Origin of the sequence: Streptomyces sp. NPDC007189 (assembly GCF_040703635.1) — a bacterium.
Taxonomy (GTDB): Bacteria; Actinomycetota; Actinomycetes; order Streptomycetales; family Streptomycetaceae; genus Streptomyces.
Genome location: NZ_JBEYEY010000004.1, coordinates 246535 through 302470, shown reverse-complemented (window position 1 = coordinate 302470; position 55936 = coordinate 246535). Strand labels below are relative to the sequence as shown.

Here is a 55936-nt window from a genome sequence, read left to right as displayed (position 1 = left end):
GCACCGCTGGGCCGCCGCCTTCGTCGCCGAGGGGCACACCTCCTACCACCCCGACGGCGGGCTGCCCGACCTCGACGGCGACGAACTGCTCGCCTGGTTCCGCGACGGGCACCGGTATCTCGTCGGCACCCTCGCCTCGGCCGCGCCCGACGTGGAGTGCTGGCACTTCCTGCCGGCGCCGTCACCCCTCGCGTTCTGGGCGCGGCGCCAGGCGCACGAGACGACGGTGCACCGGGTCGACGCGGAGTCGGCGCGGGGCGGCACCCGGTCCGGGATCAACCCCGCGTTCGCGGTGGACGGCGTCGATGAACTGCTGCGCGGCTTCCACGCCCGCCCCAAGAGCAGGGTCCGCAGCGCCGAGCCCCGGGTGCTGCGGGTGCGGGCGACGGACACCGACGGCGCGGTGTGGACCGTACGGCTGTCCCAGGAGCCGCCGACGGCCACGCGGGAAGCCGTGGGCGATGCCGACTGCGAAGTGGCCGGGCCCGCAACCGAGTTGTATCTGGCGCTGTGGAACCGGCAGCCGTTCCCGCAGGTGACCGGGGATCAGGCCGTGGCCGAGCTGTGGCGGGAGCGGTCGGCCGTCACCTGGAGCTGAGCTCGTCCGCCAGCATCCGGCTCAGCACCGCGCGCTGCACCGGCCGTACCTCGCCGTGCAGCGCGCGCCCTTTCGCGGTGAGGGCCACCCGCACGCCGCGCCGGTCCTCGGCGCACATCGCGCGCTCGACCAGACCGTCCTTCTCCAGGCGGCCGATCAGCCGGGACAGCGCGCTCTGGCTGAGGTGGACGCGCTCGGAGATCTCCTGCACCCGGTAGGCGCAGCCGCCGTCCCCCGGCGCGGCCTCGGCCAGCAGGTCGAGGACCTCGAAGTCGCTGGCGCACAGGCCGTGTCCGTGCAACACCCGGTCCAGTTCGCACTGGGTGCGGGCATGCAGCGCGAGGATCTCCCGCCACTGCTCCACGAGCGCCTGCTCGGACCTGTTCGACGCCATGAGCGCACCGTAGCAGAGAAACAAGATTGTTGCATCGGAATTAAATGCATTTGCATCTCATGCATGCGCATGTAGTGTCGTCGGCATGACCTCTCCGCTCACCCCTTCCACGGCCCCGTCCCCGGCGGTCCGCTGGACGCCCCGGCTGTGGGGCACCCTGCTGGTGCTCTGCGCGGCGATGTTCCTGGACGCGCTGGACGTGTCGATGGTCGGCGTCGCGCTGCCGTCCATCGGTTCCGATCTGCACCTGTCCACGTCGACGCTGCAATGGATCGTCAGCGGCTACATCCTGGGCTACGGCGGCCTGCTCCTGCTCGGCGGCCGCACCGCCGACCTGCTCGGCCGGCGCCAGGTGTTCCTCGTCGCCCTCGGCGTGTTCGCGCTCGCCTCACTGCTCGGCGGGCTCGTGGACTCGGGTCCGCTGCTGATCGCCAGCCGCTTCATCAAGGGCCTGAGCGCGGCCTTCACGGCGCCGGCGGGCCTGTCGATCATCACCACGACGTTCCCGGAGGGCCCGCTGCGCAACCGCGCCCTGTCCATCTACACCACCTGCGCCGCCACCGGCTTCTCCATGGGCCTGGTGCTCTCGGGTCTGCTCACCGAGGCCAGCTGGCGCCTCACCATGCTGCTGCCCGCGCCGATCGCCCTGGTCGCGCTGCTCGCCGGGCTGCGGCTGCTGCCGCGCAGCGCCCGCGAGGAGAACCACGACGGCTACGACATCCCGGGCGCCGTCCTCGGCACCGCGTCGATGCTGCTGCTGGTCTTCACCGTGGTCCAGGCGCCGCAGGCCGGCTGGGCCTCGGCCCGCACCCTGCTGTCCTTCCTCGCCGTCGCCGTACTGCTCGCCGTCTTCGTCCTGGTGGAGCGGCGCTCGCCGAGCCCGCTGATCCGGCTGGGCGTCCTGCGCTCGGGCAGCCAGGTCCGCGCGCAGCTCGGCGCGATCGCCTTCTTCGGCAGTTACGTGGGCTTCCAGTTCCTGACGACGCTGTACATGCAGTCCCTGCTCGGCTGGTCCGCGCTGCACACGGCGCTCGCGTTCCTGCCGGCGGGCGCGCTGGTGGCGGTGTCCTCCACGAAGGTGGGTGCGATCGTCGACCGGTTCGGCACCCCGCGCCTGATCGCGGCCGGGTTCGCCTTCATGGTCCTCGGCTACGCGCTGTTCCTGCGGGTCGACCTCGACCCGGTGTACGCGGCGGTGATCCTGCCGTCCATGCTGCTGATCGGCGCGGCCTGCGCCCTGGTCTTCCCGTCCCTCAACATCCAGGCCACCAACGGTGTCGAGGATCACGAGCAGGGCATGGTCTCCGGTCTGCTCAACACCTCGGTGCAGGTGGGCGGCGCGATCTTCCTGGCGGTGGTCACGGCCGTGGTGACCGCGCACGCCCCCGCACACGCCACCCCGCGGGCCGTCCTCGACAGCTACCGGCCGGGCTTCGTGGTCGTCACGGTCATCGCCGCGGCGGGCCTGCTGATCACCCTCACCGGCCTGCGCAACCGCCGCGTCCAGCGGTCCTTCGTGATCGCCGGGTCCACCGTGGAGGAGGCGAGCGCGGAACGGGTGCCGGTCCGCGACTGAGCGCTCCGCGGGATGTGCGGACGTCCATGAGGAGCTGTCGCTCGTCCGCGGGCCCGTCGATGGCCGCTCGCGCCCGCGCGGTGGTAGCCGCATGTCGACACAGCCCCGCGCCCCTTCGTGGCGCCCACTGCTGCCCGGCGGAGCTGGTTGCTCCGCCGGGCGCGTGTCTGTGAAGCCGATGCTCTTTTCGGCGGCCGTTCAGCCCAGCCACCCAGGCCGTACCAACCCCGACTCATAGGCCAGGACGACCAGTTGGGCGCGGTCCCGGGCGCCCAGTTTGACCATCGTGCGGCTCACGTGGGTCTTCGCGGTGAGGGGGCTGACGACCAGGCGGCGGGCGATCTCCTCGTTGGACAGGCCGATGCCGACCAGCGCCATCACCTCCCGCTCCCGCTCGGTGAGGTGGGCGAGGGCGTCCGCGGCCGCGGGCTCCTTGGAGCGGGCCGCGAACTCGGCGATCAGCCGGCGGGTGACGCCCGGCGACAGCAGGGCGTCACCCTGCACCACCGCCCGTACCGCGCGCAGGAGTTCGTCCGGTTCGGTGTCCTTCACCAGGAAGCCGGAGGCGCCGGAGCGGATCGCCTCGAAGACGTACTCGTCCAGCTCGAAGGTGGTGAGCATCACCACCTTCACGTCCTTCAGCCCGGCGTCGCCGGTGATGCGCCGGGTCGCGGCGAGGCCGTCCAGCAGGGGCATGCGGATGTCCATCAGGACGACGTCCGGCCGCAGTTCCCGCACCAGCCGCAGCGCCTGCTCGCCGTCGGCCGCCTCGCCGGCCACCTCGATGTCCGGCTGAGCGTCGAGCAACGCCCCGAAACCAGCCCGCACGAGCGACTGGTCGTCGGCGAGCAGTACCCGGATCACTGGTCCTCCCTGATGTGCGACGGCAGTACGGCGAGCACCCGGAAGCCGCCGCCGGGCCGCGGCCCCGCCTCGATGGTGCCACCGAGCGCGGCGGCCCTCTCCCGCATGCCGGCCAGTCCGTTGCCGCTGCCGCCGGCGTCGGCCCCGGTGGCCGGTCCGTCGTCGTCGATGCGCAGCCGCAGCGCCTCGCCGTCGTGGGCGAACCGCACGCGCGCGTGCCGCGACCCCGAGTGCCGTACGACGTTGGTCAGGGCCTCTTGCACGATGCGGAAGGCGGCGAGGTCGGCGCCGGGCGGCAGCTGCGGCGGCTCGCCCTCGACCTCGACGGTGAGTCCGGCCGCGGCCGCCTGCTCCACCAGCTCCGGCAGCCGGTCCAGGCCGGGCGCGGGGGCACGCGGCGCGGCGCCGGGGGCGCGCAGGGTGTCGAGGACCTGGCGGACCTCGCCGAGCGCTTCCTTGCTGGCTGACTTGATGGTGGTGAGCGCGGCCCGCGCCTGTTCGGGGTCGCTGTCGAGCAGCGCGAGCCCCATGCCGGCCTGGACGTTGATGACGGAGATGCTGTGCGCGAGCACGTCGTGCAGCTCGCGGGCGATCCGCAGCCGTTCCTCGTCCGCGCGGCGCCGTGCCGCCTCGGCCCGGTCGGCTCGCTCGCGCGCCCACTGCTCGCGCCGCACCCGGGCCAGTTCGGCCAGGGCGACGATCGCCAGCACCCAGGTGCCGATGACGATCTCCTGCGTGAGGCCCGCGCGCCGGTCGCCCGCGGGCGGGAGCCAGCGGTAGAGCCAGAGGGCGACCAGGGCGTGCCCGGCCCAGAGCAGGCCGACGGACGCCCAAACGGCCCGCCGGCGCCCGGCGACGACCGCGCTGAAGCAGGCGACGGCGACGACCAGGAAGACCGGGCCGTAGGGGTAGCCCGCGGCCAGGTAGCCGAGGGTCACCGCGGCGGCGCCGAAGGCCACGGCCGCCGGATACCGGTGCCGCCCCAGCAACAGCAGCGAGGCGACGAGCAGCAGCACACGCCCGTAGCCGTCCAGGGGGACGCGGTGCGGCTGGCTGTGCCCGGCGAAGTTGCTGCCGATCAGGACGAACGCGGTGATCAGCGCGGTGGTGCGCCAGGGCAGGCGTCGGGTGCCGTGCGGCTCCGCTTCGTCGGGCGCGCCCCACCACGGCGGCCCGTGCCGCCACCACCCCGGGGCGCGCTGCTCTTCCATGCAGGCCACGGTAGACGCCGCCGGCCGACGCGGGCGTCAGCCGGGCGAGGTGATCACGCGTACTTCCCGGGGAGTACGCGTGCCCCCGTGCCGACGCGGGCGATGCCGTGATCGCCGCCGCTTTCCGGGGCGTCAGGAGCGGTCGAGTCCCACCTGCCGGGCGAGCCCGGCCGCCGCATGCCGGAAGAAGGCCGCCCGGTCCTCGACCACGTTGGTGAACTGGCCGAACAGTTCGAAGCTGACCAGGCCGAACAGCTGTGCCCAGGCCGCCACGAGTGCCGCGACGGCCTCGGGGGGCAGCTCGGGGGCGAGGTCGGCGGCCATACGCTCGGCCTCGGGCCGCAGCTCGGCGGGCAGGGGCAGGTCGGCGAGGCCGGCGTGCTCGTGGACGTCGCGGACGATGCCGATGAAGACCAGGCCGACGCGGGCGGCGGCCGGGACCGTGGTCTGCGGGGCGGCATAGCCGGGCACGGGCGAGCCGTAGATGAGGGCGTACTCGTGCGGATGGGCGAGCGCCCAGTCGCGCACCGCCTCGCACACCGCCGTCCAGCGGTCCAGGGGACCGGCGCCGGCCGCGGCGTCCCGCGCCCGTTCCGCCGCCTCGCCGAGGGAGTCGTACGCGTCGATGATCAGGGCGGTGAGCAGGTCGTCGCGGCTGGGGAAGTACCGGTACAACGCCGAGGAGACCATGCCCAGCTCGCGGGCGACGGCCCGCAGCGAGAGCTTGGCGGCGCCCTCCCTCGCCAGCTGTCCGCGCGCCTCTTCCTTGATGGCCGCCGTGACGTCCCTCCTGGCCCGTGCGCGGGCTCCCTGTGTGGTGCTCATACGAGCAGTCTGCCATGGATCGAGATCGGTGCACACAAAAGAGAGCACTGCTCTTGCGCTGGAGCCCCTGCCTGCGCCACTATCGAGGCAAGCGAGAGCACCGCTCTCCAAAACTGTGGGGGACACCATGTCGACACACGTCAAGAAGCCCGGCTGGTTCACCGTGAACGTCTTCAACCGGGTGGTCGCCTGGGTCACCCGGCGCGGCATCAGCGTCTGGGGCTCGCGGGTCCTCGCGGTGCGCGGGCGCAAGAGCGGCGAGTGGCGCACCACGCCGGTGAACCTGCTGACGGTGGACGGACACCAGTACCTGCTCGCCCCGCGCGGCCATGTGCAGTGGACCCACAACATGCGCGCGGCCGGCGGCGGCGAACTGCGGCTCGGCAGGAACGTGGACGTGTTCACCGCCACCGAGGTCACCGACGACGACAAGGTTCCGCTGCTGCGCGCCTACCTCAAGCGCTGGAAGGCGGAGGTCGGCGTCTTCTTCGACGGCGTCGGCCCCGACTCCCCTGACGAGGAGCTGCGCCGCATCGCCCCCGACCACCCCGTCTTCCAGATCACGGTCACGAGCTGACCGGGCGCCTCGCCGGACCGGCCCCCCGACCGGCCTCGCCGCCGCGGGCTGCCCGCCCGTACACGACCGGCGCCGTCCCTCACCGGCCCGGTCCTCGCGGACTCCGCCCGCCGCCCCAGCGGTTCCCGACCGAGGGCGCCGGGCCTCTTCCCCGCCGGCCCCGGTCAGGAATCGGCCGGGTCCTCCGCCATTGCCGCAGCCGGGCGCCGGTCCAGCGCGCTCAGGGCGCGGTGGGCGATCGGGTGGGTGCGGACGATGTCGGCCAGCGAGGTCGAGCCCCGGGTGATGTCGCGGAACGCGTTCCACGCCGGGCGGAAGCCGGTGAGGGCCGCGTGGAAGAGGCCCGGGCGCTTCTCGAACACGGCCAGCAGGCGCTTGCCGACACTCATCTCGACGCCGAGCCCGGCCTTGACCGCGAACGCGTAGTTCAGGGCCTGGCGGCGGGCGTCGACCGCGTCGTGCGCCTCGGCGACGCGCACCGCCCACTCCCCCGCGAGCCGGCCCGAGCGCAGCGCGTAGGAGATGCCCTCGCGGGTCCACGGCTCCAGCAGCCCGGCCGCGTCTCCGCAGACCAGCACCCGGCCCCGGGACAGCGGCGAGTCGTCGGCGCGGCAGCGGGTCAGATGCCCGGAGGAGACGGCCGGCTCGAAGCCGGACAGGCCCAGCCGGGCGATGAAGTCCTCCAAGTACCGCTTGGTGGCGGCGCCTTCGCCGCGCGCGGAGATCACACCGACCGTCAGCGTGTCGCCCTTGGGGAACACCCAGCCGTAACTGCCCGGCAGGGGGCCCCAGTCGATGAGGACCCGCCCCTTCCAGTCGTCGGCGACCGGCTCGGGGACCGGGATCTCCGCCTCCAGGCCGAGGTCCACCTGGTCGAGCTTCACCCCGACATGGGCCCCTATGCGGCTGGCGCTGCCGTCGGCGCCGACGACCGCGCGGGCCAGCACCGTCTCCCCGCCCTGCAGGACGACCGCGACCGTCCGCCGGTCCGGCACCGCCGAGCCGTGCTGCTCGACCCGCTGCACCGTGACGCCCGTCCGCAGCTCGGCGCCGGCCTTCTGGGCGTGCTCGACCAGTTGCTGGTCGAACTCGGGCCGGTTGATGAGGCCGAACAGCATCTGCTTGGACCGCCGGGTGCGGGTGAAACGGCCGTTGTGGGAGAAGGTGACCGCGTGCACCCGATCGCGCAGGGGCAGCTCGAAGCCGGGCGGCAGCGCGTCGCGCGAGGGGCCGATGATGCCGCCGCCGCAGGTCTTGTAGCGGGGCAGCTCCGCCTTCTCCAGCACCAGCACGCGCCGGCCCGCGACCGCCGCCGCGTAGGCGGCCGAGGCCCCCGCGGGTCCCGCGCCCACCACGACGACGTCCCACACCTGCTGCACGTCGTCCGCCGAAGAGTTCTCGCCGCTCACGATGGTCTACCGCTCCGATCAAGCCGCTGCCGTAGTGTCCCCCGCATCCTACGGCGGCCGTCCTCGCAGGCCACTGTGGGAGGATCAGGGGTACCCACCTGTACAAGCGGTTCACCGTCGCACCCACGAGGAGCGTGCCCATGTCGTCGAATCCGGTCGCCGAGACCGTCGCCTCGCTGCTGCCCCGCGCCAAGGCGGAGCTGGCCGAGCTGGTCGCCTTCAAGTCGGTGGCGGACTTCACGCAGTTCCCGAGGAGCGAGAGCGAGGGCGCCGCGAACTGGGTCGCCGACGCGCTGCGCGCCGAGGGATTCGTCGACGTGGCCCTGCTCGACACCCCCGACGGCACCCAGTCCGTGTACGGCTACCTGCCGGGCCCCCAGGGCGCGAAAACGGTTCTCCTGTACGCGCACTACGACGTGCAGCCCCCGCTGGACGAGGCCGGCTGGACCACCCCGCCGTTCGAGCTGACCGAGCGCGACGGCCGCTGGTACGGCCGCGGGGCCGCCGACTGCAAGGGCGGCGTGATCATGCACCTGCTCGCACTGCGCGCCCTGAAGGCGAACGGCGGCGTGCCGGTGCACGTCAAGGTGATCGTCGAGGGCTCGGAGGAGCAGGGCACGGGCGGCCTGGAGCGGTACGCCGAGGAGCACCCCGAGCTGCTGAAGGCCGACACCATCGTGATCGGCGACGCCGGCAACTTCCGTGCCGGGCTGCCCACGGTGACCACCACCCTGCGCGGCATGACCCTGGTCCGGGTGCGGATCGACACGCTGGCGGGCAATCTGCACTCCGGCCAGTTCGGCGGCGCCGCCCCGGACGCGCTCGCCGCGCTGATCCGCGTGCTGGACTCGCTGCGCGCCGAGGACGGCGCGACCACGGTCGACGGGCTCGACGCCACGGGGGCGTGGGACGGCCTGGAGTACACCGAGGAGCAGTTCCGCGCGGACGCCAAGGTGCTCGACGGGGTGGAGCTGATCGGCAACGGCTCGGTCGCCGACCGCCTGTGGGCCCGCCCGGCCGTCACCGTCCTCGGCATCGACTGCCCGCCGGTGGTCGGCGCCACCCCGTCCGTGCACGCCAGCGCCCGCGCGCTGGTCAGCCTGCGGGTGCCGCCGGGCGTGGACGCGGCGGAGGCGAGCAAGCTGCTGGAGGCCCACCTAGCGGCGCACACCCCCTGGGGCGCCCGGGTCACCACCGAGCAGATCGGCCAGGGCCAGGCCTTCCGCGCCGACGCCGCCAGCCCGGCCTACCAGGCGATGGCCGACGCGATGGCCGTCGCCTACCCCGGCGAGACCATGCAGTACGCCGGTGAGGGCGGCTCCATCCCGCTGTGCAACACCCTGGCGGGCCTGTACCCGCAGGCGGAGATCCTGCTCATCGGCCTGAGCGAGCCGGCGGCGCAGATCCACGCGGTCAACGAGAGCGTGTCCGCCGAGGAGCTGGAGCGGCTGTCGGTCGCGGAGGCGCTGTTCCTGCGCAACTACGCGGCGGGCTGAGCCCTTCTGCCGTCGGCGGAGCGCCCTCGCCCACGGGCGGGGGCGCCGCCTACGGTCGGCGCATGGACGTCATCGAACTGCTCCCCCGGCTCCACCTCCTGCGCTTCCCGGTCGGCCAGGCCTATCTCTGGCGCGACGGCGGCGCGTTGACGCTGATCGACGCCGGCCCGATCGGCGCCGGCAGGGCGATCGCCGACGCGGTCACGGCGCTGGGGCACGCTCCGGAGGACGTACGGCGGATCGTGCTGACCCACTTCCACGAGGACCACGTGGGCGGGGCGGGCGAGTTCGCCGGGCTGGGCGGCGCCGAGGTGCTGGCGCACCCCTTGGACGCGCCGTTCATCCGGGGCGAACTCCCCGGCCCACCGCCGAAGTTCGAGGAGTGGGAGCGGCCGATCCACGCGGCCGTGGCCGAGCAGCTGCCCGAGGGCACGCCCGTGCCGCCGGCCGCGCTGACCGAGGTGGCGGACGGCGCCGTCCTGGACTTCGGCGACGGCGCCCGGGTGCTGCACATCCCGGGGCACACGGACGGCAGCATCGCCGTGTTCCTTCCCGAGCACGGGGTGCTGTTCACCGGGGACACGGTGGCCGCCTCCCCCGTCGACGGCACGGTCATCCCCGGGGTGTTCAACCTCGACCGCTCCCAACTCCGATTGTCTTTGGACCGGTTGGCGGAGCTGGAGCCGGACGTGGCCTGCTTCGGGCACGGGGACCCGGTCGTCGGAAATGCCGCCCCGGCCCTGCGCGCGGCGGCGAGCGCCGGCTGACCGCACCACCGCGGCCGGCTCAGCCGACCGGCACCCCCGCCTCCAGATACAGCGCCGCACCGCGCTCCCGGGCGCGCAGGGCCCAGCGCAGCCGCTCGTAACGCACCGGCGGCAGCATGTCGGCGGCCTCCTGCTCGGTCGCGAAGCGCCAGCCGCGCAGCTCGGGGCCCGGCAGCAGCACCCCCGACGCCTCGCCGGACTCCAGCCGGCCGCCGTCGAACAGCAGCCGCAGCCCGCCGAAGCCTGGCGGCGCCGGACGTTCCCAGTCCACGACGAGCAGCCGGGGCACCTCGGTGAGCCGTATCCCGGTCTCCTCGGCGACCTCGCGCATCCCGGCGCGGGCCGGCGCCTCGCCGCGCTCGACCACCCCGCCGGGGAACTCCCAGCCGGGCTTGTAGGTGGGGTCCACGAGCAGCACCCGGTCGTGCTCGTCGAAGAGCAGCACCCCGGCGGCGAGCGTCTCGGCGGTCGGCTCGGGGGTCTGCACGATGTCACAGGGCGGTACGGCGCCGCTGCCGACGGCCTCGGCGATGCGGAGGGCGGTGGCGTACGGGGTGAGGTCGCTGGTGTCCACGAGGTGGGCGTCGGCGGTGAGCCAGGCGGCGAGCGCGGCACGGTAGGGCTCGATGCGGTCGTCGGCCCACTGCCGCTGCCGTATCTCGCCGTCGGGCAGGCCGGGCGGGGTCTCCCGGTCGGCCATCCGCCGGCGCAGGATCGTTTCAGCCGGGGCGAGCAGCAGATGGTGCACGGGGATCCTGCGGGCGGCGAGGCCGCCGAAGATCTCGTCGCGGTACTCCTGGCGGAGCAGGGTCATGGGCACGACGAGCGTCCCGCCCAGCTCGGCCAGCAGCGCGGCCGCGGTGTCGACCACGAGCCGGCGCCAGATCGGCAGGTCCTGGAAGTCGCCGACCTCGGCGAGCCGCTTGGCCGGCAGCAGGTGCGCGAGCCCCGCGCCGATGACCTCGGGGTCGAAGAGCGTGCTGTTCGGGATCAGTTCGATCAGTTCCCGTGCGGTCGTGGTCTTCCCCGCACCGAACGCGCCGTTGATCCAGACGACGGTCACGGACTCCCCCTCTTGTGTCGGCCCCCTGAGGCTTGCCCGCTCCACCCTGCCACGGAAACCCCGCCCCGGTGAGGGCGCCGGAACGAGCGTGCCGGTGCCCCCCTGCGGCGGGGACACCGGCACACGCGCCCTGAGAAGTCCGGGCTACTCCTGGCCCCCGAGGGCGTTGTCGTCGACGGCGAGACTGTCCTGGCTGACCAGGTGACCGACCGAGTCGAGGGTGTCCGAGACGTGCAGGTCCTTCACGGGACCGTGGTCCGCCGCGTGCGAGGGGGTGACGGCGGCCACGACGAATCCGGTGGCCAGGGAGGCGATGGCGAGCATGCTGCGCTTCTTCATGCCCTGACCAACTGCCAACCGCGCCACGGGTCACGCGGATACCGGCGAGCGGACGACGCGGGTTGCCGTCCTGGTGCCGGCCAGGCCGGAAACCGGTGGTCCGGGCCGGAGGGCGACCGATATCGTCCGAGGTCCGCCCTGCCCGCTCCCGTGGCAGGCCCGACCGGAAACGCGACCCGATGACCAGCTCACCGCCGCCGACGACAACCCTCTGGCGCCCCACGGGCCCCAAGGAACTGGAGCTGGTCCGCGCGCTCGACTGGCGGGCCTGGCCGCCCCGGCTCCCGGAGCAGCCGTTCTTCTACCCCGTCCTCAACGAGGACTACGCGATCCGCATCGCCCGGGACTGGAACGTCAAGCACGACGGCGCCGGTTACGTGACCCGGTTCGAGGTCGACACGGAGTTCCTCGCCCGGTATCCGGTCCGCCGAGCCGGCGGCGAGACGATCCTCGAACTGTGGGTGCCGGCGGAGGAGCTGGACGAGTTCAACGCCCACATCGTCGGCCGCATCGAGGTCGTACGGGAGTTCCGCTGAGCCCGGCCGCGCACAGCGCGGGTGACCGCGTCGAGGACGTCGTGCGCTCGGGCAACCGGCTCGTGCGGGCCGCGGCCGGCCTGTCCGGCACGGGACTTCACGCCGCGTCGAGGCTGCCGGGGTGGACGCGAGGCCATGTGCTCGCCCATGTCGCCCACAGCGTCGACGCGTATGTGTGGCTGCTGCGGCTCGCGCACACCGGCCGCGAACCGGGGCCGCGCGCGGACTCCGCGGCACTGGCAGCGGCCATCGAGCGCGATGCGGCACTCCCCGCCGACCGGCTCGCAGACCGGCTGCGCGAGAGCCTGGACCGGTTCGAGGAGCAGGCACGCACGCTGCCCGCTCACGCCTGGGACCGTCTGGTCCCCGCGCCGGCCGGCTGGCGGCATCCCGTCTACTACCTGCTGCTGCGCTGTCTGCGGGAGCTGGAGACGCACCACCACGACCTGGACGTCGGCCACGGCACCGAGCGGTGGCCCGAAGGTTATGTCTCCTGGGCGCTGGACGACACCCTCACCACCCTGCGCGCCCGGGGCTTTCCGATCGCATCGGTGGAGGCCGTGGACCTCGGCCGGCGCTGGTCCGTGGCGGCCGAGGGGCCCTCGGTGGCGGGGGCCGGGCACCAGGTGCTCGGCTGGCTCAGCGGGCGCGCCCCGGCCGCCGTGCTGACGACCGACGCCGCGTCCGGATCCTTCCCCGCCCCGCCCGCATGGCCCCAGCCGCCGCTGCCCGGCTGGGGCCGCGTCGCCGAACAGAGATGACCTCCGGAAGACAACACATCCGAACACCCGGCACCGCCGAAGGGTGAAATGAGCGTGGCAGCGCGGAGTTTAACGGACTGCCGGGCAGTCTCGGCATGCCTCTTCCAACACAGTCCGACAGGTCCTACCGTAAACGCGCACAGCTGACGCACACATGACACCCAGGCGCCACACGGGTGTCCGGACGGTCGTCAGCCACCTTTCGCGAGTCGGAGGAACGTCAACGATGCGTCACCCTCACACCCGCACCACCCGCAGAAGAGTGCTCGGAGCGCTCACCGCAGGCCTGCTCTGCGCGGCGGGCCTCGCCGGCCCCGCCCTGGCGGCGCCCGCCGCGGCCCCCGCCGCCCCCAGCCCGGCCGACGGTCTCGCCCTCACCCCGCCCATGGGCTTCAACAACTGGAACTCCACGCACTGCAGCGCCGACTTCAACGAGAGCATGGTCGAGGGCATCGCCGACCTCTTCGTGTCGAAGGGCCTGAAGGACGCCGGCTACCAGTACGTCAACCTGGACGACTGCTGGGCGCTGCCGCAGCGCGACGCCGGCGGCAAGCTGGTGCCCGACCCGGCCCGCTTCCCCCACGGCATCAAGGCCGTCGCCGACTACGTCCACTCCAAGGGCCTCAAGCTCGGCATCTACACCAGCGCCGGCACCAAGACCTGCAACAGCGCGGGCTTCCCGGGCGCGCTCGGCCACGAGTACAGCGACGCCCGGCAGTTCGCCGACTGGGGCGTGGACTACCTGAAGTACGACAACTGCAACAACCAGGGCGTCGACGCCAAGCAGCGCTACACCACCATGCGCGACGCGCTCAAGGCGACCGGGCGGCCCATCGTCTACAGCATCTGCGAATGGGGCCAGAACAAGCCCTGGGAGTGGGCCGCGGACGTCGGTCATCTGTGGCGCACCACGGGCGACATCAGTGACAGCTGGGGGTCGATGCTGTCGATCCTGAAGCAGAACCTGCCGCTCGCGCCGTACGCCGGGCCCGGCCACTGGAACGACCCCGACATGCTGGAGGTCGGCAACGGCGGCATGACGGACACCGAGTACCGCTCGCACTTCTCCCTCTGGTCGGTCATGGCCGCGCCGCTGCTCATCGGCACCGACCTGCGCAAGGCCTCACCCGCGACGTTCGACATCCTGGGCAACAAGGAGGTCATCGCCGCCGACCAGGACCCGCTGGGCAAGCAGGGCACGGTCGTCTCCTCGGCGGGCGGACGCTGGGTGATCGCCAAGCAGATGAAGGACGGCAGCCGCACGGTGGCCCTGTTCAACGAGTCGGGCACCGCCCAGCGCATCGCCACCACCGCCTCCGCCGTCGGCCTGCCCGGCGCCTCCGCGTACACCCTGCGGGACCTGTGGCAGCACAAGACCTACAACACCGCCGGCACCATCGCCGCGACCGTCCCCGCCCACGGCACGGTGCTGCTGCGGGTCTCGGCCGACTCCCACTGGGCCGCGTATCCGCCCGCCGCCGAACTGGGCCTGGACGGCACGCCGTTGCTGGAGGCCGGCACCCCGGCCACGCTGACCAGCACGGTGACGGACCTCGGCCGCACTCCCGCGCGCCAGGCGTCCGTGTCCCTGACCGGCCCCGACGGGTGGACCGTACGGGCCGCATCGCCCACCACGGCCGACGCCCTCGCCACCGGCGGGACCCTGCGCACCGGCTGGACCGTCACCGCGCCGCCCGGCACTCCGACCGGCTCCTACGGCCTCACCCTGCGGGCGCGCTATCTCTCACCGACCGGGCAGCGCGTGACCGACACCCTCCCGCTGACCGCGTCCGTCGTCGTCCGGCCGCCCGCCGGGACCTCGTACCTCAGCGACCTGCCCTGGCTGTCCGCGACCAGCGGCTGGGGGCCGGTGGAACGCGACACGAGCAACGGCGAGAGCGGCGCGGGCGACGGCCATCCGATCACCATCGGCGGCACGGTGTACGCCAAGGGCCTCGGCGTCCACGCGCCGAGCGACGTCTCCTTCTACACCGGCACGTCCTGCACCCGGCTCACCGCGGACGTCGGGGTCGACGACGAGAAGGGCACGAAGGGCAGCGTCACCTTCGAGATATGGGCGGACGGCACGAAGGCCGCCTCGACGGACGTCCTGACCAACGCGATGCCGGCCCAGCCGCTCGCCGCCGACATCACCGGCGCCCAGGTGGTCCGCCTGGTCGTCACCGACGCGGGGGACGGCAACGACTCCGACCACGCGGACTGGGCGAACGCCCGCGTGAGCTGCTGACGACGGCGCAGGTCCCGGGGAGTGCGGGCGCGCGCTCCCCAGGGGTGCGGGCGAGACCGTGCGCGGCTGCGGGTGCGTGAGGGCTGGTCGCGCCCTCGCGGCGGAGCCGCATGTCGACACGGCCCGCGCCCCTTCGGGGCGTTGATGCCCCGGCTCAGACCCCCGCCGTCGCGTCCGGGCGCCGGGCCAGCGCTGCCGCCGCCGCGCCGACCAGGCCCGCGTCCGTGCCCATCTGCGCCGGTACGACCGTGAGCCGCTGGACGAACGACAGCGTCGCGTACTCGGTGAGCGCCTTGCGCAAGGGCGTGAAGAGGATGTCGCCGGCCTTGCCGACACCTCCGCCGATCACGGCGATGTCGATCTCGACCAGGGTCGCGGTGGCCGCGATGCCGGCGGCGAGCGCCTGGGCCGCGCGCTCGAAGGAGGCGACGGCGACCGGGTCGCCCTGACGGGCGGCGGCGGCCACGGCGGCGGCCGAGGTGTCACCGTCGGGGCCGGGACGCCAGCCGTGTTCCAGTGCGCGGCGGGCGATGTTGGGGCCGCTCGCGATCCGCTCCACGCAGCCGCGCGCGCCGCACGGGCACGGGTCGCCGTCGAGGTCGACGCTGATGTGCCCGATGTGCCCGGCGTTGCCGGTCGGTCCGGGGTGCAGCCGGCCGTTCAGGACCAGGCCACCGCCCACCCCGGTCGACACGACCATGCACAGCGCGTTGTCGTGGCCGCGGGCGGCGCCCTGCCAGTGCTCGGCCGCGGTGATCGCGACGCCGTCGCCGATCAGCTCGACCGGGAGCCCGCCGGTGGTCGCTCGCACCCGCTCGACCAGGGGGAAGTCCCGCCAGCCCGGCACGTTCACCGGACTGACCGTGCCCGCGGAGGCGTCCACCGGCCCGGCGCTGCCGATGCCGACGGCGTCGGCGCGCCCCCACAGCGGCGAGCCGGCGAGATCGCCGAGCACCTCCTCGACGGCCCGCATGACCGATGCGCCGTCCTGCTGGGCGGGCGTGCCGCGCTGGGCCCGGGCGAGTATCCGTCCGTCGCCGTCCACCAGAGCGCCGGCGATCTTGGTGCCGCCGATGTCCAGGGCCGCGACGAGGTCGGTGTGCATCAGAGTCAGATCTCCCCGTTGAAGCTCGAAAAACAAACAGACGCGGGCCGGTCGGGCGGTGGGGGTGCGGGCCGACAGACAACGGTGGACAGTCTCTCGCGCATCTGACAACGTTGTCCAGGCTCTATGCTCGACGCCACATCCTCATACACACCGCGGATCGGCGCACCACCCGGGGTGCACGGGCTCGCCCGCACCGGCGGCCCGCCCCGGACGCACCGCCTCCACGGCCCGAGGGACGACAGACGGACGACAGGAACAGGACACCGCACCGTGCCCGAGACCACCCGCCGCGCAGACAGCCCTCCCGGCACCCGTTACGGCAACCGCCCGACCATGAAGGACGTGGCGGCGCGGGCCGGGGTGGGCCTGAAGACGGTCTCCCGGGTGGTGAACGGCGAACCGGGCGTCACCCCGGACACCGAGCGCCGGGTGCAGGAGGCCATCGAGGCGCTCGGCTTCCGCCGCAACGACAGCGCGCGGGTGCTGCGCAAGGGCCGTACGGCGAGCATCGGCCTGGTCCTGGAGGACCTCGCCGACCCCTTCTACGGTCCGCTGAGCCGCGCGGTCGAGGAGGTGGCCCGGGCCCACGGCGCCCTGCTGATCAACGGCTCCAGCGCCGAGGACCCGGAGCGCGAGCAGGAGCTGGCGCTGGCGCTGTGCGCGCGGCGGGTGGACGGTCTGGTGGTGATCCCGGCCGGGGACGACCACCGCTATCTCGAACCGGAGATCAGGGCGGGCGTGGCGACGGTGTTCGTGGACCGTCCGGCCGGGCGCATCGACGCCGACGTGGTGCTGTCCGACAACTACGGCGGCGCCCGGGACGGCGTCGCCCATCTGATCGCCCACGGCCACCGCCGGATCGGGTTCATCGGTGACATGCCGCGCATCCACACCGCCGCCGAGCGGCTGCGCGGCTACCGGGCGGCCATGGAGGACGCGGAGATACCCGTCGACGACGCCTGGATGTCCCTCGGGCAGACGAACCCGGAGCGGGTGCGCCGGGCGGCGGAGGAGATGCTCTCCGGTCCCGACCCCGTCACCGCGATCTTCGCCGGCAACAACCGGGTGACGGTCACCGTGATCCGGGTGCTGGCCGAGCAGTCCCGCCGGGTCGCACTCGTCGGCTTCGACGACATCGAGCTGGCCGATCTGCTGCGGCCCGGCCTCACGGTCGTCGCGCAGGACGCGGCCGCCCTCGGCCGTACCGCAGCCGAGCGCCTCTTCCGGCGGCTGGACGGCGGCCTGGTCGCACCGGAGCGCATCGAGCTGCCCACCCGGCTGATCACCCGCGGCTCGGGCGAGCTGCCGCCGGCCGACTGAGCCGCCCGTGACCGGACGCACCCTGGAGGAGCTCGGCCTCGCCGACGTCCCCCGCGACCATCCGCTGACCTATCCCGGCGCCTGGCCCGCCGGTTCCGCGCTGCTGCACGGCGACCGGATGCTCCCGCTGGAGCGCCTGGTGTACGACGACCGGGTGCCGGTGCTGGCCGTCGGCTCCAACGCCTGCCCCGGCCAGCTCCGGCACAAGATGGCCGGGTCCGGGATCGACTCCGCCGTGCCGATGGTGCGCTCGCGGGTGTCCGGGCTCGACGTGGGCGTCTCGGCGCACGTCAGCCGGCATGGTTATGTCTCCGCCTCTCCTGTCAAGTCACCTGGCGCGTTACGGGAGTTGTTCGTGATCTGGCTGGACCGGCGCCAACTGGCCGTGATCGACGCCGGCGAACCCAACTTCCGGCGCGCCTGGCTGCCCGCCCCGCAGGTGCGGATCGAGCTGCCGGACGGTTCCGGGCTCGCGGGGGCGTACGCGTACGTCAACCGGTACGGCGTGCTCCACGACGGCACCGCACAGCCGCGCCGCGATGCCGGCGACCAGCGGGCCCTGCTCACCGAACTCCTCGTGCGGTCGGCTCCGTTGCGCGAGCTGTTCGGGGTCACGCCGGAGGAGTTCTGCGCGCGGGCACGCCGTGACCCCGGACTGTGTGCGCGGGGCACTCGGCTGTTCGCGGAGCAGAAGTGGGTGACGGAGTCGGGTTTCGAGGCGTACGCCGACGGTCAGCAGACCGGAAGCCCGGGCACGGGCGCGTCGTTGTTCCCGCCCTTGAGGTAGACGTCGCTGACGTACACGCCGGTGTTGCCGCTGTCGTCGTCGGTCTTGGCCCACCACACGTTCGTCCAGCGGCCGTAGGTCTCGCGGCGGCCCAGATTCGCCTGGCAGTAGAAGTAGTTCGTGCCCGCGTTCAGGGTCCCGGCCCGGGTGCCGGAGGCCGTGTAGGAGGTGGCGGTGCGCCAGACCTGGCAGTCGTACCTGCCGCCGCCGGCGGGCCGGCAGGCCGGCGCCGGGCTGGAGGTGTGCTCCGAAGTCGCGGGCGGGGCGGGGCCGGTGGAGGGTTTCTCCGATTCCCTGGCGGAGGCCGAGGCGCGCGAGGACGGCTCGGTGCGGCCGGCGGCGCCCCTGGCCGTCCTGCTGGGCCCGGCGCTCTTCGTGCCGGCCCCGTGCGACTTCTTCGGCCGCGTGGACCAGTCGGTGCCGGCCCGTGTCGCGGCCGCGGCCCGGGAGCGGGACGCGGCCGGCGCCGAGTCGGCCTCCGGCGTCCCCTCTTGGCGCACCAGGCCCACGGCGACCCCGGCCACCGCGAGGACGACGGCGACGGCCCCGGCGGCGAGCAGCGCGCGGCCCTTGCGGCGGGAGGAGCCCGGTGGGGTGCTCATGGGTCCGGTGGGGGCACCGGCCGGGAAAGCGGACACCGGCCCAGTGGGAACACCGGGATCCCCGGCGGAGGACACCACCGAAGCCAGGGACGCACCGGGCGCGGCAACGGGACGGTGAGCGGCGGCCGGAGCACCGGGGCCGTGAGCGGCCGCCGGAGCACCGGGGGCGTACGCGGCGGCGGGAGTCACGGGGCCGTGGGCGGCGGGCGGAGCGCCGGGGGCGTACGCGGCGGCCGGAGCGCCGGGGGCGTACGCGGCGGCGGGACCGGCCGGCCCGGCCGCGCCCGGCTGCGCGGGAACGGTCGCGCCCGGTTGTACGGCAACGGTCGCGTCCGGCTGCACGGGAACCGTCACACCCGACTGAGCCGGAGCCCCCGCGCGCGGCTGACCCGCACCACCCGCGCCCGGCTGAGCGGCACCGCCCGTACCCGGCTGAGCGGCACCGCCCGTACCCGACTGAGCGGCACCGCCCGTACCCGACTGAGCGGCACCGCCCGTACCCGGCGCTGCCGGCCCGAAGCCCGGCGGTGCCTGCAACGGCGCGCCATTTTCCGTCGCTTCCGGTGCCACGGGTGTCGGCGGCGTCGGGCGCAGCGTGGTCGTCGGGACGTCCGGGATCCGTGTCCGGGCCACCTCGGCCAGCGCCTCGCAGGCCTCCTCGGCGTCCGGGCGGGCGTCCGGGCGCTTGTCCATCAGGCGCCGCAGGACCGGTGTCAGGGGTCCCGCGCGGCGGGGTTCGGGCAGGGGCTCGGAGACGATCGCGGTGAGCGTCGAGTAGGTGGACTCGCGGCGGAACGGCGAGGCTCCTTCGACGGCCGCGTACAGCGTGGCGCCCACCGCCCACACGTCGGCGGGCGGACCCGGCTCGGCGCCCTGGGCGCGCTCGGGGGCCAGATAGTCGAGGGAGCCGACGAGTTCGCCGCTGCGGGTGAGGCGGGTGGCGGAGCCGTCGCCGGGGTCGTCCATGGCGGCGATGCCGAAGTCGGTGAGGACGACGCGGCCGGAGCGGTCGAGGAGGATGTTGCCGGGTTTCACGTCCCGGTGCAGGACGCCGGCGCGGTGAGCGGCGGCGAGTGCGTCGGCCACCGCGGCGCCGACGCGCGCGGCCTCGTACGGGTCGAGGGTGCCGCGTTCGCGCAGGACGTCGTCGAGGGAGGGCCCGTCGATCAGTTCCATGACGATCAGCGGGCGGCCGTCGACCTCGGCGACGTCGTGGACCGCGACGACACCGGGGTGGCGGACCCGGGCCGCAGCGCGGGCCTCGCGCTGCATGCGCAGCCTCAGCTCGGACAGCTCCGGTCCGGCCGCGTCGGTGTACGTCCGCAGCTCCTTGACGGCGACCTCGCGGCCGAGGACCTCGTCCACGGCCCGCCAGACCACGCCCATGCCGCCGCGCCCCAGCCGCGCGCCGACGCGGTAGCGCCCGGCCAGCAGCCGGCCGTTTCCCTGTTCCGTGTTCCCGCCCTGCTCAGGTCCGTGCTCCCCCGAAGACACCGCCGCCCCGTTCCTGTCTCGTGCTCTGCCGCGTCCGCCCGGTCGATGCGTGGCGTCCAGCGTACGGGGCGGCGGTGACGGCCCACCGCCCCGGCCGGGGCACTGTGACCGGTCCGCGACCTCTACTGCGCCGAGGCCGTCAGGTCACCGCGCCGGGGCGCCGCGAAGCCCTCCAGGTCGGCGCGGGTCAGGCCGGTGAGGCGGGCGACCTCGGCGATGTCGAGGGCGCCGCAGTCCAGGCCGCGCAGGAGGTAACCGCTGAGGGCCTTGGCCGTCGCGGGCTCGTCCATGACGTCGCCGCCGGCCCGGTTGGCGTACCGGGCGAGGCGGCCGGCGGCCTGCTCGAAGCCCTCCCGGTAGAAGGCGAAGACGGCGGCGTAGCGGGTCGGGATGTGGCCGGGGTGCATGTCCCAGCCCTGGTAGTAGGCGCGGGCGAGGGCGCGCCGGGTGAGGCCGTAGTGCAGCCGCCAGGCGTCGTGGACCTTGGCGGTCGGGCCGACCGGGAGGACGTTGGTCGAGCCGTCCGAGACCCGTACGCCGGTGCCCGCCGCCGCGACCTGCATGACCGCCTTGGCATGGTCGGCGGCCGGGTGGTCGCTGGCCTGGTAGGCGGCGGAGACGCCGAGGCAGGCGCTGTAGTCGAAGGTGCCGTAGTGCAGCCCGGTGGCGCGGCCCTCGGCGGCCTGGATCATCCGGGCGACGGTGGCGGTGCCGTCGGTGCCCAGGATGGACTGGCTGGTCTCGATCTGGATCTCGAAGCCGAGCCGGCCGGCGTCCAGGCCGTGCGCCTTCTCGAAGGCCTCCAGGAGCCGTACGAACGCGGTGACCTGCTCGGGGTACGTCACCTTGGGCAGGGTCAGCACGAGGCCCTCGGGCAGGCCGCCGGCCTCGATCAGGCCGGTGAGGAAGACGTCGAGGGTGCGGATGCCCCGGTCGCGCACCGCGGCCTCCATGCACTTCGTGCGGATGCCCATGTACGGCGCGGCCGTGCCGTTCTCGTACGCCTCGGCGATGAGCCGGGCCGCGCGGGCCGCCGCCTGGTCCTCCTCGGCGTCGGGGCGGGGGCCGTAGCCGTCCTCGAAGTCGACGCGCAGGTCCTCGATCGGCTCCCGCTCGAGCTTGGCGCGGACCCGGGAGTAGACCGGCTCGGCGAGTTCGTCGGCGAGGCCCAGGACCGCGGCGAAGGAGGCGGCGTCCGGGGCGTGTTGGTCGAGGGCGGCGAGGGCCTGGTCGCCCCAGGAGCGGAGGGTGTCGGCGGCGAAGGCGTCACCGGGGACGTAGACGGTGTGCACGGGCTGCCGGGTGCCGGGGTCCCCGGGGTAGCGGCGCTCCAGCTCCGCGTCGACCGGTGCCAGGGAGGCGCTGATCTCCTCGCTGACGGCGCCCGCGAGACTCGTCGCCACCTTCTCCTGCTGACCCATCCCACACCCTCCAATTTTCCGCTCTACGGAATCAACAATCCGTAGAACGAAGTTATCTGGGCGGTTCTCGCTGGTCAACACCCCGTCCATCCGCTGGTCGGCGCCCGGCGGTCGTCACCAGGATGCACCGAGGCCCCGGTGACCGCGTCGGTCACCGGGGCCTCGGACGTGCCGGGTCGGACTCAGCCCTTGCGGGCCTTGACCTCCTCGGTCAGCTGCGGGACGACGTCGAAGAGGTCGCCGACCACGCCGAAGTCGACCAGCTCGAAGATCGGGGCCTCGGCGTCCTTGTTGACGGCCACGATCGTCTTGGAGGTCTGCATGCCGGCGCGGTGCTGGATCGCGCCGGAGATGCCGTTGGCGATGTACAGCTGCGGCGAGACCGACTTGCCGGTCTGGCCGACCTGGTTGGTGTGCGGGTACCAGCCGGCGTCGACGGCGGCACGCGAGGCGCCGACGGCCGCGCCGAGGGAGTCGGCCAGCGCCTCGATGATCGAGAAGTTCTCCGCGCCGTTGACGCCACGGCCGCCGGAGACCACGATCGCGGCCTCGGTCAGCTCCGGGCGGCCGGTGGACTCACGCGGCGTACGGCCGGTGACCTTGGTGCCGGTCGCCTTGTCCGAGAAGGTCACCGACAGGGCCTCAACCGCGCCTGCGGCCGGGGCGGCCTCGACGGCCGCGCTGTTCGGCTTGACCGTGATGACCGGGGTGCCCTTGATGACGCGGGACTTGGTGGTGAAGGACGCGGCGAACACCGACTGGGTGGCCACCGGGCCCTCGTCGCCGGCCTCCAGGTCGACGGCGTCGGTGATGATGCCGGAGCCGATGCGCAGCGCCAGACGGGCGGCGATCTCCTTGCCCTCGGCGGAGGACGGCACCAGCACGGCGGCCGGGGACACGGCCTCGTAGGCGGCCTGCAGGGCGTCCACCTTCGGCACGACCAGGTACTCGGCGTACTCGGAGGCGTCGTGGGTGAGGACGCGGGCCGCGCCGTGCTCGGCGAGGGTGGCGGCGGTGTCGGCGGCGCCCTTGCCCAGGGCGACGGCGACGGGCTCGCCGATGCGGCGGGCCAGGGTCAGCAGCTCCAGGGTGGGCTTGCGGACGGCGCCGTCCACGTGGTCGACGTAGACGAGGACTTCAGCCATGGGATTGCTCTCCTGCGAAAACGAAGTTGAGGGGCGGTCAGCGGGGGCGAGCCCTTAGATGAACTTCTGGCTCGCGAGGAACTCAGCGAGCTGCTTGCCGCCCTCGCCCTCGTCCTTGACGATGGTGCCGGCCGTGCGCGCCGGGCGCTCGTTCGCGGCCTCGACCTTGGTGTACGCGCCCTCGAGACCGACTTCCTCGGCCTCGATGTCCAGGTCGGACAGGTCCCAGGACTGAACCGGCTTCTTCTTGGCCGCCATGATGCCCTTGAAGGACGGGTAGCGGGCCTCGCCCGACTGGTCGGTCACGGAGACGACCGCCGGGAGCCGCGCCTCGAGCTGCTCGGAGGCGGCGTCGCCGTCGCGACGGCCCTTGACGACGCCGTCCTCGACGGAGACCTCGGACAGCAGGGTGACCTGCGGGACGCCGAGGCGCTCGGCCACCAGGGCCGGTACGACGCCCATGGTGCCGTCGGTGGAGGCCATGCCGGAGACGACCAGGTCGAAACCGGCCTTCTCGATCGCCTTGGCCAGCACCAGCGAGGTGCCGATGGCGTCCGTGCCGTGCAGGTCGTCGTCCTCGACGTGGATGGCCTTGTCGGCGCCCATGGACAGCGCCTTGCGCAGCGCGTCCTTGGCGTCCTCGGGGCCGATGGTCAGGACGGTGACCTCGACGTCGTCGTCCGAGTTCTCCGCGATCTGCAGCGCCTGCTCGACCGCGTACTCGTCCAGCTCGGAGAGCAGACCGTCCACGTCGTCGCGGTCGACGGTCAGGTCATCGGCGAAGTGCCGGTCGCCAGTGGCGTCGGGCACGTACTTCACAGTGACAACGATCCTCAAGCTCACGCCGGCTCTCCTACTGCATCGTCATTTCCTGGCTGCCTCTTGCAGGCAGCATAGGCGCCTCAAGCGGCCGATCCCGGTCGGAGCGTCCGCGCGCTCCGACTGAAATATTACTCGTCAGTACACCCAGTTCCTGCCCGCTAAGCAAGCGCTTTGAACTGTGACCTTCGCAACGCAGCGTAACCGGAACTGGACGGCCTCGCAGGGCGCGGGTGGCGTGATCAATCCCGCAGACCGTTGAAGCGCCCCTGGTGGTAGAGGAGCGGCCGGCCGGCGCCGGAGGGGTCGCCCATGACGACCTCGGCGAGCACGATCCGGTGATCGCCGGCGGAGACCCGGGCGACGATGCGGCACACCAGCCAGGCGAGCACGTCGTCGAGCACCGGCACGCCTTCGGGGCCCTCGCGCCAGGCGGTCGGCGCGCCGAAACGGTCGGCGCCGCTGCGGGCGAAGGTGGCGGCCAGCTCGCTCTGGTGCTCGCCGAGTATGTGCACGCCGATGTGGTCCGTCGTGGCTATCGCTGGCCAGCTGGAGGCGCCCGTGCCGATGCCGAAGGAGACGAGCGGGGGCTCGGCGGAGACGGAGGTGAGGGAGGTGGCGGTGAAGCCCACCGGGCCGGATGCGCCACCCGCCGTGATCACCGCCACACCGGCGGCGTGCCGGCGGAAGGTGGAGCGCAACAGGTCGGGAGAGGCGAGCTGAACGGTGCCGAGGTCGGGAGAGGCCGTCATGGAGTTGTCCTTCTGCCGGAGTTCGCGAACTGGGAGCCGGGAGTTCTCAGCAGCCCGGACAAGTGGCGCTCGCGGTGCGGGCGAGGTCGACGTGGACCCGTCCGTAGAGAAGGAGTTCGATCGGCATACGGTCAGGCTGACGATGGATGGTGCGCCCAGTCAAGCACGGTCCGGGATCCGGAAGGCGCCGCCCGGTCTCCTGAGACCCCCTCACACTGCCTCCCCCAGTGCCGCGATGACGTCGGCCTTGCGGGGCTGTCCCGTGGCCCGCCGTACGATCCGCCCGTCGGCGTCGAGCACCAGCACGGTGGGCGTCTTGAGGATTTCCAGTTCGCGTACGAGGCCCAGGTGCGCCTCGGCGTCGATCTCGACGTGGGTCACTCCGGGGACGATGTCCGCGACCTCGCCGAGGACGCGCCGGGTGGCCCGGCAGGGCGCGCAGAAGGCGCTGGAGAACTGGACCAGGGTGGCCCGCTCGCCGAGGTCGCCGCCGAGTTCGGCCGGTCCCAGCCGCCTGCCCTCGTCCCGCCCGCGCACCCGCACTCTCCCGCTCCGCCGCTTGTGCAGCACTCCGGCGGCGCTCGCCACGAGGAGCACCGCCACGCACACCATCAATCCGGTCATCATCTGCACAAGCATTCACGAGACTGCAAAGATTCCCGCCTCCCGGGGGCGTTCCCGTTGCGGAATGCTTGCTTCATGGACATCGACGCGAGAGGGCCGCGCTTCGCGGCGGCCGTGACGACGGCCGTCCTGGCCGCGGCCCTGAGTCTGGAGAACGTGTGGGTGCTGGGCTGGCAGACGCTGGTGTTCGCGCTGGGCGCGGCGGCGGGTGTGCAGCGCTCGCCCTACGGCTGGGCGTTCCGCACGGCCGTACGGCCGCGGCTCGGGCCGCCCAAGGAGTTCGAGGCACCGGAGCCGCCCCGCTTCGCGCAGGCCGTGGGTCTGGTGTTCGCGGGACTCGGCCTGGTCGGGTTCGGCGTCGGGCCCACGTGGCTGGGGCTGGCCGCGACCGGCGCCGCGCTCGCGGCCGCGTTCCTCAACGCCGCGTTCGGCTACTGCCTCGGGTGCGAGATGTTCCTGCTTCTGAAGAGGGCCACGGTACGGACGGAGTAAAGGGGATTTAAAGATCCGAAGGGGGATGTAGGCCGACGTGACGAGGATCTCGCCGCCGCGGGGCACCAGGACTGGCTACCCGTCCGTTCTTCGGGCACGATCTGCGAGACGCCGTAAACCTACGGCCGCGTAACTTCCCCGCCGGGAGCCCCCCTTTCCCGAGCAGAGCAGAAAGGGTCCACCCCGCCCATGGCAGAGCTGGTCTACCGTCCCGTCATCGGTTTCGCCAAGACGCTGTTCAAGGTCTGGGACCTGAAGATCGACTGTCAGGGGTCGGAGAACATCCCGCGCTCGGGCGGCGCCGTGCTGGTGAGCAATCACATCAGCTACCTGGACTTCGTCTTCAACGGCCTGGCGGCCCTGCCGCAGAAGCGCCTGGTGCGCTTCATGGCGAAGGAGTCCGTCTTCCGCCACAGGATCTCCGGCCCGCTGATGCGCGGCATGCGGCACATTCCGGTCGACCGCGAGCAGGGCGAGACCGCTTACGAGCACGCGCTGGACTCGCTGCGGTCCGGTGAGATCGTCGGGGTCTTCCCGGAGGCCACCATCTCGCAGTCGTTCACGCTGAAGAGCTTCAAGTCGGGCGCGGCCCGGCTCGCCCAGGACGCCGGCGTGCCGCTGATCCCGATGGCGGTGTGGGGCACCCAGCGGCTGTGGACCAAGGGGCAGCCGCGCAACTTCAAGCGCAGCCACCTGCCCGTCACCATCCGTGTCGGCGAGGCGGTCGAGGCACCCCGCGACCAGTACGCGGGCGCCATCACACGCCGGCTGCGCGAGCGCGTCCAGGAACTGCTGGACGCCGCACAGCGCGCCTACCCCGGCCGCCCCAAGGGCCTGGAGGACACCTGGTGGCTGCCGGCCCACCTGGGCGGCACGGCGCCGACGGTGGAGCAACTGCGGGCGGCCGAAGCGCGCTAGCCTGCGGTGCTTTGGCCGGTGGGCTTGGGGACCGCGACGGGCTGCCGGGGCCAACACGACGGTTCCGCGAAGCCAACGTGCGCTGCAATCCCCAAGGGGCCCGGGGAACTGCGCGACCAGCCCCCACCGGCGGGCAGCCGAGGATGCGGCACTGGTGAAAGGTGACGTTGGTGCGCACCGCCTGCGACGGCGCGCTCCCCTCCGGTCCGGTGCGCGAACTCGCTGCCGACGGCGATCGCTTCACCAAGGAGAAGTCGCCGTCGCACCCCCGGCTCGGTGATTACGGCTGCGGCGGGCCGGCCGCGCAGGATGCCGGTGAGCGCTCACGTCGGCTATGCCGCCGCCCGCACGAGTCACGCCGTGTACGAGTCTGCCGTCTCCCTCGTCAACTCCGCCTCTGCGCATCTGGGTTGCGGGGCCGGGCCGCTGGCGATGCCGAAGGGCGACGCCGCACTGCCGGATTCCGGCAAGGGGCAGCGGTCGCCCGCCGGCCCCCCGGCACCGGTCTCCCCCTGCCCGGCGAAGCCCCGCGCACCCCCGGCACCAGTCTCTGCCTGCCCGGCGTAAGTCCCGCGCACCCCCGGCACCGGTCTCTCGCGGACCGCGGGGACCGGTCTCCGACTGCCCGGCAAAGCCCCGCGGACCCCCGGGCACCGGCCTCCCGCCCACAAGCGAAGTCCCGTGGGCCCCCGGCACCGGCCTCCCCCTGCCCGGCACAGCCCCGCGCACCCCGGCACCCGCCTCCCGCCGACCGGCGAAGTTCCGCTCGGGTGCGCCGGAATGGCCGTCCCGCCCAGCGGACTCCTGCTGCCGAGCGCCCGCCCCTTCCTGATCGGAAGCGCCCACGCCCTCCTGGTCCGACGCGCCCGCCCCTTCCCGTTCCGCGGCGCCCACGCCTTCCCAATCCGAACCGGCCGGTTCCCCGCAGCAGGCGCCGTCCCCGTCCTCGCCCGGCGCGGCGGACGGCGCCGAAGCCGGCGTGTTCTTCGTGCCGTTGGTGCCGCCTTGCGCTGCTCCCCCGTTGGTCATGGCGGGGAGATTGGCGAGTGCTTCGCGCCGGCGTCGGGCGGGATGCTCGGTGCTCAGAGGGCGTCGGGCAGGGTCTTCCACAGATGCGGCCGGTCCGGGGACGCCTTCAGCGCGTCGAGGACGACCGGGTGTGGTTCGGCGTACAGCACCGGGTAGTCCAGCTCACCGGCCGCGGGGTCGGGGATCCAGGCCAGCCGCTCGCCGTCCAGGGAGAACTGGGCGTCCACGCCGGGCTTGTTGCCGCGCGGGTCCTGCCGGTGCCAGGCGCCGTGGAAGCGGACGGCGACCAGACCGTGCACGGCGTGGCCGCCCGCGTCGTCGGTCAGCCGCTGATAGCACAGGGCCGTCGGGATGTCCTCGGCGCGTAGCAGCGCGGCCAGGGCGTGCGCCTTGGCGTAGCAGATGCCGGTGCCCAGGGCGAGCACGTCGGAGGCGCGCCAGGTGACGCGCAGGTCACCGGAGTCCCGGGAGTGCGGGATGGTGTCCCGGACGAATTCGTAGGCGGCCTGCGCATAGGCATACGAGTCGGCCGCTCCGGCAGCCAGCCTGGCGGCGGTGTCCCGGACCACGGGATGGTGATGGTCGATGGCCTCGTCCGCAGCCAGGTACGCGGACAGATCGGCGGTGTTCTGGATCAGCTCCATGCCTGCCGAGCATAGGAAAGCGATCACTCGAAGGTCAATGACTTTTCGAGTGATCGCATACCTATGCACTACTGAGGACTACCGGGCCATCTCCTCCTTGAGCGCTGCCACGAAGGTGTCGACGTCCTCCTCGGTGGTGTCGAAGGAGCACATCCAGCGCACCACCCCGGCGGCCTCGTCCCAGAAGTAGAACCGGAAGCGCTTCTGCAGGCGCTCGGTCACGTCGTGCGGAAGCCTGGCGAAGACGCCGTTGGCCTGCACCGGGTAGAGGATCTCCACGCCGTGCACCGCGCGCACCCCCTCGGCGAGGCGCTGGGCCATCTCGTTGGCGTGCCGGGCGTTGCGCAGCCAGAGGTCCCTGGCCAGCAGCGCCTCCAGCTGCACCGAGACGAAGCGCATCTTGGAGGCCAGCTGCATCGACATCTTCCGCAGGTGCTTCATCTGCCGCACCGCGTCCTGGTTGATCACCACGACAGCCTCGCCGAAGACGGCGCCGTTCTTGGTCCCGCCCAGCGAGAGGATGTCGACGCCGACCGCGTTGGTGAACGTCCGCAGGGGCACGTCCAGCGAGGCGGCCGCGTTGGCTATCCGGGAGCCGTCCAGGTGCACCCGCATGCCGTGCGCGTGGGCGTGCTCGCAGATCGCGCGGATCTCGTCCGGCGTGTAGAGGGTGCCCAGCTCGGTGCTCTGGGTGATCGAGACCACCTGCGGCATGGCGCGGTGCTCGTCCTCCCAGCCGTACGCCTGCCGGTCGATCAGCTCGGGTGTGAGCTTGCCGTCCGGCGTGGGCACGGTGAGCAGCTTCAGGCCGCCCATGCGCTCGGGCGCGCCGCCCTCGTCCACGTTGATGTGGGCGCTCTCGGCGCAGATCACCGCGCCCCAGCGGTCGGTGACCGCCTGGAGCGCGACGACGTTCGCGCCGGTGCCGTTGAAGACCGGGAAGGCCTCCGCGGTGGCCCCGAAGTGGCTGCGGATGATCCGCTGGAGGTTCTCGGTGTAGTCGTCCTCGCCGTAGGCCACCTGGTGGCCGCCGTTGGCGAGGGCCAGGGCGGCCAGCACCTCCGGGTGTGCCCCGGCGTAGTTGTCACTGGCGAAACCGCGGACCTGCGGGTCGTGATGGCGACGCGCGTCGGTCTTCGGAGGGTTCACGGCTTCTCGGTCAGCCACAGACGGTTTCCGTTCACTTCCGCGGCGGGCCTGCTCCAGACGTCCTCGATCTCCTTGGCGAGGTCCTTGACGTCCGTGAAGCCCGCGAACTTCGCGTTGGGGCGTTCGGCGCGCATCGCGTCGTGCACCAGCGCCTTCACCACCAGGATGGCAGCAGCCGAGCGCGAACCGGCCTCGCCCCCCGCCTTGCGGAAGCCGTCGGCCATGGCCAGCGTCCACGCCTCGGCGGCGGCCTTGGCCGCGGAGTACGCCGCGTTGCCCGCCGTGGGCTTCGAGGCGCCGGCGGCGCTGATCAGCAGATAGCGGCCGCGGTCGCTGCGCTGCAGGCCGTCGAAGAAGGCGAGGGAGGTGTGCTGGACGGTGCGGACCAGCAGCTTCTCCAGCAGGTCCCAGTCGGCGAGGTCGGTCTCGGTGAAGGTCGCGCTGCCGCGCCAGCCGCCGACCAGGTGGACCAGACCGTCGATCCGGCCGTGGTCCTTCTCGATGCGGTCGGCCCAGGCCCGGGTGTCGGCCAGGTCGAGCAGGTCGACCGTCTCCCCGGTGACCGTGGCCCCGCCGCGGGCGTAGCGGGCCGCGTCCACGGCCTCCGCCAGGCGCTCGGGGTTGTTGTCGGCGCCGACGACGACCGCGCCGGCCTCCGCGAGCCGGACCAGGGTCGCGTGCCCCGCGGGTCCGCCCGCACCGGCCACCGCGATCACCGCACCGCTGAGAGACCCGTTGTTCGCCACGTTGTTCCCCTCTGAAGCAGTGTTCTTCGAAGCAGTGTTCTCGTCGCTGCGGTCGCTCACGCGGCGATCCGCTCGGCGCTGTCCGCCGTGATGCCCTTGGTGGAGGCGATCACATTCTTCAGCTTCTTGGACAGGGCCTCGTAGAACATGCTCAGCGGAAACTCGTCCGGAAGCACGTCGTCCACGAGCTTGCGCGGCGGCTGGGTCAGGTCCAGGGCGTCGGGGCCCTTGGCCCACTTGGAGCCCGGGTGCGGGGCGAGGTAGGTGGCGACCAGCTCGTATCCGGCGAACCAGTGCACCAGCTTCGGGCGGTCGATGCCGTCCTTGTAGAGCTTCTCGATCTCGGCGCAGAGCTGGTTGGTGACCTGCGGGGCGCGCTCCCAGTCGATGGAGAGCTTGTTGTCGGTCCAGCGGACGACGTCGTGCTTGTGCAGGTAGGCGAAGAGCAGCTGGCCGCCGAGGCCGTCGTAGTTGCGGTTGCGGTCGCCGGTGACCGGGAAGCGGAACATCCGGTCGAAGAGCACCGCGTACTGCACGTCACGGGCCTGCGGGACGCCGTCCGCCTGGAGCTTGACGGCCTCCTTGAAGGCGGTGAGGTCGCAGCGCAGCTCCTCCAGGCCGTACATCCAGAACGGCTGGCGCTGCTTGATCATGAACGGGTCGAAGGGCAGGTCGCCGTGGCTGTGGGTGCGGTCGTGGACCATGTCCCACAGGACGAAGGCCTCTTCGCAGCGCTTCTGGTCGTGGACCATCGCGGCGATGTCCTCGGGCAGGTCGAGGCCCAGGATGTCGACGGCGGCCGCGGTGACCCGGCGGAAGCGGGCGGCCTCGCGGTCGCAGAAGATGCCACCCCAGGAGAAACGTTCCGGTGCCTCACGCACGGCGATGGTCTCCGGGAACAGCACCGCGGAGTTGGTGTCATAGCCGGAGGTGAAGTCCTCGAAGGTGATGCCGCAGAACAGCGGGTTGTCGTAGCGGGTGCGCTCCAGCTCGGCCAGCCAGTCCGGCCAGACCATGCGCAGCACGACCGCCTCCAGGTTGCGGTCCGGGTTGCCGTTCTGCGTGTACATCGGGAAGACGACCAGATGCTGCAGGCCGTCCACGCGGTTCGCGGCGGGCTGGAAGGCCAGCAGGGAGTCCAGGAAGTCCGGGACCTGGAAGCCTCCCTCGGCCCAGCGGTGCAGGTCCTTCACCAGGGCGCGGTGGTAGGCCTCGTCGTGCGGGAGCAGCGGGGACAGCTGCTCGACCGCCTCGACGACACGCCGTACGGCCCCCTCCGCTTCGGCCTTGTCCGGGGCGCCCTCGGCGTCGAAGTCGATCGATCCGTCCTTGGACTGCCATGGCCGGATCCGCTCCACGGCATCCTTGAGCACGGGCCAGGCCGGGTGCTCAACCACCCTGGTCGACGAAGGAATCCGTCCCTCCGTACCCGCCTGCACAAGAATTTCCGTCATGACCCATCCTCCACGGGAGAAGCTCGCGTAGGGACACCGTATGCATACCCCGATTCAGCCAGCAAGAGGCAGATCGGGAAATTATTCTGTCAAGCCCCTTGGTCACCGACGTTTTTCCTGCCGTAAACCGTGACGACGCTCACTTCGGTCGAGTGGCCGGGTTCCCGGAGCCGTAGGGGTCCGGTCGGCCACGGGTGCGGGGACGCGCCCACTCGAGGGTGACGGCAGGGGCGCATACCGGCCAGTCGACGGCCGCCACGCACCCGTATGCCTCGTGCACGTGCGGGTTCATCGCAGGGCCCGGCCGTTAGGCTGCGACTCTGCCCGCGCGGACGACGGCGTCCGCCCGTTCCGCGCGGCCGAGCCGCCGTCGACGGAACGGAGTCGAACCTTGAACTTCCTTACCATCGGTCACCGCGGGGTCATGGGTGTCGAGCCCGAGAACACCCTTCGTTCCTTCGTCGCCGCGCAGGACGCCGGCCTCGACCTGATCGAACTCGATCTGCACCTGAGCAAGGACGGCGCCCTGGTCGTCATGCACGACGCCGAGGTGGACCGCACGACCGACGGCACCGGGCCGATCGCCGACAAGACCCTGGCCGAGCTGCGCTCCCTGGACGCGGGCCGCGGCGAGCGGGTCCCGGTGTTCGAGGAGGTGCTGGAGGCGGTGCGCACGCCGCTGCAGGCCGAGATCAAGGACGTGGCGGCGGCCCGCGCGCTCGCGGCGGTGATGCACGAGCGCGATCTGGTCGGGCGCGTGGAGGTGTCGTCGTTCCACGACGACGCGATCGCCGAGATCGCCCGGCTGGTGCCGGGCGTGCGCACGGCGCTGATCGCCAGCCGCTACGGCACGGACGTGGTGGAGCGCGCGGTCGCCGTGGGCGCGGCGACCGTCTGCCTCAACATCCGCCGGCTCACCCTGGAGATCGTCGAGCACGCGCGCAGGTCCGGGCTGCGGATCATCGGCTGGGTCGTCAACACCCAGGATCATCTGCGCCTGGTGCGCGCGCTGGAGCTGGACGGCGCGACGACCGACTTCCCGGAGATCAAGCGCACGGGGCGCTTCACGGCGTGACGGTCACCCGAGCTTCTTGACCAGCAGCTCGAACTGCAGGTCGTCGCGCTGCGGGATGCCGAAGCGCTCGTCGCCGTACGGGAAGGGCGACATCTTTCCCGTACGGCGGTAGCCGCGCCGCTCGTACCAGGCGATCAGGTCGTCCCGTACGGAGATCACCGTCATGTGCATCTCGGTGACGCCCCAGTCCTCGCGGGCCTGGCGCTCGGCCTGCGCCATGACCGTCTTGCCCAGGCCCGCGCCCTGCAGCCCGGGACGGACCGCGAACATGCCGAAGTAGGCGTGGTCACCGCGGTGTTCCAGCTGGCAGCAGGCGATGATCTCGCCGTCCTGCTCCACGGTCATCAGCCGGCTCTGGGGCGACTTGATCACCTCCAGCACGCCCTCGGGATCCGTCCGCCGCCCCTGGAGGATGTCCGCCTCGGTGGTCCATCCGGCCCGGCTGGAGTCGCCGCGGTAGGCGGACTCGATCAGCGCGACCAGCGCGTCGACGTCGGCGTCGGTGGCGTCGCGGAAGGTGGGGCCGGCGGCGGGGGTCTGCATGGGGGCTCTCTCTCCGATCTCGGGCGTGGCTCAGCCAGGGTCGAGGGTAACCCTGCCACTAGGCTCCACCCGCATGGTGCATGTACTCAGCAGCCGGACGCTGCTCACCCCCACCGACCCCGAGCGCTCCCGGGTCTTCTACGGCGATCAGCTGGGCCTGTCCGTCTACCGCGAGTTCGGCACGGGGCCGGAGCGCGGGACGGTCTACTTCCTCGGCGGCGGCTTCCTGGAGGTCTCCGGCAGGTCCGGCACCCCGCAGTCCCCCGCGGTCCGGCTCTGGCTCCAGGTCGAGGACGTCACGGCCGCGCACGAGGAGCTGCGGGCCAAGGGCGTCGAGATCGTCCGGCCGCCGGTGAAGGAGCCGTGGGGTCTTGTCGAGATGTGGATCGCCGACCCGGACGGCATCCGCATCGCCCTGGTGGAGGTCCCCAAGGACCATCCGATGCGCTACCGCCCGGGCATCTAGCGCCGCACCCCCCGGGTCCGGCGGCCGTCCCGCCCGGGCGGCGCGGGACGCGCGGCTGACGACGCGTGGTGACAGTGCCGGACGGTCAGGCGCGCAGGGCCTCCATACGGCCCTCCAGGCGGCTCAGCAACTCGGCCAGCAGACCGGCGAGTTCGCTCTGCCCCTGCGGGGCCAGGACGGACAGCACCGCCGTCTCGTAGGCGAGTTGCTCCGGGAGGATGCCGTCGACCAGGTCGCGGCCGGCGTCGGTGAGGCGGACGTGGGCCACACGCCGGTCGCGGGTGTCGCCGCGCCGCTCGACGAGCCCGCGTTCGGTCAGCTGCTTCAGCCGCTTGGTGACGGCGGCTCCGGAGGAGAAGGTCTCGCGGGCCAGTTCACCGGGGGTCAGTTCGTGCCCGGTGCGGCGCAGCGCGCCCAGCAGATCGAACTCGGGACGGCTGAGCCCGGCGCGGCGCAGCGGCGCGTCCTCGGCCTGCTGGAGCAGCGCGGCGCACCGGTTGATCCGGCCGATGACCTCCATGGGCCCGGTGTCCAGCTGGGGGTGCACGGCGCGCCACTGCCGGACGACGGCGGCGACGGTGTCGCCGTCGCGCCGCGCCCCGGCGCCGGCCGCGGCCTGGTCCCTCCCCGGCTGCGCGCCCCCGGGTCGCGGGCCGGCGAGCCGTCCGTGGTCGCGCGCCCGGTCGGCGCCGGGCGTGTCGTCCGCCGGCGCGTGTCCGCCGTTCGTCCCCGTCATGGCCGTACGTCCTCCGTCGCTCTGCCGTCCTGGTCCCGCTGCGGCACCAACCCCTGGCGTCGTACCGTCGCCGCGAGCGTACGGTGTCCGGACTGCTCGGCGAGAACGACCCGCTCCTCGGGCAGGGCGCGCTGCCACCACTCGCCGGAGGCGGCGTCGGCCGTGGCGCGCAGGTCGGCGAGGGCGGCGGCGAGGGCGCGCCGGGCGGCTTCCAGGGCGTGCGGCGCCGGGTGCGGCTCGGCCAGCAGCCGGGCGGCGTCCTCGCGGGCGCGTTCCGCCGTGGCCAGCGCGTGTCCGAGGCGGTCGCCGGCGCGCCGGTTGGTGACGGCGACGGCCGCGACGAAACCGACCAGCGCCCCGACGAGGGTGTCCATGACCCGCTCGGTCATCAGCTCGGCCGGGTTCTGGGCGCGGGCGAACTCGGTGATGAGCAGGGCCATCGGGGTCACGCAGACGCTGCCGAGCCAGTAGTTGCGGCCCATCAGCGCCTCCGCGCCGAAGTTGAGCGCGAGGGCGGACAGCACCAGCGCCACCGGGGGGACATGGGCGAGGGGGGCGAGAGCGGCGAAGACCAGCACGCCGACGACGTTGCCGACCACCCGCTGGACGGCCCGGCTCCAGGTGAGGGTGACGTTGGCCTGGTAGAGGGAGGCCGCGGTGACCAGTGCCCAGTACGGCCGGCCGACCCCGAGGGCGAGGGAGGCGTAACCGGCGAGGGCGCAGCCGACCGCGGTGCGGACCGCGATCGGGGCGAGAGGGGCCAGCCGGTGGCGCAACGGCCGGCGCGGCAGGGCGAGTTCGGTGTCCACGCCGAGGAGTTCGTCCGCGGACCCGCGCGGGGACGCCACGCGCGGGATCCGGCCGGTTCCGAGCAGCTCCCGGGCCCAGGCACGCAGCCGTACGGGGTCGGCGTCGGCGGGCGCGGCGAGGGCGACCTCGGCGCGGACGAGGAGGCGTTCGAGGGCGCGCCGGTTGCGGTCCGGGCGGGCGCCGGCGGCGAGCAGCGACTGCCAGGCGGCGTGGATCGCGGCGGCGCTCGCGGCGCGGGCCCGGCCGTGGCCGTCGGCGGTGCCGCGGGTGTCGGCGTACGCGGCGGCGGCGTTCAGGGCCTGGGCGGTGGCGCGGCGCTCCGGGCCGTGCGGGCGCAGCAGCCCCGGCGCCATGCCGACCAGCCAGGCCCAGGCGCCGGCGGCCAGGGCCAGCCCGGCGTGCCCTGGCACCTGGCCGAGGGTCTGGGGCGCGAACAGCGAGGCGGAGCTGATGAAGGTCAGCACCACGTTCCCGGGCGGGCCGAGCCGGGTGGCGTCGCTGACGGTCTTCTGCACGGCCGCCAGCACGGCGCCCACGGTGACGAGGACCACCGCGCTGTGCGTCAGGGACGCGGCGAGCAGGGAGACCGTGAGGCCGCCGACCATGCCGAGCACCACCCAGGCCAGAACGCGGGCGCGGGCGGCGTAGGGCCGGCTGTGGCCGTAGAGCGCGCACAGCGACCCGGCCATCGTGTACATCGCGAGGTCGAGGCGTCCGAGCGCCAGCAGGATCAGGTTGGCCGGTGCGACCGCGGCGACCACGCTCAGCGCGGGCTTGAACCAGATGTCGGAGGGCCGCCCGAGGCGGAGCACTCCGGCGAGGGGAAGTCGGTGGGGGCTGGCACTGCTCATACATTCAATTTAGCAGGTGTTTTACTCGTAAAATTCCTGCAGCCTACGTCGCCCGGCTGTCCGCTCACCTCGTGTGCTCCGCCGAATGCTCCCCGTGTACACCCTTGCGCTCGCGTGCGCTCCACATGAGGTGGGCATCGCATCCTTCGACCGACCGTCGAACGGGGAGGTGCGCGTGCCCGGACCGGTGTCGGCAGCGTGGCTGCTGGTCGCCCTGTGCGCGGCGACGGGGGCGTACTGCCTGCTGCGGATGCGCAGCGGCGTCGAGGAACAGCGCCGGGCCGCGGGCGGCGAGGCGCTGATGGGCTTCGGCATGGCGGTGATGGCCGTACCGGCGGCGGTGTTCACGCCGCCGAGGTGGGCGTGGCCGCTCTACGCGGCCGTGTTCGGCGCGGCGGCGCTGCGCGCACTGTGGGCCGCGCGCGCCGCGCCGCACCATCTGCACCACCTGGTGGGCGCGGCGGCCATGGTCTACATGTCGGTGGCGATGGCGGCGGCCCCGCCCGGCGCGCACCATGCGCACGGCGGCTCAGGGATGCCGTTGCTGACCGGCGCGCTGCTGCTGTACTTCGCCGGGTACGTGCTGCTCACCGGCGCCCGACTGGTCCCGGCGGCCGGTCCTGGGCGGGCGCCCGGTGCGGTGCCGGCGCCCGGTCCGGGGGCGGCGGTCGGCCCGGGGGCGGCGGTCGGCCCGGGGGCGGCGGTTGGTCCCGGTGCGGCGGTCGACCCAAGGACGGCGGTCGGTCCGGGGACGGCGGTCGGGGCGGGGGCCGCGGTCGGGGCGGGGCCGGCGGTCGGTCCGGGTGGAAGGCCGCTCGGCTGGGGAGACCGGCCGGAGCTGGCCCGCGCCTGCCGGTTGTCGATGGGGATCGGCATGGTGGCGATGCTGCTCACCATGTGACCGGACGAAGGTGAGCGGGTCATGTCAGCGGGCCGGATAGGGTCGGGCGCATGACTGCCGTGTTGTTCGACTTCTCCGGGACGCTGTTCCGCATCGAGTCCACCGAGTCCTGGCTGCGGGCGGTACTGGCCGAGACGGGACATACGCTGCCGGAGCCCGAACTGAAGGTCAAGGCACGGGACTTGGAGACGGCCGGTGCGCTGCCGGGCGGTGCGTCACCGGTGGAGGTGCCGGCCGACCTGGCCGGGCTCTGGGCGGTGCGGGACGAGAGCGCGGAGCTCCACCGGGCCGCCTACACGGGCCTGTCCCGGCGGGTGCCGCTGCCCGACCCCGGGCTGCACGACGCGCTGTACGAGCGGCACAAGATCCCGGCCGCCTGGGCGCCCTACCCGGACGCCGAGGAGGTGCTGCGCACCCTGCGCGAGCGCGGGATCGGCGTGGGCGTGGTCAGCAACATCGGCTGGGACCTGCGCCCGGTGTTCCGCGAGCACGGGCTCGACCGGTACGTGGACGCGTACGTGCTGTCGTACGAGCACGGCGTGCAGAAGCCGGATCCGCGGCTGTTCTCGGTCGCCTGCGCGGCGCTCGGCGCCGATCCGCGCGACACGGTGATGGTGGGCGACAGCAAGGAGGCGGACGGCGGGGCGGTCGCGCTCGGCTGCCGGGTGCACTTCGTCGACCACCTGCCGGTGACGGAGCGCCCGGACGCGCTGCTGCCGGTGCTGGACCTGGTGAGCTGAGGCTCATCCATCGCCCACCGCGCACGGCCCATCGCCCGTGAGCCGTCAGCCGCCCGCCTGAGACGATCCCCCGCGTCGCCCCAGACGGACGGCAGCCCTGGACAGGGCCCGCACATGGCGGTGCCCACCGCGTTGAGTATAGTTGGCTGGCAGCCAGTCAACGCAGGAGTTACAGGATGTCCCCGCGCAGCGCCTCGGTCAATGAAGAGTTGCGGCGGCGTTCCCGGGAGCGGCTGTTGCAGGCCGCCGTGGAGCTGGTCGACGAGCACGGGTTCGAGGCCACCACGCTGGGCGACATCGCGGACCGCGCCGGTTCGGCGCGCGGACTGGTGTCGTACTACTTCCCCGGCAAGCGCCAGTTGGTGCAGTCCGCCGTGCACCGGCTGATGCACCGCACGCTGGAGGAGGCGCTGGAGCGGGAGCCGCGCACCGACGACGGCCGGGAGCGCCTGGCGCGGGCCATCGACGCGATCCTGGGCCTGGCCCGCGACCGTCCGGTGCTGATGCGCCAGCACATGGCGGGGCTGCTGCAGGCGGAGGGCTTCGTGCAGTGCCCTGAGCAGCGCCGGCTGTCGGAGCTGCTCAGCGACACGGTCGCCCGGTACGGCTCGCAGGACGTCGCCGCCGACTATCCGATGCTGCGGGCCCTGTTGATGGGAGCGGTGTACGCCGCGCTGGTGCCGGGGGTGCCGATGCCCGTTCCGGCGCTGCGGGCCGAGCTGTTCCAGCGGTACGGGCTCGACCGGGAGTCGGGGCTGCCGCCGGAGCAGGAGACGTGCGAGGAGGCCCGGAAGCGGGATCTGTCCCGGTTCTTCGCCACGGAGGAGCGCCCGAGCAGCCCCTGAGGAGCGTCCGGGCCCGCCACGGAGACCATCCGCGTCAGTCGCGGCGCACGTGACGGGGCGTCAGGAACCCGGCGTCCCGGGCCTGGGCGATCAGCCTGAGGGAGCGCCGGCGACTGCGTCCGGTCGCGTTCATCACGGCGAGCACCGGGTCGACGCCCGCCTCCTGCGCGGCGCGGTACTCCTGTGCGACCAGCCGGCTGCCCTCGACGCCGCGCAACCGGACCGGCCGGGCGTGCTGCGGTCCCGCGCACAGCACGTCGTCCTCCGCGCCCTCCCCCGCCTCTGCGGCCACGTCGCCGGCCTCCGGTCCGCCCCCGTCCTCCGGCAGCTCGTCGCCGTCCCCGCCACCCTCCCCGTCCTCCTCTCCCTCGCCGTCCCCGTCGTACGACCCCTCCGCCGCGCGGGGCTCCGGCCGCTGCACTCCGCACGACTCGAACAGCGGGCCCTCGATCCAGTCCCCGAGCACCGCGAGGTCGGCGAGGGACAGGGCCGGCTCGGCCCGCACGTCCTCGATGGACACGCGTCCGTCGTGCAGCACGGCCAGGGCGTCGACGCGCGCGCCGTCCGGGAAGGCCAGTCGTACCTGGAACCAGGACGTCTCGTCGCCGCGCTCCTGCTCGTCGCCGTGCTGCCGCACCTTCCACGCGGGCCACACGGAGACCGCGCCGTCCGCCGCGTTCCGGTCGGAAAGATGAAGAAAGGACGCTTCTGGCACACACGCAACGTAATCGCGTGATCACCCTCCAAACGAAGGGACACGCGTCGGCGTCACCCCGCCGGACCCTGCCGTGACGGGCCGGGGGATGCGATGCTGGAGCCGTTCGCACACTTTCTCCTTCCCCTTCGGCCGAGGAGTCCCGCTGTGCTGCGTATCGCCGTCGTCGGCTCGGGACCGAGCGGGTGCTACACCGCCCAGATGCTGGTCCAGCTGGATCCCGAGGTCTGCGTGGACGTCCTGGACCGGCTGCCGTGCCCGTACGGCCTGGTCCGGTACGGCGTCGCGCCGGACCACGAGAAGATCAAGTCGCTGCAGGGCAGCCTGAGGTCGGTGCTGGAGCACGAGCGGGTGCGGTTCCTCGGCGGGGTCCGGGTGGGCGGCCCCGGCGGGCTGCCGGTGGAGCGGCTGCGGGAGCTGTACCACGCGGTGGTGTACTGCGTGGGCGCCGCCACCGACCGGCACCTCGGGATTCCGGGCGAGGAGCTGCCGGGCAGCTGGTCGGCGACCGACTTCGTGGCCTGGTACAGCGCGCACCCGGACGCGGCCGACGCCGGCTTTCTGCGCGGGGTGCGGTCGGCCGTCGTCATCGGTGTGGGCAATGTGGCGGTGGACGTCACGCGGATGCTGGTGCGGGGCGCGGAGGAGCTGCGGCCGACGGACATTCCGCAGGGGGCGCTGGACGCCCTGGCGGCGAGCGGGGTCACCGAGGTGCAGATGGTGGGCCGGCGCGGCCCCGCCCAGGCCCGCTTCACCACCAAGGAACTGCGCGAGCTGGGCGGGCTGCCCGGCACCGAGGTCACCGTCGATCCGGGCGACCTGGCGCTGGATCCGGTGGATCCCGCGGTGCTGCCCACCGTGCAGCGGCGCAATCTGGAGGTGCTGCGCGGCTGGGCCGGCCGGCCCTCGTCCGGTGCCGCCCGCCGTATCCGCCTGCGGTTCTTCCTGCGCCCGGTGGAACTGCTCGCCGAGGCGGGCCGGGTCGGCGGGGTGCGTTTCGAGCGGACGGCGCCGGACGGCCGGGGCGGGGTGACGGGCACGGGCCGGTTCGAGGAGGTGCCCGCCCAGTTGGTGCTGCGCTCGGTGGGCTATCGCGGGGTGCCGCTGGACGGGCTGCCGTTCGACGCGCCGAGCGGCACGGTGCCGAACGCGGCCGGGCGTGTCGTACGCGACGGCGTGCCCTCCCCCGGGGAGTACGTCGCCGGCTGGATCAAGCGCGGCCCGACCGGTGTCATCGGCACCAACCGGCCCTGCGCCAAGGAGACGGCGGCCTCCCTGCTGGCGGACGCTCCCGCGCTGATGCGCCGGCACGTGCCCGAGGACCCGGTGGCGGCGCTGCGGGCGGCCGGGATCGAACCGGTGCCGTGGGTGGGGTGGCTGGCGATCGAGCGGGCCGAGGCCGAGCTGGGCGCACGGCTGGGGCGGAGCGTGGTGAAGCTGGCCGACTGGGACGCGCTGCTCAGGGCGGCCGGGTCGCGGTAGCCCCGGTGGCCAGGGATTCCTCCGCTGCCGGGCGGGCATGACACACACCGGCAACAGTCCGGAAATCAACAAACTGTGCAAGACGCCTACGGTCTCGTCCTGTCCGGATGCCACCCCCGCCCGCGCACCGTTGGAGTACCCATGGCCACCACAGACGTCCATCCCGTCGACGAGATACCGCCGGTACGGCAGTTGGCGGCCTTCGGGCTGCAGCATGTGCTCGCGATGTACGCGGGCGCCGTCGCCGTGCCGCTGATCGTGGGCGCCGCGATGAAACTCTCGCCGGCCGACCTGGCATATCTGATCACCGCCGATCTGCTGGTGTGCGGAATCGCCACCCTGATCCAGTGCGTCGGCTTCTGGCGGTTCGGTGTCCGGCTGCCGATCATGCAGGGCTGTACGTTCGCGGCCGTGTCGCCGATGGTGCTCATCGGGACGACGGGCGGCGGGCTGCCCGCGATCTACGGCTCGGTGATCGTCGCGGGTCTGGCGATCATGCTGCTCGCGCCGGTCTTCGGCAGGCTGCTGCGGTTCTTCCCCCCGCTGGTGACCGGCACGGTGATCCTGATCATCGGGGTCTCGCTGCTGCCGGTCGCGGGCAACTGGGCGGCGGGCGGCGCCGGTTCGAAGGACTTCGGGGAGCCGAGGAACCTGGCGCTGGCGGCGTTCGTGCTGGCGGTGGTGCTGGCCGTGCAGCGGTTCGCGCCGCCCGCCCTGGGCCGGATCGCCGTGCTGATCGGGATCGCGGTGGGCCTGGCGGTGGCGGTGCCGTTCGGGTTCACCGACTTCGGCGGGGTCTTTGACGCCGACTGGCTGGGCGTCAGCACGCCGTTCCACTTCGGGGCGCCGGCGTTCAAGGCCTCCGCGATCGTGTCCATGCTGGTGGTGGCTCTGGTGACCATGACCGAGACGACCGGTGACCTCATCGCGGTGGGCGAGCTGACCGGGCGGCGGGCCGAGCCGCGCTCGCTCGCCGACGGGCTGCGCGCGGACGGTCTTTCGACGGTGCTGGGCGGGGTGTTCAACACCTTCCCGTACACGGCGTACGCGCAGAACGTGGGCCTGGTCGGGCTGACCCGGGTGCGCAGCCGCTGGGTGGTCGCGGCGGCGGGCGGGATCCTGGTGCTGCTCGGTCTGCTGCCCAAGCTGGGCGCGGTGGTCGCGGCGATCCCGGCGCCGGTGCTGGGCGGGGCGGGGCTGGTGATGTTCGGCACGGTCGCGGCGAGCGGGCTGCGGACGCTGGCCCGGGTCGACTTCGCGGGCACCCAGAATCTGACGGTGGTGGCCGTGTCGGTGGCCATCGGCATGCTGCCGGTGGGGGTGCCGACGGTCTACGAGAAGTTCCCGGACTGGTTCCAGACGGTGATGAACAGCGGGATCAGCGCGGGCTGCCTGTCCGCGATCGTCCTGAACCTGCTCTTCAACCACCTTCCCCGGAGGGCGGGTTCAGCCGTCGTCGCCGAGGCGGACGGACTGCCGGTCCGCGGCGGCGAGGAGGCTGGCGAGCAGTCCCGGGAAGAGACCGTCTAGGTCGTCCCTCCGCAGCGCGTTCATCTTGGCCGTGCCCCGGTAGACCTGCCGGATGACCCCGTTCTCGCGCAGCACCCGGAAGTGGTGCGTGGAGGTGGACTTGGTCACCGGCAGGTCGAACTGCGAGCAGGTCAACTCGGCCTCTTTTGTGGCGAGTTCGCGCACGATCCGCAGCCGCATCGGGTCGGAGACCGCGTGCAGCACGCCTTCCAGGCGGATGTCCTCGCGCTCCGGGTGCGGCAGCGCGCGGCCGGCGGCGGTCTCGGTCACGGCGGCTGCCCTTCGTTGCGGAACTCCTCGGTCACCACGATTGTACGAGAGTCATCGTAGTTTGACATCTATCGTAGTACGAGGTTTATCGTACGAGGCGACCACGGTCCCGTGACGAACGGAGTCTGACGTGAGCGCCCTCTTCGAGAGCATCACCCTGCGCGAAGTGACCATCCCGAACCGGGTGTGGATGCCCCCGATGTGCCAGTACTCGGCCGCACCGGAGGGCCCGCTCACGGGCGCGCCCGGCGACTGGCACTTCGCGCACTACGGGGCGCGCGCCACGGGCGGCACCGGCCTGATCGTCATGGAGGCCACCGCGGTCGCGCCGGAGGGCCGGATCTCCCCGTACGACCTCGGCCTGTGGAACGACACACAGGTGGAGGCGTTCCGCCGGATCACCGGCTTCCTCAGCGCCCAGGGCACGGTGCCGGGCGTCCAGCTCGCCCACGCCGGCCGCAAGGCGTCCACCGACCGGACCTGGAAGGGCGGTGCGCCGCTCGGCCCCGAGGCGGGCGGCTGGCAGCCGGTCGCACCGAGCGCGGTGCCCTTCGACGAGCGCCACCCCGTGCCCGCCGAGCTGACGGTGGAGCAGATACGGGAGGTCGTCGGCCGGTTCGCCGCCGCGGCCCGCCGGGCGCTCGCCGCCGGCTTCGAGGTCGTCGAGATCCACGGCGCCCACGGCTATCTGATCAACGAGTTCCTCTCCCCGCACTCCAACCACCGCACCGACGCCTACGGCGGCTCGTACGAGAACCGCTCCCGGTTCGCCCTGGAGGTCGTGGACGCCGTACGGGAGGTGTGGCCCGAGGACAAGCCGGTGTTCTTCCGCATCTCGGCCACCGACTGGCTCGAGGACGGCGGCTGGACCACCGAGGACACGGTCCGCTTCGCCCACGACCTGCACGCGCACGGCGTCGACCTGCTCGACGTGTCCACCGGCGGAAACGCCTCCGGCGTGACCATACCGACCGGGCCCGGCTACCAGGTGCCGTTCGCCGCCCGGGTGAAGGCCGAGAGCCCGCTGCGCGTCGCCGCCGTGGGTCTGATCACCGAGGCCGGGCAGGCGGAGAAGATCGTGACGAACGGCGAGGCCGACGCCGTCCTGCTGGGCCGCGAGCTGCTGCGCAACCCGTCCTGGGCCCGGCACGCCGCCCGCGAGCTGGGCGGCGAGATCCGGGTGCCGGACCCGTACCACCGCTCGGTCTGAACCCGGCCGGACGGGACGGGCGCCCCGCCGGCCGGCTCAGCTCGGCAGCAGCCTGGTGACGGTCTCCTCCAGGCGGGGCAGCACCCGCTGTCCCGCCAGCGCCAGGGCGATCGCCGCGACCACCCCGGCCCAGGCGACCGGGCCGAGCGGGGTGCAGCCGACGGCCTGGCTGACGACCGGGGTCTGCACGGCCGCGACCAGGGCCGCCGCGGAACCCAGGCAGGTGATCTGCACCAGGTGGCTGTCGCGCCGGTCCAGCCAGGTCTGCACGAGTTGCGTGCCGACCACCCCGCACAGCGCCATCGTGCTGGAGCGGCGCGCGGTACCGGGGGTGAAGCGGCCGAACAGCCAGGCCGTCACCGCGCCCAGGCAGGTGGTGAGCGCCCGGTGCCGGATCTGCCGCAGCAGGGGCGCGCCGAGCACGGCGGAGGCGTCCTCCGGGGATCCGCCGTGGGCGCCCGCCGTGCGGGACTCCTCGCCCGGGGCAGGGCCGCCGCGGGCCCGCAGGGTGCCGGGCTCCTCCGCCCGCTCGGTGACCGCGACCGCCATCGACGGGAACAGGTCGGTGAAGAGGTTCACCATGAGCATCTGCCGGGTGGACAGCGGCGCCCGGCCGGACAGCAGGGTGCCGAGCATGCCGAACCCGACCTCGCCCGCGTTGCCGCCGATCAGGATGGCGATGGCGTCGGCCACGCTGTGCCACAGCGCGCGGCCCTCGCCGACCGCGTCGATCAGGACGGTCAGGTCGTCGTCGGTGAGGACGATGTCGGCGGCGTTGCGGGCGGCGGCCGAACCGCGCGCGCTGATCCCGACGCCGATGTCGGCGGCGCGGATCGCCGCGGCGTCGTTGGCGCCGTCGCCGACCATGCCGACGACCCGGCCCGCGTCCCGCAGCGCCTCCACGACCTGCAGTTTCTGCTCCGGCGCCACCCGCGCCACCACGCCCGCGTCCCGCAGCATCCGGGCCCTGGCCGCCCGGTCCGCCGCGGCCAGCTCGTCCCCGGTGACCACCACGGTGTCCTCGGGCCAGCCCAGCTCGGCGGCGATGGCCCGCGCGGTCTGCGGATGGTCGCCGGTGAGCATGACCGGCCGTACCCCTTCCTCCAACAGGCCCTCCACCAGCGCCGTGGAGGTCTCGCGCGGTACGTCGGACAGGGCGAGCAGTCCGGTGAACTCCAGCTCCTGCAGCGGCTGTTCGAGGACATCGGCCGGCTCCTCGGCTGCGTCGAGCCGCCGTTCGGCCACCGCGAGCACCCTCAGGCCCTCGCCCGCCAGCGCCCTGGCCGCCTCGGAGGCGTGCCCGGGCAGGGCGGAGCAGGCGGGCAGCACGGTCTCCGGGGCGCCCTTGACCACCAGCACGAGCGAGCCGTCCCCGCTGCGGCCCACGGCGGCGGCGTATCCGCGGGCCGCCTCGAACGGCAGGCCCGCGAGCTGGGTCCAGTCCGGGTCGGGGCGGGCCGCGTCCAGCACGGCCTCGTCGGTGGCGTGCACGGGCTGCTCGGTGCCGCCGTTGATGCGCGGGCAGGCGCGGGCGGCGGCCCGGACGGTGCCCGCGGACCCGGGGTCGTCCACCGCGTGGACCGTGCCGTCGGCGGCGGAGGTGCGCACCAGGCGCAGCCGGTTCTCGGTGAGCGTGCCGGTCTTGTCGAAGCAGAACGTGTCCATGCGGCCGAGCGCCTCCAGGGTGCGCGGGGTGCGCACGAGGACGCCGTCGCGGCTCAGCCGGCGGGCGGCCGCCAGCTGCGCGACCGTGGCCACCAGCGGCAGGCCCTCCGGTACGGCGGCCACGGCCACCGCCACGCCGCCGCTGACCGCCTCCCGGATGGGGGTGCCGCGCAGCAGCGCCAGACCGGTCACCGCGGCGCCGCCCGCCAGGGTCAACGGCATGGCCTTGCGGGTGAGTTCCTGCAGGCGGGCCTGGACGCCGCCGGCCGGGGGTGTCCGGGCGGCGAGGTGGACGGCGCGGGCGGCCTCCGTGTGCTCGCCGGTCTCGACGACCACGGCGCGGGCCTGGCCCGCCACGACGGTCGTGCCCTCGAAGACCATGCAGCGCCGGTCGGCGACCTGGGCGTGCGGGGTCGGGTCGGTCTGCTTCTCCACCGGCAGCGACTCGCCGGTCAGGGCCGACTCGTCGACCTCCAGACCCTCCTGCCACAGCAGCCGGGCGTCGGCGGGCACCACGTCGTCCGCCTTCAGCTGGATCACATCGCCCGGATGCAGCGTGCCCGCCTCCACGGTGCGGGTGCCGCCGGCCGGCGCCTCGCCCTGCGGCGGGACCAGCCGCGCCTTCTGCTGCTGCTCCGCGAGCAGTCCGGACAGCGCCCGCTCGGCGCGCAGCCGCTGGATGCCGCCGACCAGGGCGTTCAGGTCCAGGGCGCCGACGACGAGCAGGGCGTCCACGACCGAGCCGAGGATCGCCGACGCCGCCGAGCCGACCGCGAGGACGGGGGTGAGCGGGTCGTGGAGTTCGCCGCGCACGGCCCGGCCCAGCCGGTAGGTCCAGCGCAGCGGCGCGGCGGCCGGGTGCCGGACGGCACCGGCGGCGGCCTTGCGCGCGCGGGCGGTCAGTTCCTCGAACGCGCCGTGCTCCTCGGCCGGTTCGTGCTCCAGCCGCTCCCGCGCCTGCTCGGGCGCCAGCTCGTGCCAGTGCACGCGCGGCCGCGGATGCGGGGGCCGGGCCGCCGCCACGCCGAACGCGGCGCGCGCCCCGGACAGCAGGGCCGACACGGCGGCGACGTCGACCGGGGCGTGCCGCAGTCCCGGCAGCGCGGCGAACCGTCCCCGGCCGCCGCCGGACTCGCCGACCGCCACCAGCAGCCCGGACAGCGCGGCGCCGGAACGGGCCAGGATCTGGGCGTGTCCGCTGACCGTCCGGGCGGCCGGGATCGCGATCAGCACCCGCCATACGTCGGGCAGTCCGTGCAGGGCGAGGAGATCCGCGCCCCACACCACGGCGCCCTCCTGGTCGGTGAGGGCGACGGCGATGTCGGCCGCCCGCAGCCCGGCCAGGACCTCGTGGTCGTCCGCCGAGCACACCCGGGCGACCGTGAGCACCCCGCCTCCGTCGCCGCGCGCCTGGTACACCACGTCGTCCAGCGGCCGGCGCGCGTCCACGACCTGGTCGGCGAGGCCGACGAAGTCCTCCAGGGCGGGGTCTTCCACGAGCACCACCCGCAGGCCGGCCCGGCGTGCCGCGTCCAGCACCGGTTCCGCCCACGGGTCCGGCTCCCCTTCGTCGGTGCGCAGCACGTCGGCGTCCAGGACGATGGTGCCGACCATCTCCAGCCGGCGCAGCCGGTCCGGGTCGCGGACCAGGACGCCGGTGCGGGCGAGGGCGGTGCTCAGCAGCGCGTGGAAGGCGGCGGGGCCGTAGCGGGCGGCCTTCGGCGAGCCGGCGAGGACCGCTTCCGCCGCCTCGGCGCCGTTGTGCTTGACCAGCAGGGTGGCCGCCGCGCCCAGCACACTGCCCGCGGAGGCGTGCTCGGCGTACTCCTGGGCCGGCGACTCCCGCAACGGCGGCCGGGGGGTGCCGTCCGCCGGGAGGCTGACGCGGCCGGGCGCGCACAGCTGGTCGTGCACCGAGTCGAAGGCGGCCGCGCGGGCCACCGTCTCGGCCACCTGGCAGGTCCGCAGGGCGCCGTCGAGCAGCAGCGAGGTCGGGGTCTGCCCGGCGCCGTGGACGGCGGCGTTCGCGCAGGCCAGGACGAGATCCATGCCGGTGTCCCCCAGCAGGCCGCGCAGCCAGGTGCGAAAGCGCGGGTTCTCCCGGAGCAGCGTCACCGCCGCGGTCGCGACGCGGGGCGTGGGCGGCAGCCGCAGCGCGTACGCGGTGGCCGCGACGCCGATGCCCGCCGCGTCGGCGGCGAGTGCGGCTGCGGCCGCGCGCACCCCGGCCGGGTCGGCGGGATGCGTGGTCTCCTCCACGTCGCCGCCGGACAGCACGAGCCCGTGCCGCTCGGCCAGCTCGGCGGCGTGGCTCACGACCCGGTCGGCGGCCTCCTCGCCGGTCGCGGTCACCACCAGGCGCGCGAGCCCCTGGTCCCAGTAGGCGACCAGCACGTCGGGCCGCTCCGCGAGCGTCTCGGCCACCCGGCGCGCGAGGTGCGCCGTGCCGCCCGCGCGACGCACCTGCTCCCGCTCCACCGGCCGCAGCGCCAGATGGGCGCGGGCGCCGGCCCGCCAGTGGCCACCGGCGCCGGGCAGCGCGTTGCGCGCGACCCGTGCCACCCGTACGGCGGTGTCCGCGCCGCGCACACCGGCACGCGCCGTGCCCGCGGCGGCACCGGCGGCCATCCCCACCGCCGGCGCCAGCAGCCGCGGTGCGGCGGGCAGCAGCCGTGCGGCCGCGGAGGGCACCGTCAGCAGTCCGAACCCCATGGCCCTCCTCAGAGCGTGGTGCGGTCGGGCCGGGCCGTGGGACCGAGCGGCCCGCTGGACGGCTTGCCCGCCGAGCCCTCGGCCCGGCGCGCGCCCGGTGCGGAACCGGCGGCGGTCGCGCCTCCGGACCCGCCGGCGGTACCGGCCGTGGACGACGCGGCCGTACCCGCGGTTCTGCTACTCGCGGCCGTATGGCCGGCTCCGTGAGCCCTCGCGCCGGCGCCGGGTCCGGAGGTGCGGCTTCCTTCGGCGGTGCCGGCCCCGCTGCTCTCGGCCGTATGGCCGGCTCCGTGAGTCCTCGCGCCGCTGCCGGGTCCGGACGTACGGCTTCCTCCGGTGGTGCCGGCCGTGCCGCTGGCAGACGTATGACCACCTCCGGTTGTCCTCTCGCCGGTGCCCGGCACGCGGCTTTCTCCGGTGGTGCCGGCAGCTGCCTCAGTCCCGGCGCCGCCCGTGGCCGCGCCGCCGTGGCCCGACCTCAGGGCCGCGGTGCCGAGGTCATGGGCGGGCTCCGGCTGCTGTCCGGCCTCGCTCTCGCCGGTCGGCGGATGGGCGGGCCGGGGCTGGGTGAGCCAGGCCACGGCCGCGCCGGTCAAGGCCACGGGCCACTCCACCACGCCCGCAGCTCCGAGCACTCCGGCCCCCGCGTACACCGCCAAGCGCCGGCCGCGCGGCGAGACCGCGCCGATCTTGTCCAGGGTTTCCTCCGCCGCCCTGCCCACCGTTCCGGCGCCGGGCACCCTGCGCAGGGCCGAGGCCGCGCCGCGCAGGGGCGCCGTGAGGGCTGACGACGACTTCTGCTCAGCCATGACTCTCCTCGGGTGAGATCTCCTCGCGTGCCCCACCGAGTGCCCGCCATCGCGCTGGTCATCCCCGGTTTCGGCCCCCGGACCCGCACTCCCAGGGAACCCCTCACACCGCGTCCGCGCCACCGCACCGCACAGGCACCCCGGCCGGGCGCCCCGGCGGCGGCCCGAGCCGATGCGCCGAGTCCGACGCTCCGGACTTCTCAGCGGCCCGCGCGAGCCCCGGGCCCCCAACCCGGACTCCTCAGCTGCGCCCGCGAACTCCGCGCCCCGGACTCTCCAACGACCGCCCTGGCCCGGACTCTCCAGCGACCGTGCGGCTGCGCGCCCCGCACCGGACTCTCCAGCAACCGCGCGGCTCCCCGGATCCCTCAGCGACCGCCCCGGAACAGAGCCTCGGGCACGGCCGAGGCGAGGACCCGGTACCCCTCAGGGTTGAGGTGCAGCCAGTCGCCGACCTGGAGGGCAGGTCGTCGGTGACCGCGTGCTGGGCCTCGGGCGTGGCGTCGGCGGTGCCGATGTCGTTGACGCCCTCGAACAGGATCAGCCAGGCGACCCCGCTGCGGCAGAGGACGTCGCGGTCGAGGCGGGCCAGGACGTTGGGGCCGAGTCCGTCGTTGAGGACGCGGTTGCGCCGGCGGCCTGGTTGAGTACGGCGATGTCCGATGTGTCCGCACGGCTGCGCAGGCGGTCGAAGAACTGGTCGGGCCGGCGGTCGTTGCCGTCGGTCGTGAAGCCGCGCCCGTCGGTGAGCGAGTCGCCGACGACGGCCACCGCGCGGGTCTGGGAGGGCGCCGGCACCTCGACGTCGCTGAGCAGGTACCAGTGGTCGACGGCGGTCGCGCCCCCGAGGTCGGCGTCGCCGTGCAGAAGGTACGACGTGGTGCGCGAGCCGGGGCAGGAGGTGAGCGCGAGCGACGCCTGGCCGCGCGCGGTGTACGCCGTCACCGTCAGCTCGGCGCCTGGGCGCAGGTCGGAAGCAGGCCCCGCACGCCCGGGGTCACCGCCGGCGGCCCCTGTCTCCGCGCTGCCGTCGCACTCCCGCCCGCGACCGCACCGCCCGCGCGCCCTCTCGCCGCACCGGGCTCCGGTCCGGGTCCGGCCGGGCGATGGAAGGATGGTGCGTCAGGGAGGGCGGATGGGGCGCAGGGAGCGGGAGACGGTCGCGCGGGCGGTCCGGCTGCACGATGCGGCACGGTCACTGACCGACGACCACGGCAGGGCCGTAGAGGCGGTGCGGGCGGCGCTGCGGCCGATCCAGGACGCGGCGGTCGAACAGGGGCTGGACGCCCTGCCGGTGGCACGGCTGCAGGACGCCACCGAGGGACGGCTGCGGCTCGCCGGCGTCGAGAAGAGCGGCCTGCGCACGGTCCGGCAGGTGCTCGAAGCCGGTCCCTACCGGTTGCGGCAGATCCCCGGCGTCGGTCAGCGCACCGCGGACCAGATGGTTGCGGCGGCACGGCAGTTGTCCGACGCAGTGCGCGAGACCGTCGCCGTCCGCATCGACGTCGACCGGCCGGAGCCGCGGACCACCGCGCTCGTCACGGCCCTGCACGTCCTGGTGGAGGCGGGGCCGGACGCGCGGCACGCGGTCGGCGCCGCGGCGGAGCTGGTGGAGCGGCTCGATCCCCTGATGGCCGACGCCCGGCCCGCCGCCCGGCGTCTGGGCATGCTGGTCGCCGGCCGGGCCAGGAAGGCCCGCGCGCTGCAGGCAGTGGAGGAACTCCGCGCGCTCGTGGCGGAGGCCGCCGAGGCCGGGACGCCGGAGGCACTCGCGCAGGCCTCGGTGGACCTGCTGCGGGGGACGTCGGACGACGTCACGGCGTGGGTGGACTTCGAGCTGCGCTCCGCCGAGTACTACGGCCTGCTCGCCGAGATCTCCGGGCGCGCTCCCGACACGGCGGCCGCCGAGGGATTCCTGCCCGACGGCATCGCCGAGCGGGTGCGCGGCCAGCAGCTGGACGACTCCCGGCTGCGGGTGTCGCTGCGCGGTTACCAGGCGTTCGGCGCCCGGTTCGCGCTGGCGCAGCGCCGGGTGATCCTCGGCGACGAGATGGGGCTCGGCAAGACGGTCCAGGCCATGGCCGCTCTGACGCATCTGGCGGCCGAGGGACAGAGCCACTTCATGGTCGTCTGCCCGGCGAGCGTGATGGTGAACTGGACCCGGGAACTGGAGTCGCGCACCTCGCTCCATGTCACGCCCCTGCACGGACCGGACCGGCACGAGGCCTTCGCCTACTGGAAGGGCCGCGGCGGCGCCGCCGTGACGACCTTCGACGCCCTGCGCGGGTTCCCGGCCCCCGGCGGCGGAGAGATCGGGATGCTGGTGGTCGACGAGGCGCACGCGGTGAAGAACCCCAAGGCCCTGCGCTCCCAGGCCGTGGCCCAGTGGGCCGGGCCCTGCGAACGCGTCCTGTTCATGACGGGCACTCCGATGGAGAACCGGGTGGCCGAGTTCCGCAATCTGGTCCGGATGCTCGACGAGGGCGTGGCCGACCGCGTCGACGACCGCGCCGGGCTCACCGGCTCGGTCGCCTTCCGGAAAGCGGTCGCCCCCGTCTATCTGCGCCGCAACCAGGTGGACGTCCTCGCCGAACTGCCCGCCCTCCAGCACACGGACGAGTGGGAGGAACCGAGCGCCTCGGACGAGGAGGCGTACCGCGAGGCGGTGCGCTCCGGGAACTTCATGGCGATGCGCAGGGCCGCGTACGCCCGCCCGGAGAAGTCCGCCAAGCTCGTCCGGCTCCGCGAGATCGTGCAGGAGGCCGCCGAGAACGGGCTGAAGGTGGTGGTGTTCTCCCATTTCCGGGACGTGCTGGGCGCGGTGAGGGACGCGCTGGACACCGGGCGGCGGACCCACGGCCCCGTGGTCGGCCCGCTCACCGGGAGCGTGCCGCCCGAGCGGCGTCAGCTGCTCGTCGACGAGTTCGCGGCCGTGCCGGGTCCGGCGGTGCTGCTGGCGCAGATCCAGGCGGGCGGCGTCGGGCTGAACATCCAGGCCGCCTCCGTCGTCGTCATCTGCGAGCCCCAGGTCAAGCCGACGATCGAGCAGCAGGCCGTGGCGCGGGCCCACCGCATGGGGCAGGTACGGCCGGTCCGGGTGCACCGCCTGCTGGCGCCGGGCGGCGTGGACGAACGCATGGTGGAGATGCTCCGGCGCAAGGCCCGCCTGTTCGACACCTACGCCCGCCGCAGCGCGGTCGCGGAGGCGACTCCGGATGCCGTCGACGTGTCGGACACGGAACTGGCGCGCCGGATCGTCGCGGAGGAGCAGGAACGGCTGGGCTTCGCCACCGGCTCGGCCGCCTCCGAGTCACTGCTCGACGCCGGCACCGGTCTGGTGGCCGACGAGCGTTCGTCGTCGGCGTGATCCGCTTTCACCTCATGTGACGCGTGCGGCTGCGGCGGCTCGCGGACGAAACCGGCCCGGTCCGACGGCGGCGGTTACGGCCCCGTCTCACCCGGCTCCGCGAGCACACGGCGGGCCGCAGCGTGCCGGACCACTTGGGCGAGCGGCTTCACCAGGCCTAGGGCTCCGCTCGCATGGCCGAGGCGGTCATGCGGCGCCCTCCCCGCGCCCCACGGACGCGGCCAGCTCCCGCTGATAGCCGGTGTAGGCGGTGCGCAGGGCCTCTCCGGGCCAGTCGGCGGGCAGGAGTCCGGGCGGCAGGACGGGGTCGGTGAGCAGGTGGCGTACGGCGGCGGCGTACGCGGTGAGGCGGTCCGCGGGGGTGCGTGCGGCCTCGGTGCGGTCGAGGAGGGTCCGTGCGGTGGCCGCCCAGGCGTCCAGCGGCCAGAGCCGGGCGGCCAGGTCGTGCGGGGGCTCGTCGGGGCGCGCGATGTACGTGCGGGCGACCCGGGTCAGCGCGTCCGGCAGGGCGCGGTCGAGGTTGGCCGGGCGCAGCCAGACGCCCTCGCGGAGTTCGGCCAGCCGGAGGGCGGTCAACCGGGCGCGCAGCTCGGCGCGTTCGGCGGGGCCGCGCCCGGTCGCCGTGATCACGACCATCTCCCAGTCGCCGTGCCACGCGCGCGTGGCGGGGCGCAGCGCCTCGTCCTGGCGCCGCTGGCGGGCGAGCAGCCGGTCGCTGAGCCGGTAGCCGGCGTCGGTGCGGCGCAGGTCGCCGGCGGTCACCATCCGGCTCAGCGCGGCCCGCAGCGTGGAGCCGCCGACGCCGAAGGGCTCCACCAGCCGGACCAGGTCCTTCACCGGCATCTCGGCCGGGTGCGCGCCGAGCAGCAGGCTCAGTACGACCGACCGCGCCGACAGCGGCCGCAGGCCCGCGTGCTCCACTGCCTGCTGCGATGCCTGCGCCGGCTCGGGAGAGACGTTCATGCGCATGGGCACGTACTGTACGTGCACCTCATTGTTGCAGTATTGCTACGACCGCAGCAAGAGTGCAACATGCTTCTATGGTCTCGATTTCCGCGCAGTCGCAGTCGCAGTCGCAGTCGCCGTCGATGTCGCAGGCGCAGCCTCAGCAGCCGTACGCCACGCATGACGTCACCAACCAGGCCCCTCCCCTGGCGCCGTACGACGCCTCCGACGACCCGGCCCTGCTGGAGGGGCTGCGCCGGGAGGGCGCCGGATGGGCGGAGGAGGACATCCGGCGGCTGGGGGCGCGCGCCGGCAGCGTCGAGGCGCAGGAGTGGGGTGAGCTGGCGAACCGGCACGAGCCTGTCCTGCGCACCCACGACCGTTACGGCCACCGCGTGGACGAGGTGGAGTTCCATCCCAGCTGGCACCACCTGATGCGCACGGCGGTCGCCGAGGGCCTGGCCGGCGCGCCCTGGGCGGACCAGCGGCCCGGCGCGCATGTGGTGCGCACGGCGGGCGGACTGGTGTGGGGGCACACGGAGGCCGGTCACGGCTGCCCGACGTCGATGACGTACGCCGCCGTACCCGCACTGCGCGCCCAGCCGGACCTGGCCAAGGTCTACGAACCGCTGCTGACCAGCCGGGAGTACGACCCCGAGCTGCGGGTGCCGGCCGAGAAGCCGGGGCTGCTGGCGGGGATGGGCATGACCGAGAAGCAGGGTGGGTCGGACGTCCGGACGAACGCGACGGTCGCCACGCCCACCGGGGAACCCGGCGTGTACACGCTGCGCGGCCACAAGTGGTTCACATCGGCGCCGATGTGCGACGTCTTCCTGGTGCTCGCGCAGGCCCCGGGCGGGCTGTCCTGCTTCCTGGTGCCGCGCGTGCTGCCCGACGGCAGCCGCAACACCTTCCGCATCCAGCGGCTTAAGGACAAGCTCGGCAACCGCTCCAACGCCTCCTCGGAGCCGGAGTTCGACCACACCGTGGCCTGGCTGGTGGGACCGGAGGGGCGGGGCGTGAAGACCATCATCGAGATGGTCAACTGCACCCGGCTGGACTGTGTGATGGCCTCCGCGACCCTGATGCGCAAGACGCTGGTCGAGGCCGGGCACCACGCCCGGTACCGCAGCGCGTTCGGCGCCCGGCTGATCGAGCAGCCGCTGATGCGCAACGTCCTGGCCGACCTTGCGCTGGAGTCGGAGGCGGCGACGACGCTCACGCTGCGGCTGGCCGGCGCGGCCGACCGCGCGGTGCGCGGGGACGCCGGGGAGCGGGCCTTCCGGCGGATCGCCACCGCCGTCGGCAAGTACTGGGTCACCAAGCGGGGCCCGGCGTTCACCGCGGAGGCGCTGGAGTGCCTGGGCGGCAACGGCTATGTCGAGGACTCCGGTATGCCGCGGCACTACCGGGAGGCTCCGCTGCTGTCGATCTGGGAGGGCTCGGGCAACGTCAACGCGCTCGACGTGCTGCGCGCCCTCGGGCGCGAACCGGACACCGCCGAGGCCCTGTTCGCCGAACTCGCCCTCGCGCGCGGGGCGGACGCCCGCCTGGACGCGGCGGTGGCCGCGCTCAAGGACCAGTTGGCCGAAACGGGCCAGGTGGGCGCCCGGCGGCTGGTGGAGCGGATGGCGCTCGCCCTCCAGGGCTCCCTGCTGGTCCGGCACGCCCCGCACCCGGTGGCGGACGCCTTCTGCGCGAGCCGGCTGGGCGGCGACTGGGGGCACGCGTTCGGCACGCTGCCCGCCGGCACGGACCTCGGCCCGATCCTGGAGCGCGCCCTGCCCGGCCTGAACTGACCCCCCTCCCCGGGCGGCCATGCTCCTGCCGGTGGACGCGGGCGGGCCGCTGCCGGCCTGGCCGGTGACAGCCGACGGATCGCACACAGTCAGTGTGCGGCTCCGGACCGTTGTCAGTGCCGTGGTGCACACTCGCGATCAGGTGGCACTCGTCTGGGGAGGACAACGTGTTCACGGGGATCGACGAGGTGGACTGGGCCTCGCTGCGGCACCGGTACGGCAGCGCGGAGGACGTGCCCGGATGGTTGCGGGCACTGGCCTCCGCGGACACCGTCGAGCGGGCGACCGCGCTCGACGGGATGCACGGCGCGCTGCACCACCAGGGACGTGTGTACGACTCGACGCTCGCCTGCGTCCCGTTCCTGCTCTCGCTCGTGGCCCGCGAGGAGGTTCCGGACCGGGGCGGCATCGTGGAACTGCTGGTGGGCATAGGCGCGCACAGCGCGGACGGGGACCCGCGGGCGCGTGAGGCGGTGTGCGCGGGCGGCGAGGTGTTCGTCCGGCTCGCCGGGGACCCGGACCCGGCGGTGCGCCGGGCGGCCGCCGGGGCCCTCGTGCACTTCGTGACCGGCCCCGCGCCGGTCCTGGATCTGTTGCGGCAGCGGCTGCGGGCCGAGCGGGACGACCGGGTCCTGCTCGCCCTGACCGAGGCGCTCGCCCTGTTCGCCCGCCGGTACCCCGCGCACGCCGACGCCGCGGTGGACCTGCTGGCCGAGCACAGCGCGCCGCCGTACGCGCCGGGGCTGCGGCTCGCGGCGCTCGGCCAGCTCGCCCTCGTCGGGCCCGCCCGGCTGCCCGCCGATCTGGTGCCGACGGCCGTCCGGCTGCTGCGGGCGCGCTGCGCGCAGCGCGCCCGCACCTGCGAGCCGGCCACCGACTCCCTGGTCGGGCGGATACGGCGGCTGCGCCCGTCCGACGAGGAGGGCTCCCGGCTGCTGCGCACCCTGCACACCGCGCTGGGCGACCGCGTGGCCGACCGCGGCGCGCTCCTCGGCGGCCAGTTGACCAGTCCGGATCCGATGGACCGGTGCCATGGCGTGTGGCTGGCGGCGGCGCTGCTGCGCGGCTGGCGCGGCGACCACAGCGGCACGGTCCGGCTGCTCGGCGCCCAACTGGGCGCCGAGGAGGACTGGTTGCGGGACGCGGCGGTCACCGTTCTGTCGGGGCTGTTCGCCCTGGCCGCACCCGCCGCCGACGACCTGCACGCACTGGTGCGGGCCCGGCCCGACCTGTGGACACACCGTGTCGAGCGCGGCTCCCCCACCCTGGGCGGTCCGCTCAAGGCACTGGTCAGAAG

At 73.8% G+C, this 55936-nt stretch carries 49 protein-coding genes and 2 pseudogenes (2 of these 51 running past the window's edge); 23 read left to right on the top strand and 28 right to left on the bottom strand.

Annotation, left to right across the window (positions count from 1 at the left end; genetic code table 11):
- Nucleotides 1-598, top strand: the 3' portion of a protein-coding gene (locus tag AB0950_RS10520; RefSeq protein WP_366778306.1) for a maleylpyruvate isomerase family mycothiol-dependent enzyme. It extends 143 nt beyond the left edge of the window; 598 of the gene's 741 nt are visible here — the last part of the coding sequence; its start codon lies off the left edge, out of view; it ends in the stop codon at nucleotides 596-598.
- Here AB0950_RS10520 and AB0950_RS10515 read toward each other — a convergent pair.
- Nucleotides 585-992, bottom strand: a complete 408-nt coding sequence (locus AB0950_RS10515) for a MarR family transcriptional regulator (protein WP_360146329.1) — start codon at nucleotides 990-992, stop codon at nucleotides 585-587. The two genes, AB0950_RS10520 and AB0950_RS10515, sit on opposite strands and share 14 nt — an antisense overlap.
- A gap of 85 nt (nucleotides 993-1077) precedes the next feature.
- Here AB0950_RS10515 and AB0950_RS10510 point away from each other — a divergent pair, with 85 nt between their 5' ends.
- Nucleotides 1078-2568 carry an MFS transporter gene (locus AB0950_RS10510; protein ID WP_366778305.1) on the top strand — a complete coding sequence of 497 codons (1491 nt, stop codon included), beginning with the start codon at nucleotides 1078-1080 and terminating at the stop codon, nucleotides 2566-2568.
- Nucleotides 2569-2766: 198 nt separating this feature from the next.
- Here AB0950_RS10510 and AB0950_RS10505 read toward each other — a convergent pair whose 3' ends face one another.
- The 3 genes from AB0950_RS10505 to AB0950_RS10495 all read right to left on the bottom strand — a co-directional run bounded on the left by AB0950_RS10505 (nucleotide 2767) and on the right by AB0950_RS10495 (nucleotide 5468).
- A complete protein-coding gene (locus AB0950_RS10505) occupies nucleotides 2767-3432 on the bottom strand; it encodes a response regulator transcription factor (RefSeq protein ID WP_360146335.1) in 666 nt (221 codons plus the stop codon).
- Nucleotides 3429-4643, bottom strand: coding sequence for a sensor histidine kinase (locus tag AB0950_RS10500; protein ID WP_366778304.1), 1215 nt, complete (start codon nucleotides 4641-4643; stop codon nucleotides 3429-3431). The genes AB0950_RS10505 and AB0950_RS10500 overlap by 4 nt, the downstream gene beginning before the upstream one ends.
- A 132-nt stretch (nucleotides 4644-4775) precedes the next feature.
- The gene (locus AB0950_RS10495; RefSeq protein ID WP_360574956.1) at nucleotides 4776-5468 is read right to left on the bottom strand and encodes a TetR/AcrR family transcriptional regulator; all 693 of its coding nucleotides are present in this window, start codon (nucleotides 5466-5468) and stop codon (nucleotides 4776-4778) included.
- A gap of 127 nt (nucleotides 5469-5595) precedes the next feature.
- Here AB0950_RS10495 and AB0950_RS10490 point away from each other — a divergent pair, with 127 nt between their 5' ends.
- The gene (locus AB0950_RS10490; protein ID WP_360574957.1) at nucleotides 5596-6045 is read left to right on the top strand and encodes a nitroreductase family deazaflavin-dependent oxidoreductase; all 450 of its coding nucleotides are present in this window, start codon (nucleotides 5596-5598) and stop codon (nucleotides 6043-6045) included.
- A gap of 164 nt (nucleotides 6046-6209) precedes the next feature.
- Here the strand turns inward: AB0950_RS10490 and AB0950_RS10485 are convergent, their stop codons facing one another.
- Nucleotides 6210-7454 (bottom strand): geranylgeranyl reductase family protein, encoded by a 1245-nt coding sequence (locus AB0950_RS10485; RefSeq protein WP_360146347.1) that lies wholly within the window; start codon nucleotides 7452-7454, stop codon nucleotides 6210-6212.
- 140 nt (nucleotides 7455-7594) lie between these two features.
- Between AB0950_RS10485 and AB0950_RS10480 the strand changes: the two genes are divergently transcribed.
- Together AB0950_RS10480 and AB0950_RS10475 are read left to right on the top strand one after the other, a co-directional pair.
- A complete protein-coding gene (locus AB0950_RS10480; RefSeq protein WP_366778303.1) occupies nucleotides 7595-8950 on the top strand; it encodes a dipeptidase in 1356 nt (451 codons plus the stop codon).
- Between the two features lie 62 nt (nucleotides 8951-9012).
- Nucleotides 9013-9717: an MBL fold metallo-hydrolase gene (locus AB0950_RS10475; protein WP_366778302.1), complete on the top strand. Its 705-nt coding sequence runs from the start codon at nucleotides 9013-9015 to the stop codon at nucleotides 9715-9717.
- A gap of 19 nt (nucleotides 9718-9736) precedes the next feature.
- On the opposite strand, the gene AB0950_RS10470 is transcribed toward AB0950_RS10475, so the two are convergent.
- Nucleotides 9737-10780 carry an NUDIX domain-containing protein gene (locus tag AB0950_RS10470; protein WP_360574959.1) on the bottom strand — a complete coding sequence of 348 codons (1044 nt, stop codon included), beginning with the start codon at nucleotides 10778-10780 and terminating at the stop codon, nucleotides 9737-9739.
- 144 nt (nucleotides 10781-10924) lie between these two features.
- Complete coding sequence (locus AB0950_RS10465; RefSeq protein WP_360146359.1) at nucleotides 10925-11119, bottom strand: hypothetical protein; 195 nt, start codon at nucleotides 11117-11119, stop codon at nucleotides 10925-10927.
- 179 nt (nucleotides 11120-11298) lie between these two features.
- Here AB0950_RS10465 and AB0950_RS10460 point away from each other — a divergent pair, with 179 nt between their 5' ends.
- From AB0950_RS10460 to AB0950_RS10450, 3 genes are all read left to right on the top strand, one after another.
- On the top strand, nucleotides 11299-11655 hold the full coding sequence (locus tag AB0950_RS10460) for a hypothetical protein (protein ID WP_360574960.1): 357 nt from the start codon (nucleotides 11299-11301) through the stop codon (nucleotides 11653-11655).
- Between the two features lie 41 nt (nucleotides 11656-11696).
- Nucleotides 11697-12416, top strand: coding sequence for a maleylpyruvate isomerase family mycothiol-dependent enzyme (locus AB0950_RS10455; protein WP_366778301.1), 720 nt, complete (start codon nucleotides 11697-11699; stop codon nucleotides 12414-12416).
- A 226-nt stretch (nucleotides 12417-12642) separates the two neighbouring features.
- Nucleotides 12643-14664, top strand: coding sequence for an NPCBM/NEW2 domain-containing protein (locus AB0950_RS10450; protein WP_366778300.1), 2022 nt, complete (start codon nucleotides 12643-12645; stop codon nucleotides 14662-14664).
- 154 nt (nucleotides 14665-14818) lie between these two features.
- Here the strand turns inward: AB0950_RS10450 and AB0950_RS10445 are convergent, their stop codons facing one another.
- Entirely contained in the window at nucleotides 14819-15769 is a 951-nt protein-coding gene (locus AB0950_RS10445) for an ROK family protein (RefSeq protein WP_366778299.1), read from the bottom strand.
- A 273-nt stretch (nucleotides 15770-16042) separates the two neighbouring features.
- On the opposite strand from AB0950_RS10445, the gene AB0950_RS10440 reads away from it, so the two are divergent.
- Together AB0950_RS10440 and AB0950_RS10435 are read left to right on the top strand one after the other, a co-directional pair.
- Complete coding sequence (locus AB0950_RS10440) at nucleotides 16043-17092, top strand: LacI family DNA-binding transcriptional regulator (protein ID WP_366778298.1); 1050 nt, start codon at nucleotides 16043-16045, stop codon at nucleotides 17090-17092.
- Between the two features lie 7 nt (nucleotides 17093-17099).
- Nucleotides 17100-17879 carry a hypothetical protein gene (locus AB0950_RS10435; protein ID WP_366778297.1) on the top strand — a complete coding sequence of 260 codons (780 nt, stop codon included), beginning with the start codon at nucleotides 17100-17102 and terminating at the stop codon, nucleotides 17877-17879.
- On the opposite strand, the gene AB0950_RS10430 is transcribed toward AB0950_RS10435, so the two are convergent.
- From AB0950_RS10430 to AB0950_RS10400, 7 genes are all read right to left on the bottom strand, one after another.
- Entirely contained in the window at nucleotides 17825-19975 is a 2151-nt protein-coding gene (locus tag AB0950_RS10430) for a protein kinase (protein WP_366778296.1), read from the bottom strand. The two genes, AB0950_RS10435 and AB0950_RS10430, sit on opposite strands and share 55 nt — an antisense overlap.
- 122 nt (nucleotides 19976-20097) lie before the next feature.
- On the bottom strand, nucleotides 20098-21396 hold the full coding sequence (locus AB0950_RS10425; protein ID WP_366778295.1) for an aldolase: 1299 nt from the start codon (nucleotides 21394-21396) through the stop codon (nucleotides 20098-20100).
- A 182-nt stretch (nucleotides 21397-21578) separates the two neighbouring features.
- Nucleotides 21579-22541, bottom strand: a complete 963-nt coding sequence (locus tag AB0950_RS10420) for an electron transfer flavoprotein subunit alpha/FixB family protein (protein WP_360146386.1) — start codon at nucleotides 22539-22541, stop codon at nucleotides 21579-21581.
- A gap of 54 nt (nucleotides 22542-22595) precedes the next feature.
- A complete protein-coding gene (locus AB0950_RS10415) occupies nucleotides 22596-23384 on the bottom strand; it encodes an electron transfer flavoprotein subunit beta/FixA family protein (RefSeq protein WP_360146389.1) in 789 nt (262 codons plus the stop codon).
- Nucleotides 23385-23602: 218 nt separating this feature from the next.
- A complete protein-coding gene (locus AB0950_RS10410; RefSeq protein WP_360146392.1) occupies nucleotides 23603-24112 on the bottom strand; it encodes a flavin reductase family protein in 510 nt (169 codons plus the stop codon).
- Nucleotides 24113-24158: 46 nt separating this feature from the next.
- Nucleotides 24159-24239: a putative leader peptide gene (locus AB0950_RS10405; protein ID WP_360147166.1), complete on the bottom strand. Its 81-nt coding sequence runs from the start codon at nucleotides 24237-24239 to the stop codon at nucleotides 24159-24161.
- 83 nt (nucleotides 24240-24322) lie between these two features.
- Nucleotides 24323-24736: a thioredoxin family protein gene (locus tag AB0950_RS10400; protein ID WP_366778432.1), complete on the bottom strand. Its 414-nt coding sequence runs from the start codon at nucleotides 24734-24736 to the stop codon at nucleotides 24323-24325.
- Nucleotides 24737-24811: 75 nt separating this feature from the next.
- Between AB0950_RS10400 and AB0950_RS10395 the strand changes: the two genes are divergently transcribed.
- Both AB0950_RS10395 and AB0950_RS10390 read left to right on the top strand, forming a co-directional pair.
- Nucleotides 24812-25228: a DUF4395 domain-containing protein gene (locus AB0950_RS10395; protein WP_360146395.1), complete on the top strand. Its 417-nt coding sequence runs from the start codon at nucleotides 24812-24814 to the stop codon at nucleotides 25226-25228.
- Nucleotides 25229-25417: 189 nt separating this feature from the next.
- Nucleotides 25418-26146 (top strand): lysophospholipid acyltransferase family protein, encoded by a 729-nt coding sequence (locus AB0950_RS10390; protein WP_366778294.1) that lies wholly within the window; start codon nucleotides 25418-25420, stop codon nucleotides 26144-26146.
- A gap of 1082 nt (nucleotides 26147-27228) precedes the next feature.
- On the opposite strand, the gene AB0950_RS10385 is transcribed toward AB0950_RS10390, so the two are convergent.
- The 4 genes from AB0950_RS10385 to AB0950_RS10370 form a co-directional block, all read right to left on the bottom strand.
- Nucleotides 27229-27819: a transglutaminase domain-containing protein gene (locus tag AB0950_RS10385; RefSeq protein ID WP_366778293.1), complete on the bottom strand. Its 591-nt coding sequence runs from the start codon at nucleotides 27817-27819 to the stop codon at nucleotides 27229-27231.
- 78 nt (nucleotides 27820-27897) lie between these two features.
- Nucleotides 27898-28968 carry a low specificity L-threonine aldolase gene (locus AB0950_RS10380; RefSeq protein ID WP_360146404.1) on the bottom strand — a complete coding sequence of 357 codons (1071 nt, stop codon included), beginning with the start codon at nucleotides 28966-28968 and terminating at the stop codon, nucleotides 27898-27900.
- Nucleotides 28965-29714: an SDR family oxidoreductase gene (locus tag AB0950_RS10375; RefSeq protein WP_366778292.1), complete on the bottom strand. Its 750-nt coding sequence runs from the start codon at nucleotides 29712-29714 to the stop codon at nucleotides 28965-28967. Before AB0950_RS10375 ends, AB0950_RS10380 begins: the two co-directional genes overlap by 4 nt.
- Before the next feature lie 56 nt (nucleotides 29715-29770).
- On the bottom strand, nucleotides 29771-31168 hold the full coding sequence (locus tag AB0950_RS10370; protein ID WP_366778291.1) for a DUF6421 family protein: 1398 nt from the start codon (nucleotides 31166-31168) through the stop codon (nucleotides 29771-29773).
- A gap of 391 nt (nucleotides 31169-31559) precedes the next feature.
- Between AB0950_RS10370 and AB0950_RS10365 the strand changes: the two genes are divergently transcribed.
- Nucleotides 31560-32243, top strand: coding sequence for a glycerophosphodiester phosphodiesterase family protein (locus tag AB0950_RS10365; protein WP_360146413.1), 684 nt, complete (start codon nucleotides 31560-31562; stop codon nucleotides 32241-32243).
- Nucleotides 32244-32246: 3 nt separating this feature from the next.
- On the opposite strand, the gene AB0950_RS10360 is transcribed toward AB0950_RS10365, so the two are convergent.
- Entirely contained in the window at nucleotides 32247-32786 is a 540-nt protein-coding gene (locus tag AB0950_RS10360; protein ID WP_360146416.1) for a GNAT family N-acetyltransferase, read from the bottom strand.
- Between the two features lie 73 nt (nucleotides 32787-32859).
- Between AB0950_RS10360 and AB0950_RS10355 the strand changes: the two genes are divergently transcribed.
- Nucleotides 32860-33252, top strand: coding sequence for a VOC family protein (locus AB0950_RS10355; protein ID WP_360146419.1), 393 nt, complete (start codon nucleotides 32860-32862; stop codon nucleotides 33250-33252).
- A gap of 85 nt (nucleotides 33253-33337) precedes the next feature.
- Here AB0950_RS10355 and AB0950_RS10350 read toward each other — a convergent pair whose 3' ends face one another.
- Together AB0950_RS10350 and AB0950_RS10345 are read right to left on the bottom strand one after the other, a co-directional pair.
- Nucleotides 33338-33988, bottom strand: coding sequence for a MarR family transcriptional regulator (locus AB0950_RS10350; protein WP_366778290.1), 651 nt, complete (start codon nucleotides 33986-33988; stop codon nucleotides 33338-33340).
- Nucleotides 33985-35649, bottom strand: a complete 1665-nt coding sequence (locus tag AB0950_RS10345) for an FUSC family protein (protein WP_366778289.1) — start codon at nucleotides 35647-35649, stop codon at nucleotides 33985-33987. The genes AB0950_RS10350 and AB0950_RS10345 overlap by 4 nt, the downstream gene beginning before the upstream one ends.
- A 175-nt stretch (nucleotides 35650-35824) precedes the next feature.
- On the opposite strand from AB0950_RS10345, the gene AB0950_RS10340 reads away from it, so the two are divergent.
- The 3 genes from AB0950_RS10340 to AB0950_RS10330 all read left to right on the top strand — a co-directional run bounded on the left by AB0950_RS10340 (nucleotide 35825) and on the right by AB0950_RS10330 (nucleotide 38135).
- On the top strand, nucleotides 35825-36550 hold the full coding sequence (locus tag AB0950_RS10340) for a DUF5134 domain-containing protein (RefSeq protein WP_366778288.1): 726 nt from the start codon (nucleotides 35825-35827) through the stop codon (nucleotides 36548-36550).
- A gap of 50 nt (nucleotides 36551-36600) precedes the next feature.
- Entirely contained in the window at nucleotides 36601-37290 is a 690-nt protein-coding gene (locus AB0950_RS10335) for an HAD-IA family hydrolase (protein WP_366778287.1), read from the top strand.
- A 176-nt stretch (nucleotides 37291-37466) separates the two neighbouring features.
- Entirely contained in the window at nucleotides 37467-38135 is a 669-nt protein-coding gene (locus AB0950_RS10330) for a helix-turn-helix domain-containing protein (RefSeq protein WP_360146434.1), read from the top strand.
- 34 nt (nucleotides 38136-38169) lie between these two features.
- Here the strand turns inward: AB0950_RS10330 and AB0950_RS10325 are convergent, their stop codons facing one another.
- On the bottom strand, nucleotides 38170-38790 hold the full coding sequence (locus AB0950_RS10325) for a DUF6214 family protein (protein WP_360575031.1): 621 nt from the start codon (nucleotides 38788-38790) through the stop codon (nucleotides 38170-38172).
- Between the two features lie 207 nt (nucleotides 38791-38997).
- Between AB0950_RS10325 and AB0950_RS10320 the strand changes: the two genes are divergently transcribed.
- Nucleotides 38998-40332 (top strand): FAD-dependent oxidoreductase, encoded by a 1335-nt coding sequence (locus AB0950_RS10320; protein ID WP_360146440.1) that lies wholly within the window; start codon nucleotides 38998-39000, stop codon nucleotides 40330-40332.
- Between the two features lie 141 nt (nucleotides 40333-40473).
- The gene (locus AB0950_RS10315) at nucleotides 40474-41862 is read left to right on the top strand and encodes a nucleobase:cation symporter-2 family protein (RefSeq protein WP_360146443.1); all 1389 of its coding nucleotides are present in this window, start codon (nucleotides 40474-40476) and stop codon (nucleotides 41860-41862) included.
- Here the strand turns inward: AB0950_RS10315 and AB0950_RS10310 are convergent.
- Nucleotides 41779-42132, bottom strand: a complete 354-nt coding sequence (locus AB0950_RS10310) for a helix-turn-helix domain-containing protein (protein ID WP_366778286.1) — start codon at nucleotides 42130-42132, stop codon at nucleotides 41779-41781. The two genes, AB0950_RS10315 and AB0950_RS10310, sit on opposite strands and share 84 nt — an antisense overlap.
- Before the next feature lie 130 nt (nucleotides 42133-42262).
- On the opposite strand from AB0950_RS10310, the gene AB0950_RS10305 reads away from it, so the two are divergent.
- Nucleotides 42263-43342, top strand: a complete 1080-nt coding sequence (locus AB0950_RS10305; protein ID WP_360146449.1) for an NADH:flavin oxidoreductase/NADH oxidase — start codon at nucleotides 42263-42265, stop codon at nucleotides 43340-43342.
- Between the two features lie 36 nt (nucleotides 43343-43378).
- Here AB0950_RS10305 and AB0950_RS10300 read toward each other — a convergent pair whose 3' ends face one another.
- The 3 genes and pseudogenes from AB0950_RS10300 to AB0950_RS10290 form a co-directional block, all read right to left on the bottom strand.
- A complete protein-coding gene (locus AB0950_RS10300) occupies nucleotides 43379-47719 on the bottom strand; it encodes a cation-translocating P-type ATPase (protein ID WP_366778285.1) in 4341 nt (1446 codons plus the stop codon).
- Nucleotides 47720-48276: 557 nt separating this feature from the next.
- Nucleotides 48277-48528, bottom strand: a pseudogene (locus AB0950_RS10295) (hypothetical protein); the annotation flags it as partial.
- Nucleotides 48529-48896: 368 nt separating this feature from the next.
- A pseudogene (locus tag AB0950_RS10290) lies at nucleotides 48897-49497 on the bottom strand (SGNH/GDSL hydrolase family protein); the annotation flags it as partial.
- A gap of 166 nt (nucleotides 49498-49663) precedes the next feature.
- On the opposite strand from AB0950_RS10290, the gene AB0950_RS10285 reads away from it, so the two are divergent.
- Nucleotides 49664-51895 carry an SNF2-related protein gene (locus AB0950_RS10285; RefSeq protein ID WP_366778284.1) on the top strand — a complete coding sequence of 744 codons (2232 nt, stop codon included), beginning with the start codon at nucleotides 49664-49666 and terminating at the stop codon, nucleotides 51893-51895.
- A 186-nt stretch (nucleotides 51896-52081) separates the two neighbouring features.
- Here AB0950_RS10285 and AB0950_RS10280 read toward each other — a convergent pair whose 3' ends face one another.
- A complete protein-coding gene (locus AB0950_RS10280) occupies nucleotides 52082-52858 on the bottom strand; it encodes a PaaX family transcriptional regulator C-terminal domain-containing protein (protein ID WP_360575032.1) in 777 nt (258 codons plus the stop codon).
- 125 nt (nucleotides 52859-52983) lie between these two features.
- Here AB0950_RS10280 and AB0950_RS10275 point away from each other — a divergent pair, with 125 nt between their 5' ends.
- A complete protein-coding gene (locus tag AB0950_RS10275) occupies nucleotides 52984-54639 on the top strand; it encodes a DNA alkylation response protein (protein ID WP_366778431.1) in 1656 nt (551 codons plus the stop codon).
- A 167-nt stretch (nucleotides 54640-54806) separates the two neighbouring features.
- On the top strand, nucleotides 54807-55936 hold the 5' portion of the coding sequence (locus AB0950_RS10270; protein WP_366778283.1) for a HEAT repeat domain-containing protein. Its footprint extends 853 nt past the window's final position; only the first 1130 of its 1983 coding nucleotides appear in the window; it begins with the start codon at nucleotides 54807-54809; its stop codon lies off the right edge, out of view.

What these genes read in the sequence shown, in the direction of transcription:
- AB0950_RS10515 (WP_360146329.1), bottom strand. Translation starts at nt 992, where the DNA reads ATGGCGTCGAACAGGTCCGAGCAGGCGCTCGTGGAGCAGTGGCGGGAG.
- AB0950_RS10510 (WP_366778305.1), top strand. Translation starts at nt 1,078, where the DNA reads ATGACCTCTCCGCTCACCCCTTCCACGGCCCCGTCCCCGGCGGTCCGC.
- AB0950_RS10500 (WP_366778304.1), bottom strand. Translation starts at nt 4,643, where the DNA reads ATGGAAGAGCAGCGCGCCCCGGGGTGGTGGCGGCACGGGCCGCCGTGG.
- AB0950_RS10495 (WP_360574956.1), bottom strand. Translation starts at nt 5,468, where the DNA reads ATGAGCACCACACAGGGAGCCCGCGCACGGGCCAGGAGGGACGTCACG.
- AB0950_RS10490 (WP_360574957.1), top strand. Translation starts at nt 5,596, where the DNA reads ATGTCGACACACGTCAAGAAGCCCGGCTGGTTCACCGTGAACGTCTTC.
- AB0950_RS10480 (WP_366778303.1), top strand. Translation starts at nt 7,595, where the DNA reads ATGTCGTCGAATCCGGTCGCCGAGACCGTCGCCTCGCTGCTGCCCCGC.
- AB0950_RS10475 (WP_366778302.1), top strand. Translation starts at nt 9,013, where the DNA reads ATGGACGTCATCGAACTGCTCCCCCGGCTCCACCTCCTGCGCTTCCCG.
- AB0950_RS10465 (WP_360146359.1), bottom strand. Translation starts at nt 11,119, where the DNA reads ATGAAGAAGCGCAGCATGCTCGCCATCGCCTCCCTGGCCACCGGATTC.
- AB0950_RS10460 (WP_360574960.1), top strand. Translation starts at nt 11,299, where the DNA reads ATGACCAGCTCACCGCCGCCGACGACAACCCTCTGGCGCCCCACGGGC.
- AB0950_RS10450 (WP_366778300.1), top strand. Translation starts at nt 12,643, where the DNA reads ATGCGTCACCCTCACACCCGCACCACCCGCAGAAGAGTGCTCGGAGCG.
- AB0950_RS10445 (WP_366778299.1), bottom strand. Translation starts at nt 15,769, where the DNA reads ATGCACACCGACCTCGTCGCGGCCCTGGACATCGGCGGCACCAAGATC.
- AB0950_RS10425 (WP_366778295.1), bottom strand. Translation starts at nt 21,396, where the DNA reads ATGGGTCAGCAGGAGAAGGTGGCGACGAGTCTCGCGGGCGCCGTCAGC.
- AB0950_RS10420 (WP_360146386.1), bottom strand. Translation starts at nt 22,541, where the DNA reads ATGGCTGAAGTCCTCGTCTACGTCGACCACGTGGACGGCGCCGTCCGC.
- AB0950_RS10410 (WP_360146392.1), bottom strand. Translation starts at nt 24,112, where the DNA reads ATGACGGCCTCTCCCGACCTCGGCACCGTTCAGCTCGCCTCTCCCGAC.
- AB0950_RS10405 (WP_360147166.1), bottom strand. Translation starts at nt 24,239, where the DNA reads ATGCCGATCGAACTCCTTCTCTACGGACGGGTCCACGTCGACCTCGCC.
- AB0950_RS10400 (WP_366778432.1), bottom strand. Translation starts at nt 24,736, where the DNA reads ATGACCGGATTGATGGTGTGCGTGGCGGTGCTCCTCGTGGCGAGCGCC.
- AB0950_RS10395 (WP_360146395.1), top strand. Translation starts at nt 24,812, where the DNA reads ATGGACATCGACGCGAGAGGGCCGCGCTTCGCGGCGGCCGTGACGACG.
- AB0950_RS10390 (WP_366778294.1), top strand. Translation starts at nt 25,418, where the DNA reads ATGGCAGAGCTGGTCTACCGTCCCGTCATCGGTTTCGCCAAGACGCTG.
- AB0950_RS10385 (WP_366778293.1), bottom strand. Translation starts at nt 27,819, where the DNA reads ATGGAGCTGATCCAGAACACCGCCGATCTGTCCGCGTACCTGGCTGCG.
- AB0950_RS10370 (WP_366778291.1), bottom strand. Translation starts at nt 31,168, where the DNA reads ATGACGGAAATTCTTGTGCAGGCGGGTACGGAGGGACGGATTCCTTCG.
- AB0950_RS10360 (WP_360146416.1), bottom strand. Translation starts at nt 32,786, where the DNA reads ATGCAGACCCCCGCCGCCGGCCCCACCTTCCGCGACGCCACCGACGCC.
- AB0950_RS10355 (WP_360146419.1), top strand. Translation starts at nt 32,860, where the DNA reads ATGGTGCATGTACTCAGCAGCCGGACGCTGCTCACCCCCACCGACCCC.
- AB0950_RS10350 (WP_366778290.1), bottom strand. Translation starts at nt 33,988, where the DNA reads ATGACGGGGACGAACGGCGGACACGCGCCGGCGGACGACACGCCCGGC.
- AB0950_RS10345 (WP_366778289.1), bottom strand. Translation starts at nt 35,649, where the DNA reads ATGAGCAGTGCCAGCCCCCACCGACTTCCCCTCGCCGGAGTGCTCCGC.
- AB0950_RS10335 (WP_366778287.1), top strand. Translation starts at nt 36,601, where the DNA reads ATGACTGCCGTGTTGTTCGACTTCTCCGGGACGCTGTTCCGCATCGAG.
- AB0950_RS10330 (WP_360146434.1), top strand. Translation starts at nt 37,467, where the DNA reads ATGTCCCCGCGCAGCGCCTCGGTCAATGAAGAGTTGCGGCGGCGTTCC.
- AB0950_RS10315 (WP_360146443.1), top strand. Translation starts at nt 40,474, where the DNA reads ATGGCCACCACAGACGTCCATCCCGTCGACGAGATACCGCCGGTACGG.
- AB0950_RS10300 (WP_366778285.1), bottom strand. Translation starts at nt 47,719, where the DNA reads ATGGGGTTCGGACTGCTGACGGTGCCCTCCGCGGCCGCACGGCTGCTG.
- AB0950_RS10285 (WP_366778284.1), top strand. Translation starts at nt 49,664, where the DNA reads ATGGGGCGCAGGGAGCGGGAGACGGTCGCGCGGGCGGTCCGGCTGCAC.
- AB0950_RS10280 (WP_360575032.1), bottom strand. Translation starts at nt 52,858, where the DNA reads ATGAACGTCTCTCCCGAGCCGGCGCAGGCATCGCAGCAGGCAGTGGAG.
- AB0950_RS10275 (WP_366778431.1), top strand. Translation starts at nt 52,984, where the DNA reads ATGTCGCAGGCGCAGCCTCAGCAGCCGTACGCCACGCATGACGTCACC.